Origin of the sequence: Leucobacter chromiiresistens, assembly GCF_900102345.1 — a bacterium.
GTDB lineage: Bacteria > Actinomycetota > Actinomycetes > Actinomycetales > Microbacteriaceae > Leucobacter > Leucobacter chromiiresistens.
The window spans coordinates 449,929-507,599 of the sequence record NZ_FNKB01000001.1 but is presented as its reverse complement, the minus strand read 5'-3'; the positions used below and the strand labels follow the sequence as shown (position 1 = coordinate 507,599).

The 57,671-nt window shown below is 69.4% G+C and carries 45 protein-coding genes and 1 pseudogene (2 of these 46 only partly in view); 29 read left to right on the top strand and 17 right to left on the bottom strand.

Features of this window, described 5'->3' with window-relative positions; translation table 11 throughout:
- On the top strand, positions 1-1,544 hold the 3' portion of the coding sequence (locus BLT44_RS02310; RefSeq protein ID WP_010155764.1) for an MMPL family transporter. Its footprint begins 985 nt before the window's first position; only the last 1,544 of its 2,529 coding nucleotides appear in the window; its start codon lies off the left edge, out of view; it ends in the stop codon at positions 1,542-1,544.
- A gap of 169 nt (positions 1,545-1,713) precedes the next feature.
- Here BLT44_RS02310 and BLT44_RS15100 read toward each other — a convergent pair whose 3' ends face one another.
- The 6 genes from BLT44_RS15100 to BLT44_RS02280 form a co-directional block, all read right to left on the bottom strand.
- Positions 1,714-2,649: an endonuclease domain-containing protein gene (locus BLT44_RS15100; protein WP_176783261.1), complete on the bottom strand. Its 936-nt coding sequence runs from the start codon at positions 2,647-2,649 to the stop codon at positions 1,714-1,716.
- A gap of 326 nt (positions 2,650-2,975) precedes the next feature.
- Positions 2,976-4,229 carry an alpha-hydroxy acid oxidase gene (locus BLT44_RS02300; protein ID WP_010155767.1) on the bottom strand — a complete coding sequence of 418 codons (1,254 nt, stop codon included), beginning with the start codon at positions 4,227-4,229 and terminating at the stop codon, positions 2,976-2,978.
- 127 nt (positions 4,230-4,356) lie between these two features.
- Complete coding sequence (locus tag BLT44_RS02295; protein WP_010155768.1) at positions 4,357-5,700, bottom strand: MFS transporter; 1,344 nt, start codon at positions 5,698-5,700, stop codon at positions 4,357-4,359.
- A gap of 128 nt (positions 5,701-5,828) precedes the next feature.
- The gene (locus BLT44_RS02290; RefSeq protein WP_010155769.1) at positions 5,829-6,509 is read right to left on the bottom strand and encodes a FadR/GntR family transcriptional regulator; all 681 of its coding nucleotides are present in this window, start codon (positions 6,507-6,509) and stop codon (positions 5,829-5,831) included.
- Positions 6,506-8,050, bottom strand: a complete 1,545-nt coding sequence (locus BLT44_RS02285; protein WP_010155770.1) for a rhamnulokinase — start codon at positions 8,048-8,050, stop codon at positions 6,506-6,508. The genes BLT44_RS02290 and BLT44_RS02285 overlap by 4 nt, the downstream gene beginning before the upstream one ends.
- Positions 8,047-10,089 carry a bifunctional rhamnulose-1-phosphate aldolase/short-chain dehydrogenase gene (locus BLT44_RS02280; RefSeq protein WP_010155771.1) on the bottom strand — a complete coding sequence of 681 codons (2,043 nt, stop codon included), beginning with the start codon at positions 10,087-10,089 and terminating at the stop codon, positions 8,047-8,049. The genes BLT44_RS02285 and BLT44_RS02280 overlap by 4 nt, the downstream gene beginning before the upstream one ends.
- Positions 10,090-10,228: 139 nt before the next feature.
- Between BLT44_RS02280 and BLT44_RS02275 the strand changes: the two genes are divergently transcribed.
- A complete protein-coding gene (locus BLT44_RS02275) occupies positions 10,229-11,023 on the top strand; it encodes a DeoR/GlpR family DNA-binding transcription regulator (RefSeq protein ID WP_010155772.1) in 795 nt (264 codons plus the stop codon).
- 211 nt (positions 11,024-11,234) lie between these two features.
- On the opposite strand, the gene rhaI is transcribed toward BLT44_RS02275, so the two are convergent.
- The 6 genes from rhaI to BLT44_RS02245 form a co-directional block, all read right to left on the bottom strand.
- On the bottom strand, positions 11,235-12,404 hold the full coding sequence (gene rhaI / locus BLT44_RS02270) for an L-rhamnose isomerase (RefSeq protein ID WP_010155773.1): 1,170 nt from the start codon (positions 12,402-12,404) through the stop codon (positions 11,235-11,237).
- Between the two features lie 30 nt (positions 12,405-12,434).
- Positions 12,435-12,788 (bottom strand): L-rhamnose mutarotase, encoded by a 354-nt coding sequence (locus BLT44_RS02265; RefSeq protein WP_010155775.1) that lies wholly within the window; start codon positions 12,786-12,788, stop codon positions 12,435-12,437.
- A gap of 126 nt (positions 12,789-12,914) precedes the next feature.
- Positions 12,915-13,955 carry a rhamnose ABC transporter substrate-binding protein gene (rhaS, locus tag BLT44_RS02260; protein WP_010155776.1) on the bottom strand — a complete coding sequence of 347 codons (1,041 nt, stop codon included), beginning with the start codon at positions 13,953-13,955 and terminating at the stop codon, positions 12,915-12,917.
- A 105-nt stretch (positions 13,956-14,060) separates the two neighbouring features.
- Positions 14,061-15,131, bottom strand: a complete 1,071-nt coding sequence (locus BLT44_RS02255; protein ID WP_010155777.1) for an ABC transporter permease — start codon at positions 15,129-15,131, stop codon at positions 14,061-14,063.
- Entirely contained in the window at positions 15,128-16,159 is a 1,032-nt protein-coding gene (locus BLT44_RS02250; RefSeq protein WP_010155778.1) for an ABC transporter permease, read from the bottom strand. The genes BLT44_RS02255 and BLT44_RS02250 overlap by 4 nt, the downstream gene beginning before the upstream one ends.
- Positions 16,156-17,685, bottom strand: a complete 1,530-nt coding sequence (locus BLT44_RS02245; protein WP_010155779.1) for a sugar ABC transporter ATP-binding protein — start codon at positions 17,683-17,685, stop codon at positions 16,156-16,158. The genes BLT44_RS02250 and BLT44_RS02245 overlap by 4 nt, the downstream gene beginning before the upstream one ends.
- Before the next feature lie 231 nt (positions 17,686-17,916).
- Here BLT44_RS02245 and BLT44_RS02240 point away from each other — a divergent pair, with 231 nt between their 5' ends.
- The gene (locus tag BLT44_RS02240) at positions 17,917-18,930 is read left to right on the top strand and encodes a LacI family DNA-binding transcriptional regulator (RefSeq protein WP_010155780.1); all 1,014 of its coding nucleotides are present in this window, start codon (positions 17,917-17,919) and stop codon (positions 18,928-18,930) included.
- A 312-nt stretch (positions 18,931-19,242) separates the two neighbouring features.
- On the opposite strand, the gene BLT44_RS02235 is transcribed toward BLT44_RS02240, so the two are convergent.
- The 3 genes from BLT44_RS02235 to BLT44_RS02225 all read right to left on the bottom strand — a co-directional run bounded on the left by BLT44_RS02235 (position 19,243) and on the right by BLT44_RS02225 (position 21,708).
- A complete protein-coding gene (locus BLT44_RS02235; protein ID WP_010155781.1) occupies positions 19,243-19,581 on the bottom strand; it encodes a DUF3817 domain-containing protein in 339 nt (112 codons plus the stop codon).
- A gap of 76 nt (positions 19,582-19,657) precedes the next feature.
- Positions 19,658-20,389, bottom strand: a complete 732-nt coding sequence (locus tag BLT44_RS02230) for a response regulator (RefSeq protein ID WP_010155782.1) — start codon at positions 20,387-20,389, stop codon at positions 19,658-19,660.
- Between the two features lie 26 nt (positions 20,390-20,415).
- Positions 20,416-21,708, bottom strand: a complete 1,293-nt coding sequence (locus BLT44_RS02225) for a sensor histidine kinase (RefSeq protein ID WP_010155783.1) — start codon at positions 21,706-21,708, stop codon at positions 20,416-20,418.
- Between the two features lie 149 nt (positions 21,709-21,857).
- Here BLT44_RS02225 and BLT44_RS02220 point away from each other — a divergent pair, with 149 nt between their 5' ends.
- The 26 genes from BLT44_RS02220 (at position 21,858) to BLT44_RS02095 (ending at position 56,176) form a co-directional block, all read left to right on the top strand.
- Positions 21,858-22,763 carry an ABC transporter ATP-binding protein gene (locus BLT44_RS02220; protein WP_010155785.1) on the top strand — a complete coding sequence of 302 codons (906 nt, stop codon included), beginning with the start codon at positions 21,858-21,860 and terminating at the stop codon, positions 22,761-22,763.
- A complete protein-coding gene (locus BLT44_RS02215; protein WP_010155786.1) occupies positions 22,760-23,899 on the top strand; it encodes an ABC transporter permease in 1,140 nt (379 codons plus the stop codon). The genes BLT44_RS02220 and BLT44_RS02215 overlap by 4 nt, the downstream gene beginning before the upstream one ends.
- Positions 23,900-24,002: 103 nt before the next feature.
- Complete coding sequence (locus BLT44_RS02210) at positions 24,003-24,419, top strand: cytidine deaminase (RefSeq protein ID WP_010155787.1); 417 nt, start codon at positions 24,003-24,005, stop codon at positions 24,417-24,419.
- Positions 24,420-24,450: 31 nt separating this feature from the next.
- On the top strand, positions 24,451-25,980 hold the full coding sequence (locus BLT44_RS02205; RefSeq protein ID WP_074689874.1) for a DHA2 family efflux MFS transporter permease subunit: 1,530 nt from the start codon (positions 24,451-24,453) through the stop codon (positions 25,978-25,980).
- Between the two features lie 45 nt (positions 25,981-26,025).
- Entirely contained in the window at positions 26,026-26,331 is a 306-nt protein-coding gene (locus tag BLT44_RS02200; protein WP_010155791.1) for an MTH1187 family thiamine-binding protein, read from the top strand.
- 198 nt (positions 26,332-26,529) lie between these two features.
- Positions 26,530-27,642 (top strand): acyl-CoA dehydrogenase family protein, encoded by a 1,113-nt coding sequence (locus BLT44_RS15525; protein ID WP_176783260.1) that lies wholly within the window; start codon positions 26,530-26,532, stop codon positions 27,640-27,642.
- The gene (locus tag BLT44_RS15520; RefSeq protein ID WP_010155794.1) at positions 27,636-28,946 is read left to right on the top strand and encodes a bifunctional PIG-L family deacetylase/class I SAM-dependent methyltransferase; all 1,311 of its coding nucleotides are present in this window, start codon (positions 27,636-27,638) and stop codon (positions 28,944-28,946) included. The genes BLT44_RS15525 and BLT44_RS15520 overlap by 7 nt, the downstream gene beginning before the upstream one ends.
- The gene (locus tag BLT44_RS02185) at positions 28,946-29,638 is read left to right on the top strand and encodes a glycosyltransferase family 2 protein (RefSeq protein WP_040504941.1); all 693 of its coding nucleotides are present in this window, start codon (positions 28,946-28,948) and stop codon (positions 29,636-29,638) included. Before BLT44_RS15520 ends, BLT44_RS02185 begins: the two co-directional genes overlap by 1 nt.
- Before the next feature lie 356 nt (positions 29,639-29,994).
- Positions 29,995-31,680, top strand: coding sequence for an AAA-type ATPase lid domain-containing protein (locus tag BLT44_RS02180; protein WP_231291518.1), 1,686 nt, complete (start codon positions 29,995-29,997; stop codon positions 31,678-31,680).
- Between the two features lie 222 nt (positions 31,681-31,902).
- Complete coding sequence (locus BLT44_RS02175; protein ID WP_010155797.1) at positions 31,903-32,850, top strand: C-terminal binding protein; 948 nt, start codon at positions 31,903-31,905, stop codon at positions 32,848-32,850.
- Positions 32,851-32,868: 18 nt separating this feature from the next.
- Positions 32,869-34,149, top strand: a complete 1,281-nt coding sequence (locus BLT44_RS02170; protein ID WP_010155798.1) for an aspartate aminotransferase family protein — start codon at positions 32,869-32,871, stop codon at positions 34,147-34,149.
- A 19-nt stretch (positions 34,150-34,168) separates the two neighbouring features.
- Positions 34,169-35,062 (top strand): fumarylacetoacetate hydrolase family protein, encoded by an 894-nt coding sequence (locus BLT44_RS02165; RefSeq protein WP_010155799.1) that lies wholly within the window; start codon positions 34,169-34,171, stop codon positions 35,060-35,062.
- Positions 35,063-35,114: 52 nt separating this feature from the next.
- Positions 35,115-37,196: a hydantoinase/oxoprolinase family protein gene (locus BLT44_RS02160; protein WP_010155800.1), complete on the top strand. Its 2,082-nt coding sequence runs from the start codon at positions 35,115-35,117 to the stop codon at positions 37,194-37,196.
- Between the two features lies 1 nt (position 37,197).
- Entirely contained in the window at positions 37,198-38,961 is a 1,764-nt protein-coding gene (locus BLT44_RS02155; RefSeq protein WP_010155801.1) for a hydantoinase B/oxoprolinase family protein, read from the top strand.
- 181 nt (positions 38,962-39,142) lie between these two features.
- On the top strand, positions 39,143-40,285 hold the full coding sequence (locus tag BLT44_RS02150; protein WP_010155802.1) for a Gfo/Idh/MocA family protein: 1,143 nt from the start codon (positions 39,143-39,145) through the stop codon (positions 40,283-40,285).
- Between the two features lie 65 nt (positions 40,286-40,350).
- On the top strand, positions 40,351-41,868 hold the full coding sequence (locus BLT44_RS02145; RefSeq protein WP_010155803.1) for a PucR family transcriptional regulator: 1,518 nt from the start codon (positions 40,351-40,353) through the stop codon (positions 41,866-41,868).
- A 111-nt stretch (positions 41,869-41,979) separates the two neighbouring features.
- Positions 41,980-43,926, top strand: coding sequence for a 3D-(3,5/4)-trihydroxycyclohexane-1,2-dione acylhydrolase (decyclizing) (gene iolD / locus BLT44_RS02140; protein WP_029608154.1), 1,947 nt, complete (start codon positions 41,980-41,982; stop codon positions 43,924-43,926).
- A gap of 112 nt (positions 43,927-44,038) precedes the next feature.
- Positions 44,039-45,406, top strand: a complete 1,368-nt coding sequence (locus tag BLT44_RS02135) for an aldehyde dehydrogenase family protein (protein WP_010155805.1) — start codon at positions 44,039-44,041, stop codon at positions 45,404-45,406.
- A 46-nt stretch (positions 45,407-45,452) separates the two neighbouring features.
- On the top strand, positions 45,453-46,466 hold the full coding sequence (gene iolG, locus BLT44_RS02130) for an inositol 2-dehydrogenase (protein ID WP_010155806.1): 1,014 nt from the start codon (positions 45,453-45,455) through the stop codon (positions 46,464-46,466).
- 152 nt (positions 46,467-46,618) lie between these two features.
- Positions 46,619-47,383 carry an SDR family NAD(P)-dependent oxidoreductase gene (locus tag BLT44_RS02125; protein WP_010155807.1) on the top strand — a complete coding sequence of 255 codons (765 nt, stop codon included), beginning with the start codon at positions 46,619-46,621 and terminating at the stop codon, positions 47,381-47,383.
- 51 nt (positions 47,384-47,434) lie between these two features.
- Positions 47,435-48,397: a D-2-hydroxyacid dehydrogenase gene (locus BLT44_RS02120; RefSeq protein ID WP_050803101.1), complete on the top strand. Its 963-nt coding sequence runs from the start codon at positions 47,435-47,437 to the stop codon at positions 48,395-48,397.
- 223 nt (positions 48,398-48,620) lie between these two features.
- Positions 48,621-50,012 (top strand): APC family permease, encoded by a 1,392-nt coding sequence (locus tag BLT44_RS02115; RefSeq protein ID WP_231291519.1) that lies wholly within the window; start codon positions 48,621-48,623, stop codon positions 50,010-50,012.
- A gap of 204 nt (positions 50,013-50,216) precedes the next feature.
- Positions 50,217-51,089 (top strand): ATP-binding cassette domain-containing protein, encoded by an 873-nt coding sequence (locus tag BLT44_RS02110; protein ID WP_010155810.1) that lies wholly within the window; start codon positions 50,217-50,219, stop codon positions 51,087-51,089.
- Entirely contained in the window at positions 51,086-52,078 is a 993-nt protein-coding gene (locus BLT44_RS02105; RefSeq protein WP_010155811.1) for an ABC transporter permease, read from the top strand. Before BLT44_RS02110 ends, BLT44_RS02105 begins: the two co-directional genes overlap by 4 nt.
- Before the next feature lie 44 nt (positions 52,079-52,122).
- Complete coding sequence (locus tag BLT44_RS02100; RefSeq protein ID WP_010155812.1) at positions 52,123-53,094, top strand: sugar ABC transporter substrate-binding protein; 972 nt, start codon at positions 52,123-52,125, stop codon at positions 53,092-53,094.
- Positions 53,095-53,215: 121 nt separating this feature from the next.
- Complete coding sequence (locus BLT44_RS02095; RefSeq protein ID WP_010155813.1) at positions 53,216-56,176, top strand: FAD-binding and (Fe-S)-binding domain-containing protein; 2,961 nt, start codon at positions 53,216-53,218, stop codon at positions 56,174-56,176.
- Between the two features lie 67 nt (positions 56,177-56,243).
- Here the strand turns inward: BLT44_RS02095 and BLT44_RS02090 are convergent.
- Both BLT44_RS02090 and BLT44_RS02085 read right to left on the bottom strand, forming a co-directional pair.
- A pseudogene (locus BLT44_RS02090) lies at positions 56,244-57,324 on the bottom strand (tryptophan synthase subunit beta).
- An 8-nt stretch (positions 57,325-57,332) separates the two neighbouring features.
- On the bottom strand, positions 57,333-57,671 hold the 3' end of the coding sequence (locus BLT44_RS02085; protein ID WP_010155816.1) for an APC family permease. The gene runs 1,119 nt beyond the window's last position; the window shows 339 of its 1,458 coding nt (coding positions 1,120-1,458); its start codon lies beyond the right edge, outside the window; it ends in the stop codon at positions 57,333-57,335.

Below are 57,671 nucleotides of genomic sequence, written 5' to 3'. Positions count from 1 at the left end.
GGGCCATGGCGACGCTCGCCTTCTCCGGTGTCACGCAGATGGCCTCCGTCACGCCCATCCTTGGCGTGATGCTCGGACTCGCAGTCGGCATCGACTACTCCCTCTTCATCCTGTACCGCCACCGCAAGCAGATGCTGCAGGGCGCCGGCGTCGTCGAATCGATCGGCCTCGCGAACGGCACCGCGGGCAACGCCGTCGTGTTCGCGGGCGCGACCGTGATCGTCGCCCTGCTCGCGCTGAACATCACCGGCATCCCGTTCCTCGGGCTCATGGGCACCGCCGGAGCCGTCAGCGTCGCCGTCGCCGTGCTCATCGCGATCTCGCTCACCCCCGCGCTGCTCGGGCTCGCCGGCACGCGGCTGCTCGGCAAGAAGGCGCGGGCGCGGGCAGCGCTCGCCGCCGACCGCGAGCCCGGTGCGGCGCCCGCCGAGGGCCGCAGCGTGAAGCCCATGACGAACCTGCGCGCCATCGTCACCGCGGTCGTCGCGACCGTCGTGCTGCTCGTCATCGCGATCCCGTCGATGTCGATGCGCCTCGGGCTGCCCGACGGCGGCTCCGAGGCGGAGGGGTCCACCGCGTACGAGGCGTATACCCTCACGAACGAGGCCTTCGGCGAGGGTGCGAACGGGCCGCTGCTCATCACCGCCGACCTGCCCGAGGGGCTCGACGACGACGGCGTGCTCGACGCGCAGCTCACCGTCGCGCGCGAGCTGGCGTCGATGGACGACATCACCGCGGCCGCCCCGGTCGCCGTCTCCGACGACCACCGCCTCACCGCCTTCCAGGTGGTTCCCGCCGAGGGCCCGAACAGCGTGTCGACGGAGAACCTCGTGCGCGATCTGCGCGAGCTGCCGCCCATCGACGGCGACATCGCGCTGGGCGTGGCGGGGCAGGCCGCCATCAACATCGACATCTCCGAGGGCCTGCAGGAGGTGCTCCCGCTGTACCTCGTCGTGGTTGTCGGGCTCTCCTTCCTCATCATGGTGATGGTCTTCCGCTCCCTGCTCGTGCCGCTCATCGCGACCGGAGGCTTCGTGCTGTCGCTCTTCGCGACCTACGGCGCCGTCACCGCGGTGTTCCAGTGGGGGTGGCTCGCCGACTGGCTCGGCGTGCACAACCCGGGGCCGATCCTGAGCTTCCTGCCGGTGATCCTCGTCGGCATCCTCTTCGGTCTCGCGATGGACTACCAGCTCTTCCTCGCGACCGGCATGCGCGAGGCGTACGCGCACGGTGCACCGGCGAAGCTCGCCGTGGCGCAGGGGTTCCGTGCCGGGCGCACCGTCGTGATCGCGGCGGCGATCATCATGGTCTCCGTCTTCGGCGGGTTCATCGCGTCCGATTCGGTGATGATCAAGTCGATGGGCTTCGGTCTCGCGCTCGGCGTGCTGCTCGACGCGATCGTCGTGCGCATGCTGCTCGTGCCCGCCGTGATGCACCTCGTCGGCCGCGGGGCGTGGTGGCTGCCGAAGTGGCTCGACCGCATCATCCCGAACGTCGACGTCGAGGGATCGGCGCTGGAGCGCCGCCACCCCGTCCACCACTAGGGCCCCCCGGAGCGGGGCGGGCGGGGCGGGGCTGCGGCTCCGCTCCGCCCGCCCCGCTCCGCTCTTTGCGCGGCGCCCTGCGAGCGGGGTCACTTTCGGAGTGTGTTCACCCTCACATCGGCGCAACACGCTCCCGAAGTGACCCCGCTGATGCGGAAAGAGGGCGAGCTCAGCGAAGTCGCGAACGCGCCGACTGAATCGCTCGAGCGAGCGTCGTGAAGAAGCTGCGGGGATCATCGACGTCGGAATCCAGCGCCTGCAGCACCGTCCAGCCCGCTTCGATCATGCTGCGGCGCCGCTGCACGTCGAAACGCGCTTGCTCGGCGCTCGTGAAGTGGTAGCGCCCCTCGTACTCGATCGCGATGCGCAGCTCGGGGTAGCCGAGATCGGCGTGGAAGATGCGGCGGGCGGTCGGGACCGGGCAGTTCACCGTCGGCTCGGCGAATCCTGCGTTGATCAGCGCCACCCGGAGGTGACTCTCCGGTGGAGAATCCACGGGAGCCCGTATGAGCGCCAGCGCTCGAGTCCTCAACGGTGCCCCAAGAGTCGTGCGGTGCCGATCATGAGCCCCGCGAAGGTCTTCGATGGTGCAGAGCGGGGTCGTGCGGGCGCCGCCGGATCCGGGAATGCGTTCGCCCGAGGTGAGGAAGTCGCCGGCTGCGACGAGTTCAGGAAGGGTGGTGATGGCACCCAGCTGGCACCAGACGTCGCCGGCCGATGGAATGGTGAGTCCGGCCCTCTCGGTCCACTGCAGTACCCCGCTTTTCACACGGTGGCCGGCGATACGGCGGTGTCGGGGAGCGCGTTGGGGTGAGAACGATGCGACGTCGACGAGCCCCTGCGGGTGCGGGGAGCACGGGATTCCGTGAAGAACCGCTGCAGACCGGCGGGAGAGGAAGAACTCCTGCTTCAGCGTCATCCCGATCGCGATGCAACGATCGCGGTAGCTGAAGTCGTCGAAGGCGAGATCGGGATGCAGCAGGAGGCCGCGTCCCACCCGTCGGATGTCCTTGGCCCCGAGCCGCTTCGGATGAACACCGGCCTGAATGAGCTCTGCGGTTCGGTACGCCTGTGGGGGTGCGTGAATCGTGCGCCGAATTGACATGCAGCGAGTATCGCGGGTGCGCCGACGCGACCGAGGGCGTTCGCGGAGAACCGTGGATGCATGGCCGACACTGCACTCGGAAGTGCTCTGTGGACGAAGATCCCAGCCCGATCCCTCCACCACACCACGCCCCCCCTGGCAGCGGGGTCGCTTCGGGAGGGTGTCGAAGCGATTCGTCTCCCCAACACACTCCGCAAGTGACCCCGCTCGCAGAAATCGGGGCGGAAGCGGGGCAGGCAGGAAGCGGGGCGGGGCGGAAGCGGGGCAGGGCGGGGCGGGGCGAGCGGGGCGGGGGCGGGGCACCCCGCCCCACCCCGCCCGCCGCCTTACCGGGTGCGGGCGGGGGCGTCGTGCGGGCGCGGCGCGAGGCGCTGCAGCTGCGTCACGTGGGCGGGCTCGAGCTCCGCGATCGAGGAGACGCCGAGCAGCTTCATCGTGCGCTCGATCTCGTCGCGCAGGATCGCGATGGCGCGATCCACGCCGGCCCGTCCGCCGGCCATGAGGCCGTAGAGGTAGGCGCGGCCGATGAGGGTGAACTTCGCGCCGAGCGCCATGGAGGCGACGATGTCGGCGCCGTTCATGATGCCGGTGTCGACCATCACGGTCGCGTCGCGGCCGACCTCGCGCACGACCTCGGGCAGCAGGTGGAACGGGATGGGGGCGCGGTCGAGCTGGCGTCCGCCGTGGTTCGAGAGGATGATGCCGTCGACGCCGAGGTCGGTGAGCTTCGCCGCATCCTCCACGGTCTGCACGCCCTTTACCACGAGCTTGCCGGGCCACATCTCGCGGATCACGGTGAGGTCGTCGTAGCTGATGGTGGGGTCCATGGCGGCGTCGAGCAGTTCGCCGACGGTGCCGCCCGTGGTGGAGAGGGAGGCGAATTCGAGCTTCGGCGTGGTCAGGAAGTCGATCCACCACCACGGGCGGGGGATCGCGTTGACGATGGTGCCGAGCGTGAGCTGCGGCGGGATCGAGAACCCGTTGCGCTTGTCGCGGAGGCGGGCGCCCGCGACGGGGGTGTCGACGGTGAACTGGAGGGTGTCGAAGCCGGCCTCGGCTGCGCGGCGCACGAGCCCGTAGGAGATCTCGCGATCCTTCATCACGTACAGCTGGAACCAGTTGCGGCCGTGCGGGTTCGCCGCTTTCACGTCTTCGATCGAGGTGGTGCCGAGGGTGGAGAGGGTGAAGGGGATGCCCGCGGCGCCGGCGGCGGATGCCCCTGCGCTCTCGCCCTCGGTCTGCATGAGGCGGGTGAAGCCGGTGGGGGCGATGCCGAACGGCAGCGCGGAGGATCCGCCGAGGATCTGCACGGAGGTGTCGACGTCGGCGGCGGGCTTCAGAATGCCGGGGTGGAACTCGACGTCTTCGAACGCCTGGCGCGCGCGCCCGAGCGAGAGCTCGCCCTCGGCGGCGCCGTCGGTGTAGTCGAAGGCCGCTTTGGGGGTGCGGCGCTTCGCGATGGTGCGCAGGTCGTTGATGGTGAGCGCGGCGTCGAGGCGGCGCTTCTTGCCGTCGAGCTGCGGCTTCTTGAACTGCATCAGGTCGAGGAGTTCGGAGGGGTTGGGGAGCTGGCGCTGCATCGTGGTGCCTCTCGTGCGTGGGGTGCGGGGGTTCGGGGCCGGCGGGTTCGGGGCCGGCGGGTTCGGGCCGGCGGATCGCGGCGGCGGGTCGCGGTCGCGGCTCGGGATCGGCGGATGGGTGGGAGCGCTACACGGTCTGGCCCGCGGTGCGGTCGACGACCGGCGGCGCCGACTCGGTTTCGACATGCGCGACGCGCGTGATGAAGAGCGAGGCGATGATCGAGATCGCGGCGCAGATCGCGACGTAGAGCGCGATGGGCCACCACTGGCCTCCGCTGATCTCGAGCAGCCAGGCGCCGATGAGCGGGGCGGTGCCTCCGAAGATCGCGGCGCCGAGCTGGTAGCCGAGGGAGGCGCCGGTGTAGCGCACCTCGGGTGCGAAGTTCTCGGCGATGAGGGTGCCGAGGATCGCGTTGACGCTGCCCCACAGGAAGCCGAATCCGAGGATGGTCGCGACGAACAGCGCCCAGGTCTCGCCGGTGTTGAGGATGAGGTAGTAGGGCACGACGAGCACGATCGTGGTGCAGGCCGACCAGCGGTAGAGCGTGGCGCGGGAGATGCGGTCGGAGAGGCTGCCGAAGATCGGCATCCAGATGGTGGCGACGAGTGCGGCGGCGGCGATGGCGAGCAGCACGACGTTGTCGCGCGCGCCGAGGATGTCGGTGGCGTAGGCGACGACGTAGGTGCCGAAGATGTAGAACGGGCCGGTCTCGGCGGCCTTGGCCCCGATGGAGACGAGCACGGCGCCCCAGTGCTTCGTGACGACCTCCTTGATCGGCAGCTTGAGTCGGGCCCCGGTCTCCTGCACGCGCTTGAACTCGGGGGTCTCGTCGAGGCCGTTGCGGATCCACAGCCCGATGAATACGAGCACGATGCTGGCGACGAACGGCACGCGCCATCCCCACGTCAGGAACTGGCCGTCGGGCAGCTGGGTGAGGAGGGCGACGACGCCGGCTGCGAGCAGCATGCCGAGGCTGATGCCCATCTGCGGCACTGCGCCGTAGAGGCCGCGGCGGTGCTTGGGCGCGTATTCGTAGGCGAGCAGCAGGGCGCCGCCCCATTCGCCGCCGATGCCGAGCCCCTGGAGGATGCGGAAGCAGATGAGCAGGATCGGCGCGGCGACTCCGATGGCGGCGTAGTCGGGCAGCAGGCCGATGGCGACCGTGCCGCCGCCCATGAGCGTCAGCGTGATGAAGAGCGTCTTCTTGCGGCCGATGCGGTCGCCGATGTGGGAGAAGAGGATGCCGCCGAGGGGGCGGAAGAAGAAGGTGAGCGAGAACGAGACGAATGCGAGCATGGTCGACACGAACTCGTTGTCGCTCGGGAAGTAGAGCTTGTTGAAGACGAGCGCGGCGACGGTGCCGTAGACGAGGAAGTCGAACCATTCGATCACGCTGCCGCTGAGGCTGCCGAGGAGGACGCGGTAGTTGATGCCCGACGATTCGTCGGGCCGTGCTGCGGGGGTCGTCATGTCATCTCTCCCTTGAGATCGTCGGTCGTGAAGCTGTCATCTCTGCGAAACCAATGTGGTCAGACCATGTGGTATGACCACAAGTAGTGTAGGTGCGGCGTTCGCGATCCGTCAATCCGGGCGGGGGATCAGCGGGCGGTCTCGAAGTAGTACCCGCGGATGTGCGCGCGGATCCGCTCGACGGCGGTATCGCGGTCGCCGTCTCGCAGGCTCTCGAGGATGCCGCGGTGCTCCGCGCGCAGGCGCTCGGCCGTGCGCGTCCAGTCAGGCAGCGCCTGCGCGCGCTGCAGCGTGTGGTCGGCGATCGACACGCGCAGGGCGTCCATGAGCGTGCTCGTCAGCGGATTGTTCGCCGCGCGCGAGAGCAGCACGTGGAACTCGGCGTCGAGGGGCAGGAACTTCTCGACCGGCAGATCGGGGTCGTCCATGCGGTCGAGCAGGAGGCCCGCCTGCTCCCAGTCGCCACGCGCCGGGTCGGAGTGCTCGGCGGCCCAGCTCTCGAGCAGCAGGCGCATCTCGTAGACGTGGTGGTGCTCCACCTGGCTCGTCGCGAGCTGCAGGTTCAGCGCGAGCGTGAGCGCCTGCTCGGGGGAGGCCGTGATGATGGTGCCGGATCGCGGGCCCGAGCCCGTCGCCGTGCGGATCGTGCCCAGGGCTTCGAGCACGCGCAGCGCCTCGCGCAGCGAGCTGCGGGAGACCTGCAGCGCCTCGGCGAGCGCGCGCTCCCCGGGCAGGTGGTCGCCGATGTGCAGCCGCCCGCTGCGCAGCTCCTCGGTCACCCACTCCATGACCGCCTCGTGAGCCTTCATCGCTCTCGATTATCGCAGTCGGCGCTCATCCCCGCCGCACCCGCGCCCGCACCCGCACCCGCACCCGCGTCCGGGAGGCCGCGCGTCCGCCGGCCCGTGGCGGGGGTGTAGCGGATCGGGGCGGTGGATCGCGCCACGACCGCGCGCAGCTCGGCGAGACCGGGGCCGATGAGGCCGAGCGTCTGTGCCTGGATGAGCAGGTTGCCCATCGCGGTCGCCTCGACGGGGCCGGCGAGCACGTCGAGCCCGGAGCGATCGGCGAGGCGCTGGCAGAGCAGCGTGTTCTGGGATCCGCCGCCGACGACGTGGATGGTCGACACGTCGCGATCCGCCAGCCGGCCCGCGGTCTCGACGGCGTCGGCGAACGCGACCGCGAGGCTCTCGGTGATGGAGCGCACGATCTCGACGCGGCCCTCGGGGGCGCGCTCGCCGCGCGCCTCGAACCAGCGCACGATGCGATCGGGCAGGTCTCCCGGGGGGAGGAACCCGGGGTCGTTCGCATCGAACACCGGCACGTCCCCGGTGAGCTTCGCCGCCTCGGCGAGCAGCTCGCCGAGCAGGCTCGACCGCTGCGCGTTCGTCGCACCGGGCTCCCAGTGGCGCAGCGACTCCGAGAACAGCCAGGTGCCCATCACGTTGTGCAGGAAGCGGGTGGTGCCCTCGATGCCGCCCTCGTTGGTGAAGTTCGCGCGGCGGGCGGCGTCGGTGAGCACCGGCGCGTCGAGCTCGAGGCCGACGAGACCCCAGGTGCCGCACGAGATGTACGCGAAGTCGGATCGCGTGGCCGGCACCGCTGCGACGGCCGAGGCCGTGTCGTGGGAGGCGACCGCGACGACGTCGATCGCCCGACCGATGACCGTCGCCGCGTCGCCGGCGACCCGGCCGAGGCGCGTGCCGGCGTCGATGAGGGGCGGCAGGATGCTCGCGGGGATGCCGACCGCGTCGGCGAGCTCGAGATCCCACTCCCGGGTGCGCGGGTCGAGGAGGCCGGTCGTCGACGCATTGCTCCGCTCCGCGGCCTCCACGCCCGTGAGCCAGTAGTTCAGCAGGTCGGGCACGAGCAGCGCGCGGTCGGCGACGTCGAGCAGGCCGTCCTCGGCGGCGAGTTGGAAGATCGTGTTGAACGTGAGATGCTGCAGCCCGTTGCGCGCGTACAGGCGGTCAGCGGGAATGCGCGCATGCACCGCCGCGACCCCGGCATCGCAGCGGGCGTCGCGGTAGTGGTACGGGATGCCGAGCAGGCGGCCGCGGCGCAGCAGGCCGTAGTCGACGGCCCACGAGTCGATGCCGATCGACGCGATCTCGCCCGGCGCGCCGCGCTCGGCGGCCGCGAGCCCCTGCAGCGCCTGGTGGTAGAGCTCGAGGAAGTTCCAGTGCAGGCCGTCGCTCGTGCGCACGGGATCGTTCGCGAAGCGGGCGACGTGCTGGGTGCGCAGCTGCGCGCCCTCCGCGCCCTGCTCGATGCGCCCGACGATCACGCGCCCGCTCGTCGCGCCGAGATCGACGGCGGCGACCGCCGATCCCCCCGCCCTGTCGGTCATCGCAGGAACGCGGCGGCGACGCCGGAGTCGACCGGGATGTGGAGGCCCGTGGTGCGGGTGAGCTCGGGGCCGGTGAGCACGTACACCGCGTCGGCGACGTTCTCGGGCACCACCTCGCGCTTCAGAATGGTGCGGTTCGCGTAGAACTGGCCGAGATCCTCCTCCTTGACGCCGTAGGTCGCGGCGCGGTTCGCGCCCCAGCCGGCGGCGAAGATGCCCGAGCCGCGCACCACGCCGTCGGGGTTGATGCCGTTGACGCGGATGCCGTGCTCGCCGAGCTCGACCGCGAGGAGGCGCACCTGGTGGGCCTGGTCGGCCTTCGTCGCCGAGTACGCGATGTTGTTGGGGCCGGCGAAGACGCTGTTCTTCGACGAGATGTAGATGATGTCGCCCCCGAGCCGCTGCGCGATCATGGCGCGGGCGGCGGCCTGCGCGACGAGGAAGGAGCCCTTCGCCATGACGTCGTGCTGCAAGTCCCAGTCGGCCTCCGTGGTGTCGAGCAGGGACTTCGACAGCGAGAGGCCGGCGTTGTTCACGACGAGGTCGATGCCGCCGAAGGCGAGCACCGCGGCGTCGATCGCGCGCTGCACCGCGCCGGCGTCGGCGACGTTCGCCGCCACGCCGATGGCGACGTCGGTGCTCCCCAGCTCGGCCGCGGCGGCCTGCGCCTTCTCGAGGTCGAGATCGGCGACCACCACGCATGCGCCCTCGGCGGCGAGGCGCGTGGCGACCGCCTTGCCGATGCCCGACGCGGCGCCCGTGACGAACGCGATGCGGCCCTGGTGCGACTTCGGCTTCGGCATGCGCTGCAGCTTCGCCTCCTCGAGCGCCCAGTACTCGATGCGGAACTTCTCGGCGTCGCTGATGGGGGCGTAGGAGGAGAGCGCCTCGGCGCCGCGCATCACGTTGATCGCGTTGACGTAGAACTCGCCCGCGACCCGCGCCGTCTGCTTGTTGGCGCCGTAGCTGAACATGCCGACGCCGGGGATCAGCACGATGAGCGGATCGGCGCCGCGCATCGCCGGGCTCGACTCGTCGGCGTGCGCCTCGTAGTAGGCGCGGTAGTCGTCGCGGTACGCCTCGTGCAGCTCGTGCAGCCGGGCGATCTGATCCTCGACCGATGCGGTCGCCGGCAGGTCGAGCACGAGCGGCTTCACCTTGGTGCGGAGGAAGTGATCCGGGCAGCTCGTGCCGAGCGCGGCGAGCGGTGCGAGCTTCTCGCGCGACAGGAAGTCGAGCACCGCGTCGGCGTCGGTGAAGTGGCCGACCATCGGCTTGTCGGTGCTCGCGATGCCGCGCACGACGGGGGCGAGCTGCGCGGCCCGTGCGAGGCGCTCCTCCTGCAGCAGCGGCTCGAACCCGGCGACGACGCCGCCGAAGGGCTCGGGCGCGCCGTGCTCGGCGATGTAGGCGGCGGCGGTGTCGATGATCCAGAGGGAGTGCTGCTCGCTCTGCTCGCTCGTGTCGCCCCACGCCGTGATGCCGTGGCCGCCGAGGATGCAGCCGATCGCCTCGGGGTGCTCGGCCTTGATCGCGGCGATGTCGAGGCCGAGCTGGAAGCCGGGGCGGCGCCACGGCACCCACACGACCCGGTCGCCGAAGATCTTCGCGGTGAGCGCCTCGCCGTCGGCGGCGGTGGCGATCGCGATGCCGGAGTCGGGGTGCAGGTGGTCGACGTGCGCGGCGTCGACGAGGCCGTGCATGGCGGTGTCGATGGAGGGGGCCGCCCCGCCCTTGCCGTGGAGGCAGTAGTCGAGCGCGGCGACCATCTCGTCCTCCCGCTCGAGCCCGGGGTAGACGTTCACGAGCGCGCGGAGGCGGTCGACCCGCAGCGTGGAGAGGCCGGCGGCGGTGAGCGTGCCGAGGTCGCCGCCCGATCCCTTCACCCACATGAGCTCGACGTCGTCGCCCGTGACGGGGTCTGTCGCGACGCCCTTCGCCGACGTGTTGCCGCCCGCGAAGTTGGTGTTCTTCTTATCGGCGCCGAGTCGGTTCGATCGGGCGATGAGTGCCTGGGCGGTGGGATCGGTGTGCGTCATTGGCGGCCTTTCGAGCTCAGGGAATGCGCCCAGCCTAAGCGCAGTCGGTTTCGAATGCAATAGCGCAAAGTTGCGATCGAAACCTTGTTGGCTTTCGAAGCTCGACTCCGCGACGGGGATCGCGGTAGAGTGACCCACTATGACGCCAACGGCAGCGCAGCGCGACGAGCGCATCCTCGGGCTCCTCGAGGGGCGCGAGCTCGTCTCCGTCGGCGAGCTCGCCGCGAGCGTCGGCGTATCGGCCGTGACGATGCGCAAAGACCTCGACCGCCTCTCCCGCAGCGCCGTCATCGAGCGCGTACGGGGCGGCGCCCGGCTGCGGACCGCCGAGGAGGGCCCGCTCGCCGAACGGCTGGGCCACCGCGTCGGGGCGAAGCGGGCCGTGGCGCGACGCGCAGCCGACCTCGTCGGCGCGGACGCCGTGATCGCGATCGACTCGTCGTCGACCGGGTACTACCTCGCCCTCGAACTGGCCGACCGCACCGACCTCACCATCGTGACGAACTCGCTGCGCGTCGCGTCGCAGTTGGCCGAGCGCTCGGGCCCCGCGATCGTGGTGCTCGGCGGCACCGTGCGGCGCACCTCGCACTCGACGGTCGGGTTCCCCGCCGAACTGCTGCGGGGCTACGGCACGATCGACCTCGCCTTTCTCGGAGTCTCCGCGCTGTCGCCCGAGCAGGGGCTGCTGGAGCGCTCCTTCTCCGAGGCGGAGACGAAGCGCGCCATGGCGTCGGCGGCCGAGCTCGTGGTCGGGCTCTTCGACTCGACCAAGGCCTCGGGGTTCGGGCAGCACAGCGTCGTACCGGCCACCGCCGTCGACCGCCTCATCACCGACGACGAGTTCGCCGAGGCCGACGCGGCGCCGTGGCGCGCGCTCGGCGTGACCGTCGACCGCGCGGCGCAGGCCGCCCCGCCGTCCGCCGCCGCCCGCTGAGCGGCTGCCGCCGTCGCCCACCGCACTCCACCCGCCCATCCACCCGCGCACACCCGCCCATCCACCCGCGCACACCCGCAGCGGGGTCGTTTTCGGAGGGTGTCGGGCATCGAGAGCGCCGCAACACGCTCCGAAAGCGACCCCGCTGCGGGTTTTGGTGAGGGAGGGCGGAATGGGCGGCGGGGCGGCGGTAAGGGCGGCCGTGGCGCCCCTACGCGCCCCAGCTCGCCTGTGCGCCGCCCACGCGGTCGGCGTTGATGCGCTGCTGGTAGCCCGAGGCGGCGTACGCGGCCATCGGATCCGCGGGCAGGCCCCGCGACTCGCGCCACTCGGCGAGGGCCGGGCGCACGTCGGTGTAGAAGGCGTCCATCATGATGGCGTTCGCGCCGAGCACGTCGCCCGCGCGCTGCGCACCCGCCAGGGCGTCGCGGTCGAGCAGCAGCGCGCGGGCCGTCATCTCCTGCACGTTGAGCACGGAGCGGATCTGGCCGGGGATCTTCTCCTCGACGTTGTGGCACTGGTCCAGCATGAACGCCACATCGGGGTTGTTCAGCCCGCCGCCGCGCACCACCTCGACGAGGATGCGGAAGAGCTGGAACGGGTCTGCGGCCCCCACGATCAGGTCGTCGTCGGCGTAGAAGCGGCTGTTGAAGTCGAACGAGCCGAGCCGGCCGAGGCGGAGCAGCTGCATCACGATGAACTCGATGTTCGTGCCGGGGGCGTGGTGGCCGGTGTCGAGGCAGACCATGGCGCGGTCGCCGAGCGACACGACCTGCGCGTACGAGGTGCCCCAGTCGGGAACGTCGGTGTGGTAGAACGCGGGCTCGAAGAACTTGTACTCGAGCACGAGGCGCTGGTCGGCGGAGAGCCGTGCGTAGATCTCCTGGAGCGATTCCTGCAGGCGATCCTGACGGCCCCGCATGTCGGCCTGGCCCGGGTAGTTCGACCCCTCGGCGAGCCAGATCTTCAGGTCGCGCGATCCGGTCTCGTCCATGACGTCGATGCACTGCAGGTGGTGGTCGATGGCCTTGCGGCGGATCGCGGCGTCCTCGTGGGTGAGCGCCCCGAACTTGTAGTCGTCGTCCTGGAAGGTGTTCGAGTTGATGGTGCCGAGCCGCACCCCGAGGTCTTCGGCGTGCGCGCGGAGCGCGGCGAAGTCGTCGACGAGATCCCAGGGGATGTGGAGTGCGACGGTGGGCGCGAGCCCGGTGACGCGGTGGACCTCCGCGGCGTCGGCGATCTTCTCGAACGGGTCGCGGGGGGTGCCGGGCGTGCCGAACACCTTGAACCGGGTGCCCGAGTTGCCGTAGGCCCATGACGGGACCTCGACGGCCTGCTGCTCGAGGGCGGCGAGGATTTCGGGAGTCAGCTGGGTGCTCATGGTGGTGTGCGCTTTCTGTCTGGTGCTGCGCTATGCGCGATTCGAGCCCGCGTGGTGGCGCGCGAGTTGGTCTTCGAGGTGGAACACCTCGGTGAGTCTGGGGGCATCCTGGTCGGGGCGGCCGGTCGAGGCGACGAAGTAGTCGGCCATCTGCGCCTCCCACGCGGCGGTGCGGGGGTCGGCTGCGAGCGCCCGTTGGGCGGCGTCGTCGTCGTCGGTCTCGTAGTAGCCGATGAGCAGCCCGTCGGGGCGGAGGAAGAGGGAGTAGTTGCGGCGCCCCGCGTCGGCGATCGCCTGCAGCATGTCGGGCCGGACTGCGGCGTGGTGCTCGGCGTACGCCTCGAGGCGGTCGGGCTTGACCTGCATCTGGAAGCAGACTCTCACGGGGTTCCTCCAGGGCGGTCGGAAGCGGGGCGGGGCGGGTGCGCGGGTCGGGGGTGCCGAGGATCGGCGGGGCGGGGCGGTGGGGGATCCTGATCCTGCCCGGTCAGCATCCCCCGCCGCGACGACTCAGAAGTCGAAGTCGTCGATGTTCTCCGCGTTGAAGCGGAACGGGTCGCCGAGCAGCACGACGCCGTCCTCGCCGACGGTGTACTCGCCGAGGTCGCCGGCCTCGAAGGTGTCGCCCTCGGCGCCCTCGATCTCGCCGGTGGCGAGCGCGTTGGCGGCGTAAGCGGTGAGGTAGCCGAGATCCTCGGGGTTCCAGAGCGCGAACTCGGTGACGGTGCCGTCCTCGACGTACTCGCGCATCTGGTTCGGCGTGCCGAGGCCGGTCAGTGCGACCTCGCCCTTGGCGTCGGAGGTCGACAGGTAGCGCGCGGCGGCCGCGATGCCGACGGTCGTCGGCGAGACGATGCCCTTGAGCTCCGGGTAGGTCTGCAGCAGCGCGGCGGTCTTGTCGAACGACGTCTGGTCGTCGTCGTCGCCGTAGACGACCTCGACGAGCTCGACGTCGGGGTGGTTGGCCTCGAGCTCCTCCTTCATGAGGTCGATCCAGGCGTTCTGGTTCGTGGCGTTGGCGGCGGCCGAGAGCACGGCGATCTGGCCCTCGTCGCCGATCTGCTCGGTGATCATGTCGACCTGCACCTGGGCGATGCCCGCGGCGTCGGCCTGGTTCACGAACAGGTCGCGGCAGTCGGCGCTGGTGTCGGAGTCGAATGTGACGACCTTCACGTCGTTGTCGCGGGCCTCGTTGACGGCGTCGCAGATCGCCTTCGGGTCGTTCGCCGAGATGGCGAGCGCGCCGACGCCCTGCTGGGTCGCCGTGTTGATGAAGCTGACCTGCGCGTCGGGCGTGGCCTCGGTGGGGCCGACCTCGCTGAAGGTGCCGCCGAACGCCTCGACCGCGGCCTTGCCGCCCTTGCTCGAGGTGTCGAAGTAGGGGTTGCCGAGGTTCTTCGGCAGGAACGTGATGCTCGCGCCGGATCCCTCGGAGCCGCCCTCCGAGCCGCCGCCGGCGTCGCCGCCTGAGCAGCTCGAGAGCAGCAGTGCCGCGGTGGCCGCCAGCGCGAGCACCGCGCCGGCCTTCTTCTTATTGTTCTGGAACCACATCGTTCGTCGTTTCCTTTCATCGCCCCGCGGTGCGGGGTTGGGTGTGGGTGGTCGTGGAGGTCTTCTGGGGAGTCGGGTCGCTGATCGGGGAGACGGACCGGCGCGTCAGGCCGTCGTCGCGGCCCGGGCGCCGGCGATCTGCAGCTTTCTCCCGGTTCTCCGCCGGTTCTTGACGGCGGCGATCACGCTCGTCGAGATGACGGCGGCGATCAGCAGCGCTCCGGTGATGATGTTGATCACGTCGGAGGTGACGTTCGCGAGGCGCAGGGCGCTGCCGAGCACGCCGATCAGCACGACGCCGGCGATCACCCCGTGCAGGGCGCCGCGGCCGCCGAAGATCGACACGCCGCCGAGCAGCACGGCCGCGATGACCTGCAGCTCCATGCCGGTCGCGTTGTCGCCGCGGGCGCTGCCGTAGCGCAGCGTGAAGTAGATGCCGGCGAGGGCCGACACCGCGCCGCTGAGCACGTAGAGCAGCATCTTGGTGCGGGCCACGTCGACGCCCGAGAAGCGGGCCGCCTCGGGGGAGAGGCCGATCGCGAAGACGCCGCGGCCGAATTTCGTGAAGTGCAGCAGAATGGCGAACGCGATCGCCAGCACGACGAAGAGGATCATCACGACCGGGATGCCGGTCGAGCCGATCTTCTCCTTCGCCAGGTCCGTCCAGAACTCGGGGAACTCGGTGACGGCGGTGGTGCCGAGCAGGCCGACGGCGATGCCACGGAAGAGCGCGAGTGTGCCGATCGTCACCGCGAGCGAGGGGAGGCCCACGGCGGTGATGAGGAACCCGTTGATGACGCCCGCGAGGAGGCCGGCGGCGAGGGCGAGCACGATGGTCAGCCCGAACGGCACGCCCGCCTGCGTGAGCACCCCGGTGAGCACGCTCGACAGGCCCACGATGCTCGCGACCGACAGGTCGATCTCGCCCGTCACGATGATCGCGGTCATCGGCAGCGCGATGATGAGGATCGGGAAGATGTCGAGCAGCAGGTACGTCATCGTGATCTTGCTGCCGAAGTTCGGCACCACGATGCTCGCGAAGACGACGACGATGACGACGAGGGCGATGATCGCGCTCTCCCGGGTGAGGAGGAGGCGCTGCCACAGCGGGCGGTCGTAGTCCGCGATGGGGCGCAGGCTCGTCGTGGAGGTGGTGACGGTGGTCTGAGCGGTCATCGCTGCGTCTCCCGTTCTTCGATGAGTTTGCGGTGCTGCCGGAGCGAGAGCACACGGTCGAGCACGATGGCGCCGATGATGAGCACGCCGACCACGGCGCGCTGCCAGAAGTCGGGCACGCCGAGCACGGGGAGCGCACGGTTGATGGTCATGAGCAGCGCCGCGCCGATCGCCGCGCCCCACACCGATCCGACGCCGCCGAAGATCGCGACGCCGCCGATCACGGCAGCGCCGATCGCGTCGAACTCCCAGCCGGCGCCCGCCTGCGAGTTGATGGTGCCGTAGCGCGCCGCGTACAGCACGCCGGCGAACCCGGAGAGCGCGCCCGAGAGCACGAACGCGGTGAGCACGCGGCGGGTGACGGGCAGGCCGTAGAGCTGGGCCGCGTCGGGATCCGATCCGATCGCGTAGCACTCGCGCCCGCCCCGCGTGTTCTTCATCCACCAGGCCACCGCGATCAGCACGACGACGGCGATGATGGTGAGCACCGGGATGGTGAGCACCTGGGCGGTGCCGAGCGCGAGGAAGCCGCGCGGCATGTCGGAGGCGTTGATGCGATCCGACCCCGTCCACAGCACGTTGATGCCGCGGAACGCGTACATCGTGCCGAGGGTGATCACGAGCGCCGGCACCTTCGCGAAGGCGACGAGCGCGCCGTTGATCAGCCCCAGCAGGCCGCCGAACACGATCGCGATCACGACGACGACGATGGCGGGCACCCCCGGCAGGTCGATGAAGAGGCGACCGGTGAGGTACGCGCTCAGGCCGAGGATCGAACCGACCGACAGGTCGACGTTGCGGGTGATCAGCACGACCGCCTGGCCGACGGCGACGAGGAGGAGCAGCGAGGGCGTCAGCCACAGGTCGCGGTAGCCGTCGGTGGAGAACAGGAAGTTGGGGTTCTTGATCGTGGCAGCGGCGACGACGAGCAGTACGGCGAGCAGGATGCTCGCCTCCCGCGCCCGGGTCAGTCGCCCGACGATCGCGCCGAATCCGACGCCGGGGGCATTCAGGGTGGTCGCGCTCATGCGGCGTGCTCCGATTCCGTGCTCGAGCTGTGGGTGGCCGCGCGCATGACGTTCTCCTGCGTCGCCGCCTCGCGATCGATGGCCGCGGTGATGCGCCCCTCGTGCATGACGAGCACGCGGTCGGCCATGCCGAGCACCTCGGGCAGCTCGCTCGAGATCATGAGCACGCCCATGCCCTGGCTGGCGAGCGTCGACAGCAGCCGGTGCACCTCGGACTTGGTGCCGACGTCGATGCCGCGCGTCGGCTCGTCGATGATGAGCACGCGCGGGTCGGTGGCGAGCCACTTGCCGAGCACGACCTTCTGCTGGTTGCCGCCCGACAGGGTGCCGGCGATCGTGGTCAGCGCGTTCGCCTTCACCTCGAGCTTCTCCGACCAGGGGCGCGCGGCGCGGTTCTCAGCCCCCGTGGTGACGAGGCCGAGCTTCGCGATCGAGTCGAGGATCACGGAGGTCGTGTTGCGCCCCACGCTCGAGTCGAGCACGAGGCCCTGCTTGCGGCGATCCTCGGGCACGAGCGCCAGCCCGGCGCGCATCGCCGCGGTCGGCTTGTTCCTGGGCACGCGGGTGCCGGCGACGGTGACGGTGCCGCTGCGGTACGGGTCGACGCCGAACACGGCGCGGGCGACCTCGCTGCGCCCCGCGCCCACGAGACCCGCGAGCCCGACGATCTCGCCGGCGCGCACGGTGAAGCTGATGTCGCTGAAGACGCCCGGGCTCGTGAGCCCCTCGACCACGAGCAGCGGCTCGCCGACCTCGGTCTCGAGCTTCGGGAAGAGGTCGGTGATCTCGCGCCCCACCATCTCGGCGACGACGCTGTCGGGGTCGGTCTCGGCGATGGCGCGCGTCGACACGTAGCTGCCGTCGCGCATCACCGTGATGGTGTCGCAGAGCGCGAACACCTCGTCGAAGCGGTGCGAGATGAAGACGAGCGCGCGCCCCTCGTCGCGGAGCGCCCGGGCCACCTGGAAGAGGCGGTCGACCTCGACGCCCGACAGCGCGGCAGTGGGCTCGTCCATGATGAGCACGCGCGCGTCGAGCGAGATGGCCTTGGCGATCTCGATCATCTGCTGGTCGGCGATGGAGAGGCCGTCGGCGGTGCGATCGGGGTCCATGGCGACGCCGAGGCGGGCGAACAGCGACTCGACCTCGGTTCGCATGGCGCCGCGGTCGATGCGCCCGAATCGGCCGCGCGGCTGGCGGCCCATGAAGATGTTCTCGGTGACCGACAGGTCGGGGAAGAGGGTGGGCTCCTGGTAGATGACCGCGATTCCGGCGGCCTTCGACTCGGCGGTCGTCGAGAAGTCGACGCTCTCGCCGTCGTACAGGAACTCTCCGCTGTCGCGGCGGTAGAGGCCGGCGATGATCTTCACCAGCGTAGACTTGCCCGCGCCGTTCTCGCCGACGAGCGCGTGGATCGACCCGGGGTGGAGCGCGAGCGTGCTGTCGCGCAGTGCGATCACCTGGCCGAAGGCCTTGGCGACGCCGCGCAGCTCGAGCAGCGGTGCGCCGGTGGGTGGTTTCTTCATTGAACTCACGGACTTCCTGCCATCGGAAGGGCATGTCGGGGGTGGTGCGCGATCCTCGCTGTGAATCGTTTCAATCGCGGTTGAGGCGAGTTTATGGCGCGGGTCGCGAATGAGTCAAGTCGATGTCGAGTCGGTTTCGCAGTCGTTATTGAAGCGTTTCAAAAGGGTGGTGCGATCGGTAGACTGCTCCGAAACGCAGTGCTGTACGAATCTTGAGTGAAGGGTCACGCCATGGCCGCGAGCATCCGCGACGTCGCCCGCGAGGCGGGGGTGTCGGTGGGCACGGTCTCGAACGTGCTCAATCGCCCCGAGATCGTCGCCCCCGCCACCGTCGCCCGCGTCACGCAGGCGATCGAGCAGCTCGGCTTCGTGCGCAACGACGCGGCGCGGCAACTGCGGGCCGGCCGCAGCAGCAGCTTCGGCCTCGTCGTGCTCGACACCCGCAACCCCTTCTTCATGGACCTGGCGCACGGGGCGCAGCGGCGCGCCATCGACGACGGGTACACGGTGCTCATGGGCGGCAGCGACGACTCGCCGCAGCGCGAGCACAGCATCCTCGAGATGTTCGAGGAGCACCGCGTCGCCGGCGTGCTCATCTCGCCCGTCGACACCGACCTCACCCAGCTCTGGCGGCTGCGCCAGGCCGGCATCCCCGTCGTGCTCGTCGACCGCGGATCGAGCGACCGATCCTTCTCCTCCGTGTCGGTGGACGACATCGAAGGCGGCCGCATCGCCGCCCGCCACCTGCTCGAGCAGGGGCGCCGCCGCATCGCGTTCGTCGGCGGCCCGCTCGGCATCAAGCAGGTCTCCGACCGCGTGAACGGGGCCCGCTCCGTGGTCGCCGAGGTCGCCGACGCCACGCTCGAAGTGCGCGAGACGCAGGCGCTGAGCGTGCTCGAGGGGCGCCGGATCGCCGAGGAGATCCTCGCGCTCCCCGCCGAGCGGCGGCCCGACGCCGTCTTCGCCGCCAACGACCTGCTCGCGATGGGCGTGCTGCAGGCGCTCGTCATGACCGGATCGCTGCGCGTGCCCGAGGACATCGCGCTCATCGGCTACGACGACATCGACTTCGCGAGCGCCGCCGTGGTGCCGATCACGTCGGTGCGGCAGCCGGCGGTGGAGATCGGCGCGACCGCGGTCGGGCTGCTGCTCTCGGAGGCGCGGGCCGGTGCCGACGCGGTGCGCGAGCAGATCGAGTTCACGCCCGAGCTCGTGGTGCGCGCCTCGACGGTGGGCGGCGCCTGAGGCGCCGTCGCGTCTGCATCGTCGGCGTCGCGCCGCGCCGCGCCTCTCCGCCGCGCCGTGCCGCCGCGCCGTGCCGCCGCGTCGCTCCTCTCCTCCTCTCCTCTCCTGCGAGCGGGGTCACTTCGGGAGCGTGTCGCGCCGTACGTCGTGCCCGACACGCTCCGAAACCGACCCCGCTGCGCTCTGCCCCCCGCCAACCGTGCGAGCGGGGTCATTTTTCGTGCGTGTCGGACGCGCGACACCCACGAAAAGTGACCCCGCTCCGGAGTGCGGGCGGGGCGGGGCCGGCCGGGCGGGGCGGGCGGCGTCGGATCAGGCGACGGCGGGCGCCGCCGCGGGCTCGGCCGCAGCCAGGCGGCCGGTGCGGCGCAACCAGATCTCCATCGGGATGGTGCAGAGCGGCGGGATGGACGCCGCGAGGGCGAGCAGTGCGACGAACCACGACCAGCGCATTCGGATCGCCGCCGCGATGGTGATCAGGCCGTAGGTGATGAAGGCGGCGCCGTGCAGCGATCCGAAGATGGTGACCACGATGGGCGTCGTCTCCGTGATGTACTTCAGGAACATGCCGACGAGCAGCCCCGCCCACGTGAACGCCTCCACGAAGGCGATCCAGGCGTAGGCGCGGCCGATTCCCGAGGCGTTCGTCATGAGCCGAATCCTATCGACGCGCCCTCCACGAACGCCGTGCGCCGCCGGCCCCCGCCCGCCCCCGGACACCCGCGCGCTACGAGCGGGTGTGCGCCCACACGACCGCCTGAATGCGGTCGCGCACGCCGAGCTTCTGCAGCAGGTTCGAGACGTGGGTCTTGATCGTCGCCTCGCCGAGGAACAGCGCCGCCGCGATCTCGGCGTTCGACTTCCCCTCCGCCACGAGGGCGAGCACCTCGCGCTCCCGTTCGGTGAGCCCGGCCGCAGCCATCGCGGCGTCGGCGGCGTCGGGCACCGTGATCGGCGCCGGATCGCCGGAGCCCTCCAACGCCGCATCGTGCAGAGGCGCGGCGCCGCTGCCCGGGGCGGCCGAGACCCGTTCGATGACGGCGCGGGTCACGTCGGGTCCGAGCAGCGCGTCGCCCGCGGCGAGCGAGCGCACGGCGTCGATGAGCTGCTCGGCGCGCGCGGTCTTCAGCAGGAACCCGCTCACACCGGCGGCGAGTGCGTCGAAGAGGTACTGCTCGTGCCCGAAGGTGGTGAGCACGAGGATCGCGGGCCTCGGCTCGCTCGCGGCTCCCGGCCCGCCGTCGGGCGAGAGGATGCGGCGCGATGCCTCGATGCCGGTGAGCACGGGCATCTCGACATCCATGCAGATGACGTCGGGGCGGAGTTCGGAGGCGAGCGCGACTGCGACCTGCCCGTTCTCGGCCTCGCCGACGACCTCGATGTCGGGCTCCGACTCGAGGATGATGCGGAAGCCCGAGCGCACCAGCGCTTGGTCGTCGACGAGGAGGACGCGGATCATGGGCACCTTTCGGAGTGGAAGCGGGATCAGCCGACCGGGGTGGCCGTGGGCGAAGCGGAGGTCGCAGGCGCGATCGGCACGGCGGCCCGCACGAGGAAGCCGCCCCGCTCGCGCCGCCCGGCGAACACGGTGCCGCCGACGGCCCCGACCCGTTCGCGCATGCCGCGGAGGCCGAGGCCCGAGCCCCGCGAGCGCTGGCTCAGCTCCTGCCGCACGCCGTCGTCGGATACCTCGACCTCGACCGACTCCTCGCCGAAGCGGAGCCGCACCTCGGCGGCGGCGCCGCGCCCGGCGTGCTTGCGGATGTTCGTCAGCGCCTCCTGCACGACGCGGTAGAGCGCGACGTCGACGAGCATGGGAATCGGTCTCGGCTCGCCGGCGACGATGAGCGTCGCGGGGGTGCCCGAGCTCTGCGCGTCGGCGACGAGCTCGGCGAGGTGGGCCACGCCGATCGTCGTGGGCGCCGACGCCTCTTTCGCGGGATCGCACAGCGTGAGCAGGAGGCGCCGCAGCTCGTCGACGGCGGTGCCCGCGCTCTCCTCGACGACGCCGAGCGCGGCCGCCGAGCGGGCGGGGTCGCGCTCCAGGGTGCGCCGCGCCGCCGCGGCCTGGATGCCCATCACGGAGACGTGGTGCGCGACCACGTCGTGCAGCTCGCGCGCGATCGACAGGCGGTCGAGCGCGACGGCCTGGGCGGCGCTCGTCTGCCGCTCGAGCTCGAGCTCGCGCCCGCGCGCCTCGAGCAGCGCCTGGTTGCGGGCGGCGTGCCACGAGCGCTCGCCGAAGAAGTAGGCGCCGCCGAAGTACAGCAGGTTCGTGATGATCTGGATCACGGCGTAGGTGGCGTACGCGGAGAAGATGCCGGAGCGCGAGATGCCCTCGAACGCCTCGGTGCTCGACGATGCGACGATCAGGCCGATGATGAGCCACACCATCATGGCCGTGCCGATCCCGACCCGCGCCCAGAGGGCCAGGGTGCGCCGTCGCTCCCATGCGCCCACGGTGTAGAGCGCGCAGAAGAGGCTGATGTTGATGATGAGCACCTCGGGCACGCCGAACTGGCCGCAGATGAAGAACCCGGCCGAGACGGCGAGCGCGACGGGCACCGGGTAGCGGCGCCGCAGTGCGAGCGGCAGCGTCGTGAGCCCGAGCCCGACCGCCCACACCCAAGGCTCAGCCGCGCCCGGGTACATGCCGGTGCGCGCATAGAGCAGCGCCGTGGTCACCGAGGCGACCGCGAGCACCAGTGCGAGCACGAGGTCGGCCCGCCGCCCGCTCCGGCCCGGGCTCGGCCGGCTCCACTCCGCGTGTTCGTGCATGGAACCAGCGTAGGGCGTACCGCCGACGCCGCGCCTCCGCCGCCGGGGGGAGGCGCCCTCCGCCGTGCGGAGCGCGAATCAGCCGTGCGGGGGAAGCGGCCCGACGCGCGCCGCGGCCATGCTGGAACCACACGACAGAAGGGATCGAGATGATCGACATCGCAGGCGTCTCCCGCAGCTTCGGCGAGCGGCGCGTGCTCGACGACGTGAGCTTCACCGTCGAGGGCGGTCGCATGACCGGCTTCGTCGGCGGCAACGGCGCGGGCAAGACCACGACCATGCGCATCATCCTCGGGGTGCTCTCCGCCGACGCGGGCACCGTCAGCCTCGACGGCACCGCCATCACCCCCGCCGATCGCGCACGCTTCGGCTACATGCCCGAGGAGCGCGGCCTCTACCCGAAGATGCAGGTGCTCGAGCAGCTCGTCTACCTCGGGCGGCTCCACGGCATGAGCGCGGCCGCCGCCAAGAAGTCTGCGGCCGATCTCATCGAGCGGCTCGGCCTGGGCGAGCGCGGCGGCGACACGCTCGAGAGCCTCTCGCTCGGCAATCAGCAGCGGGCGCAGATCGCGGCGGCGCTCGTGCACGAGCCGTCGGCGCTGGTGCTCGACGAGCCGTTCTCCGGGCTCGACCCCATGGCGGTCGAGGTCGTGCTCGCGGTGCTCCGCGACTACGCGGCCCAGGGGGCGCCGGTGCTCTTCTCCTCCCATCAGCTCGACATCGTCGAGCGGCTCTGCGACGACGTCGTGGTGATCGGCGGGGGCAGGATCCTCGCCTCGGGCTCGCGCGAGGGCCTGCGCGCCCAGCACGCGGGGAGCAGCTTCGAGCTCGAGCTGGAGGGGCCCGCGGCCGATGCGGGTTGGGTGCGCGACCAGCCCGGCGTCGAGGTCACCCACCTCGACGGCGGCTTCGCCCGCTTCGACGCCCCGGATGCGGCGGCCGCGCAGGCCGTGCTCGCCCGCGCTGTGCAGCAGGCGGCGCCCGGCGCCGCGGTGCGCCGCTTCGCCCCCATCACCCCCTCACTGGCCCAGATCTTCAAGGAGGTCGTGCGATGATCGCTCCACTCACTTCTCAGTCTCCGCGATCCGCGTCGCGCCCCATAACCGGGGTGCAGGGGGCGTGGCTCGTCGCGGAGCGCGAGATCACCACCCGGCTGCGCAGCAAGGCGTTCCTCATCTCGACCGGCATCCTGCTGCTCGTGGTGCTGGGCGGCGTGGTGATCAGCGGGCTCATCTCGCAGAGCGGCGGCCTCGGGAGCCCCACGCAGGTGGCCACCGTGGCCGGGGCGAGCAGCGCCCAGGGCGACGCCCTCGAATCGGCGGGCTTCGATGTGACCGAGGCCGGCGACCGCGCCGAGGCCGAGCAGCTCGTGCGCGACGGCGACGTCGAGGCGGCGGTCGTGCCGGGCGGGGATACGCCGCTCGATCTCACCGTGATCGCGCTCGACAGCGCCCCGAGCGACCTCGTGCAGGCGCTCTCGGCGGCGCCGTCGGTAGAGCTCCTCGAACCGCTGGGCGCGAACCCCCTGCTCGCGTACATCATCGCCTTCGCGTTCGGCATGATCTTCTACACGACCGCGCTCACCTTCGGCACGACCATCGCGCAGAGCGTGGTCGAGGAGAAGCAGACGCGCATCATCGAGATCCTGCTGGCCACCGTGTCGGCCCGCACGATGCTGGCCGGCAAGATCCTCGGCAACAGCGCCCTCGCCCTCGGCACGGTGGTGGCGATCCTCGCCCTCGCATCGGTCGGCATGCTCGCGACCGGGCAGGATCTGCTGCTCGGCGAACTCGGCACGTCGATCATCTGGTTCGGCATCCTGTTCGCGTTCGGGTTCGTGCTGCTCGCGGCGATGTACGCGGCGGCTGCGGCGCTGGTGTCGCGGCAGGAGGACATCGGATCGGTGACGAGCCCCGTGATGATGCTCGTGATGATCCCGTTCTTCGCCATCATCTTCTTCAACGACAACCCGCAGGCGCTCGCGATCATGAGCTACATCCCGTTCTCGGCGCCCAACGCGATGCCGATGCGCCTCTACCTCGGCATCGCCGAGTGGTGGGAGCCGATCCTGTCGCTGGGCATCCTGGTCGCCACGATCGCGGTGGTCGTCTGGATCGGGTCGCGCATCTACAGCAACTCGATTCTGCGCACGGGCGTGCGGGTGAAGCTGCGCGACGCGCTGAAGGACTAGCCTGCGCGGCGGTGCAGGATCGGAGAGCCCGGGGTGCGCGCCCCGGGCTCTCTCGCGTCTCGCGTCCGGCCGCGACCCTGCTGCCCCGGATTACGCTGGGGGCATGGCCGCCGACATCGACTGGACCGACATCGACTGGACCGCGCTCACCGACGCCGCGCTCGCCGCAGCCGAGCACGCGTACGCCCCCTACTCCGGCTTCGCGGTGGGGTGCGCCGCCCTCGTCGACGACGGTCGCGTGATCACGGGCTGCAATGTCGAGAACGCCAGCTACGGGGTCACCCTGTGCGCAGAGTGCGCGATGATCGGGCAGCTGCACCTCGGCGGGGGCGGGCGCCTGGTCGCGTTCGCCTGCGTGGGCGAGGGCCGGCCGATCACCCCGTGCGGGCGCTGCCGGCAGCTGCTCGCCGAAGCCGCCGCCCCGGGCATGCGGCTGCAGACGCCCGCCGGGATCCGCACGATCGACGAGCTGCTGCCCGAGCATTTCGGTCCCTCCGAGCTGCCCGCCGCCACCCCCTGACCGTGTCGGAGGCCAGGAGTAGTCTTCTCGGGTGACCTCCGATACCCCCTCCTCCTCGAAGCCCGAGATCCGCCCGTGGCCCGCCCTGTGGTCGCTGGTGCTCGGCTTCTTCATGATCCTCGTCGACACCACGATCGTGTCGGTCGCGAACCCCTCGATCATGGAGGGCCTCGGCACGACGATGGTGGCGACGCTCTGGGCCACGAGCGCGTACCTGCTCGCATACGCCGTGCCGCTGCTCATCACGGGGCGCCTCGGCGACCGCTTCGGCCCGCGCCGCATCTACCTCGTCGGCCTCACCGTGTTCACGCTGTCGTCGCTCGCGTGCGGCATGTCGGGCACCATCGAAGCGCTCATCGTGGCGCGCGTATTCCAAGGGCTGGGCGCCGCACTGATGACGCCGCAGACCATGGCCGTGATCACCCGCATCTTCTCGCCGCGCAACCGCGGCTCCGCGATGGCCGTGTGGGGCATCACGGCGGGCGTCGCGACGCTCGTCGGGCCGATTCTCGGCGGGGTGCTGCTCGACGGCTTCGGCTGGGAGTGGATCTTCTTCATCAACGTGCCCGTCGGCATCATCGGCTTCGTGCTCGCGATGCGGTTCGTGCCCCGTCTCGACACGCACGCGCACCACTTCGACTGGGTCGGCGTGCTGCTGAGCGCCGCGGGCATGTTCATGCTGGTCTTCGGCATCCAGGAGGGCGAGAGCTACGAGTGGGGCGTGATCTGGGGGCCGATCTCGGTGTGGAGCCTCATCATCGCCGGCGCGGTCGTGCTGGCGCTCTTCGTCGTCTGGCAGCGCGTGCAGCGCGGCGAGCCGCTGCTGCCGCTCGAGATCTTCCGGGATCGCAACTTCTCCGTCGGCACGGGCACGATCGTCACGGTGGGCCTCGCCGTCACCAGCATGGGCCTGCCCCTCATGTTCTACTACCAGCTCGTGCGCGGGCTCGCCCCGACCCAGTCGGCGCTCATGCTCGTGCCGATGGCGCTGCTCTCGGCGGGGCTCGCGCGCCCGGTCGGCCTGCTCATCGACCGCACCGATCCGCGTCGCATCGCGACGTTCGGGCTCACGCTCGTGGCCGTGGGCATGCTGCTCTACTTCTTCCTGCTGCGGCCCGAGACGCCGCTCTGGCTGCTGCTCGTGCCCAGTGCGGTGCTCGGCGTGGCGAACGCCTGCATGTGGGGGCCGCTCGCATCGATCACCACGTTCAGCCTGGCGCCGCAGCTCGCGGGCGCCGGATCGGGCGTGTACAACACCTCGCGCCAGGTGGGCGCCGTGCTCGGCTCCGCCGCGATCGCAGCCCTGATGCAGTCGCGCATCGCCGCCGAGCTGGGCGGAGCCGGCGGCGGTGCCGGAGCCGCGGGCGCCGCCGGCGGCGAGGCGGGCATGGGCGGAGGCCAGCTGCCGGAGGCGGCGCGCGAGGGGTTCGCCGCCGCGATGGCGCAGTCGATGCTGCTGCCGGTCGCGGCGATCCTGCTCGGCGCCATCGTGTCGCTCTGGTTCGCGCGCCGCCCGCAGAAGACCCCCACCACCCCCGTCGAGGTGCCGTCGGAGGTGTGATGCGCCGCCGGTGCCGACCCGCCGTTCAATGAAAGGAACTCCCGCATGATCCTCGCATTCTCCGTCGCACCGTCGGGCACGGGCGACGCCTCCGTGTCAGACGCCGTCGCCGAGGCGGTGAAGGTGGTGCGCGCCTCGGGGCTTCCGCACCGCACCTCGTCCATGTTCACCGAGATCGAGGGCGAGTGGGACGAGGTGTTCGACGTCGTCAAGCGCGCGACTGAAGCGGTGCTGCCGTTCGGCTCCCGTGTCTCGCTCGTGATGAAGGCCGACATCCGCCCCGGGTTCGCGGGCGAGCTCGACGGCAAGCTGGAGCGGCTCGAGGCGGCGATCGCGGAGTCCGGCGACTAGCTAACGCGGGGCCGGGGCCCTCCGGCCGGGCAGGCGCCGACCGTGCCGGGCGGTGCCCTGTCGGCGCCCGCCCGCACAATCCCCTTGCCCGGCCGCCGCGGCCCGGCCAATATCAGAGGTGCGGTCGGTGTTCCCGGCGCCGTCGACGTCGAGACTGCAGCTGCGGCGCAACGCGCGCGGCGCACGGAGAGGAACCACATGGAGCACCGGACGCGATCCGGCGAGTCGGCGCGCGTGCGCTTCGCGCCGCACGCCGAGCCGAGCGGCGACAGCCCCGACAGCGCGCACGCCTCGCCACCGCTCCCCGAGGGCCCGCCCGCAACGGTAGCCGATGCCCTCGCACACGCTCAGCGCATCGCCCCGGGCCTCCGCTCCCCGGGCCGCGGCCACACGCAGCGGCTTTGGGAGCACCTCGCCACGCTCGCCGCGCACGATCTCGGCATCGCCCGTGCCGTCGAACCGCACCTCGACGCGTGCGCGATCCTCGACCAGGCCGGCCTGCCCCTGCCCGACGGCGCATGGGGCGTGTTCGCCGCAGAGGGCGGGCCCGACCCCTTGCGCGCGACTCCCCACGAGACCCGGGCCGCAGCCGCACCCCCAACCGCGACGGCACCCCCGGCCGCAACCGCACCCGAGCCCGAGTGGTCGATCACGGGCGAGAAGCTCTGGTGCTCGCTCGCCGCGCAGCTCGACGGGGCGCTCGTCACCGCCGCGACCGACGACGGGCCGCGCCTGTTCGCCGTCGATCTGCGCGACCCGGGCGTGCGCGTGCGCCCCGACGCGTGGGCGGCGCGCGGGCTCGTCGAGATTCCGAGCGGCCCCGTCACCTTCGACCGCGTGCCCGCCGCGCCCGTCGGCGGCCCGCGCTGGTATCTCGAGCGCGACGGCTTCTGGTGGGGCGGCATCGGCGTGGCCGCCTGCTGGTTCGGCGGCGCCGTCGCGATGGCGCGCACCCTGCGAGACGCCGCAGCCGTGAAACCCGACCCGCACCGGGCCGCGCACCTCGGCGCCATCGACACGCTCCTGCACGCGAGCGGGCTGGCGCTCCGAGACGCGGCCGACGCGATCGACGCCGGTCGCGACGTCGACGGACCGCTGCTGGCCCTGCGCGTGCGCGGCATCGTCGCGCGCACCTGCGAGGAGGTCATCACCCGCGTCGGCCACGCCCTCGGCCCGGCGCCGCTCGCCCTGCACGCCGAGCACGCCAAGCGGGTGAGCGACCTGCAGCTGTACATCCGCCAGCACCATGCGGAGCGCGACGATGCCGCTCAGGGATCGCTGCTCGTCGCATCCGAGGCGCACCCGTGGTGACCTTCGACGCCGCGGCACCCGGCACGACGCGACGCACCTGGGAGCGCGACACGCGGCTCGCCGATGCCCCCGTGTTCGACCTCTCGGGCTTCTCCGCGGTCGTGGTGCTCGCCGCGCATCCCGACGACGAGACGCTCGGCGCGGGCGGGCTGATCGCCCGGAGCCGAGCGGCGGGCGTGCCGGTGCGGGTGATCTGCGTGACCGACGGCGCCGCCTCGCACGCGGAGCTGCCCGACCTCGCCGAGACGCGGCGCCGGGAGCTGCAGCAGGCGATTCACGTCCTCCACCCCGAAGCGGCGCTCGACTGGCTCGGATTCGCCGACGGCCGCACCGAGGAGCAGTACGCGGAGATCTCCGCGGCGATCCGGGCGGCACTCGACGCCGCCCCCGCAGACGCGCTCGTGGTCGCCCCGTGGCGCGGCGACGGGCACCCCGATCATCGGGTCGTCGGCGAGCTGGCGGTGCGGCACGCCGCGGACCGAGTCGTGCTCGAGTACCCGATCTGGATGTGGCACTGGGCGTCGCCCGACCACGCCGAGACCCCGTGGGATCGGCTCGTCGCCGTTCCGATCGACGCCGACGTGAAGCAGCGGGCCATCGCGAGCTTCGCCTCCCAGATCGAGGTGCCGGTGGAGGCCGCGGGAGCGCCCGTGCTGCGCGACGACTTCCTCGAGCACTTCCGACGACCCGTCGAGCACTTCGCGGCCGCCGCGGCGGAGTTCGGGCGCGAGTACTTCGACGCCCTGTACACGCGATCTGATGATCCGTGGAGCTTTCGCACGCGCTGGTACGAGTCGCGCAAGCGGGCGCTCACCGTCGCGTCGCTCACGCGCGAGCGCTTCCGCAGCGGTCTCGAGATCGGGTGCTCGGTCGGGCATCTCACCGAGCTCCTCGCCGAGCGCTGCGACGCGCTGCTCGCCGTCGACATCTCGGAGCGGGCGATCGCCGAGGCGCGGCGCACGTCGCGGCCGGGCGTCGAGTTCGCGGTCCGCGACGTGCGCGACGACCTGCCGGGCGAGCGCTTCGACCTCGTCGTGCTCTCGGAGGTGGCGTACTACTGGGACGAGGCCGAGCTGCGCGCGATCCGATCCCGCATCAGGAGCGCGCTGGCACCCGACGGCATCCTCGTCGCGTGCCACTGGCGGCACCCTGTCGCGGCGCACCGGCTCAGCGGCGACCGCGTGCACGAGATGCTGCAGGAGGAGGAGTGGGCGCGGGTGGTCGCGCACGTCGAGGAGGACTTCGTGCTCGAGGTGTACGCGCTCGACGGCGCGTCGGTCGCGCGCGCGGAGGGCTTGGCGTGATGCAGCACGTCGCCGTCGTCATCCCGGCGAAGAACGAGGAGCGGCGGATCGCGGCGTGCCTCTCCGCGGTGCTCGCCGCGAGCGCGCGCTGCCCCGTCGACGTGTCAGTGACGCTCGTCGCCGACGGCTGCACCGACCGCACCGTGCCCCTCGCGCGGAGCTTCGCGGGCGTGGAGGTCGTCGAGATCGCGGCCTCCAACGTGGGGGTCGGCCGCGCGCTCGGGGTGCGGCACGCGCTCCGGAGCCTCACCGTCCACCCAGCCGGGGTGTGGATCGCGAACACCGACGCCGACTCGATCGTGCCCTCCGACTGGATCGCGCAGCAGCTCCTCCGGGCGGAGGCCGGGGTCGACGCGGTGCTCGGATCGGTCGTACCCGATCCCGCCGAGTACCCGAGGGATCTGCAGCAGCGGTGGGCGCACGCGCACCCCGCCGGGCGGGCGACGCCCGAGATCTACGGGGCGAATCTCGGCGTCCGCGCCTCCGCGTACCTCCGGGCGGGCGGGTTCGCCGCGCTCGCCGAGCACGAGGACGTCGATCTCGTGCGCCGACTCCGGGCGCCGCGGGTGCGGTACTCCGACGCGAGCCCCGTGATCACGTCGGCGCGGCTCGACGGACGCACGCCGGGCGGGTTCGCCGGATACCTGCGCGCCGAACGCGAGGTCGAGGCCCCGATCGTCGAGTTGAGCTGAGCGGATCGCTCGCCCGGCGGGCGAGCCGCGGCTTCGTACAGGCGCAGCGGGTACCGCCTCGCCGGCAGCAGGCCGCTGGTGCGCGGGCGAACGGGAGCGCGTCCGAGGCAACCGCGTCGCTTCGGATGTCTGTCCAATCCGCGTGTCCCGTTCTCGACGTTTCCAGACGGCTCGCGCCGTTGATTCTGTGTTACTTTCTACGGACATTCCGACACTCAGTGTGGAGACCCAGGAGGTGCGCTATGACTGGCCAAGCGGTGGGTACAACTCGGCGCGTGCAGGAGTGGCGAGCTGCGGATCGAGCGAGAGACTCGATACTCGAATCGCTCAATGCCGAGATCCGCGGCGTGCGACCGATGATCGCCAGATCGTGGTACCGCAGCCGAGCCGCTGGCGTCGACGCCTCCGCCGACCGCGGCATGCTCGACGCCGGGCGGGTCGATGAGCATACGCTGAGCGCAGCCGAGCCGCATCTGCGGAAGCTCGACGAAGTGGCATCCGATCTCGGCGGCTACGTGAGTCTCACCGCCCCCAACGGAGCACTCATCCATCCGAGCTTCTTGCGTGCGGACGACAGCTTCCCCGAGGGCTACTCGCTGCTCGAGGAGAGCTGCGGGAGCAACGGCGAGGGCCTCGCTCTCGAAGAGGGACGCGGCGTGTGGCTCGCGCCCGAAGAGCACTTCCGCGAAGACATGCGCGGCAACTGGTGCTTCGGCTCGCTCGTGCGCGATCCGTTCCACAATCGCGTTCGCGCGGTCGTGGGCCTGACGTTCCCCGAAGCGCGCGTCTCCCACATCGATCCCGGCTCGACGCTGCTCATGCTCGAGGGCGTGTCGTCGCGCATCGAGCACGACATCGCCACCCGGACGTCGTCGAAGGAGCGCGCGCTGCTCGACGAGTACCTCACGGTGACCCGACGTCGCGGTGATACCCCGATCATCGCGATGGACGGCAAGAATTCGCTGATGAACTCGGCGGCGACGACGCGACTGCAGGAGAACGACTTGGCCATCGTGGAGGGTTATGCCAAGTCCGTGATGTCGACCGGTCGTTCGAGCACGGCGACCGTTTCGCTCAGCGGAATCGGCGCCGCAGAGCTGACGCTCACGGCGGTGCAGCTCTCCGGCGCGAGCGTCGGCGCGATCGTCACGGTGCGGCCGCGCCCCGAGCAGCGCGCTCTGCGCTCCGCGGCGAGCGGCATCATCGAGCTCGAGCCGGTGCCGCAGTCGTTCGCGCTCTCCCAGCTGCGGCAGCGGCTCGTGGGCGCGAGCAGCGAATTCGAGACCACGCTCGCCCTGGCCGCGCGCGCTGTCGAGCAGTCGCGGTCGGCCGTGATCATCGGCGAGGCGGGCACGGGGAAGCGGCGGATCGCTGGTGCCATCGCCGCACTTCGCGGGAGCAGCGTCTTCGTCGATGCGCGTCACCGCAACAATGCGCTGTCGCTCGCCGAGGAGGTGGCGCAGTCGCTCGGCGCCAACCCGGACACGATCGTCATCGGCCACGCGGATGAGCTCAGCCAGCTCGACGGCATCGACATCGTGCGGGCGATCGGAGCGCATCCGACAGCGAACGTGATCTTGACCGCGCAGCGGGCGACGCCCACGACGCTCCGCATCTCCGAGTTCTGCGGAGCGCTCGAACTCGAGGTGGCGCCGTTGCGCAACCGACGCGAAGACATTCCACTGCTGGCGCAGGCCATCGCTGCTGACCTCGGAGACAAGACGCTCTCGCGGAAGATGCTGTCGGCACTGATGAACTCTGATTGGGAGCGCAATATCGAGCAGCTGCGGTCGGTGGTGATCAACGCCGTCGAACGTGCGCGGGGCGGCGAAGCGACGATGGATGACCTGCCGATCTCCTTCCAGCGCGTGGCATCGACCGGGCGGCTGTCGCGTCTCGAAGAGGCCGAATACAGCGAGCTGCGCAGTGCGCTCCGCGAGGCGCAGGGCAACCGACGTCTCACGGCATCGATGCTGCAGATCGGCCGCTCGACGCTGTATCGGCGAATGGACTTCTTCCGGAGTCGGGGGCTCGACCTCTAACTCGTTGCGCACCAGCCGCTGACGCGGCGACACACACAGGCATACCGCTGAGACCGTGCATTCCACGGTCCCAGCGGTATGCCTGTTTTCGGCGACCCGGCGTGTACCGATCTGGGACGCTTCGAGTCGCGCGGCGGGCGATGGAATGGTCACACCCCGCGAACGGAACTCGAGTACGACTGCGGACGCCAACCGTCACAGACGAGAACAGGATTGCTGCACATGAATCGCGAAGGACAGGGGACCATCCTGGTCGCTCCCCACCACTTCCCCGACCTCGAGCGCGAGCACGCGCTCGCGAAGGAGCTCGGTTACGAGCTGGTCGCCGCAAGCGACGTCGACGAGTTCCGCGAGGGTCTCGCCGACGCCGAGATCGTGATGATCACGCCCTACGCCAAACTGACGGCGAACGACTTCCCCACCATGCAGCAGTGCAAAGCGGTGATCCGCTACGGGATCGGATACGACAACATCGACGTCGATGCGGCGTCGGCGGCGAACATTCCCGTGTCGATCGTTCCGGGTACCGCCTCGGAGGAAGTCGCCTCGCACGCCTTCTCGATGGGTCTCGCGCTCGCGCGCCGCCTCCCGGCCGGCGACGCCGCCATCCGAGATTTCGCTTGGGGCGGCATCATCGGCTACGACACTCCGGTGCTCTCGCAGCTCGAAGTCGGCGTCGTCGGGCTCGGCCGCATCGGCGCTCACGTTGCGCGCATGTACTCCGCAGTGGGCGCGCAGGTGCGCGCGTACGACCCGTTCGTCGTCGAGAGCGAGTTCGCCCTCGCCGAGCTCGACGACATTCTCGAGAACTCGGATGTCGTTTCGCTGCATCTTCCGCTGACCGACGACACCTGGAACCTCATCTCCGGTGACGTGCTCGGGCGCATGCGGCGCGGTGCCGTCATCGTCAACGTCTCCCGCGGAGGGCTCGTCGACGAAGCTGCGCTGGCCGAGGCGCTGACCCGCGGCCACATCGCCGGCGCGGGAATCGACACGTTCGCGCAGGAGCCGCTCGACCCCGAGCACCCGCTGCGCAAGGCGCCGAACACCATCCTGACGCCGCACATCGCCTGGCGTTCGAACCGCTCGACTGGAGCGCTGCAGGAGGGCGCGGTGGACCGCGTTCGCCGCGCGCTCACCGGTCAGCCGCTGATCGACCGCGTGGCCTGAGAACTGGGAGAGACTGACGTGAATACGAACACTGCCGCCGAGCGCGTCGCGCACGAGGTGCTCGCCGAAGACCCGCACCTGCGCCGAGGCCCTCGCGGCTTCCCGCTCCTGCCGGGCGGGTACGGGCGATCGACCTACTTCACCGGGGAGCCGAGTCCCTACGCGATTCGCGGTGTCGGGTTCCGCGTGTGGGACGACCGCGGGCGCGAACTCATCGACGCCAACAACAACTTCACTTCGCTGATCCACGGGAACGCACACCCGGAGATCACCGAAGCCGCCACGAAGGCGCTCTCGGCTGGAGCGAGCTGGGGGATCCCGAACCTCTGGGAGTGGGAGCTCGCCGAGTTGCTGCTGAAGCGCCTTCCGTCGCTCGACCAGGTGCGCTTCACTAACTCGGGCACCGAGGCCGTGATGTCGGCGCTGCGCATCGCACGCGCCTCGACGGGGCGCGACAAGGTCATCGTCACGAAGGGTGGATACCACGGGACATCTGACGTCGCGCTCGTTCCCGGAGGTCCGTCGTACACGAAGGGTGTGCCTCAGGGCGTCATCGATGATGTGACTGCGGTTCCCCTGAACGACATCGAGTTCCTGACGCGGGCCGTCGAGGCCGCGCCGGAGGCGTACGCGGCGATCATCCTCGACCTGCTGCCCAATCGAGCCGGCCTGATCAGCATCAGCGAAGAGTTCGTGCGAACTGCTCGAGACCTCGCGACGAAGTACGGAATCGTGCTCATCATCGACGAGACCATCAGCCTGCGTCTCGGCTACAGCGGCTTGAGCGGCGAGTACGGGGTGGAGCCCGATCTGCTCACGACCGGCAAGCTCATCGGCGGAGGGTTCCCCGTGGGCGCGGTCGCCGGGCGTGGCGAGCTCATGGCCGAGGTCGACCCGACCCGCAGCGGCAACCTGCCGCACGGCGGCACCTTCTCGGGCAACCCCGTGAGCATGGCCGCGGGGGCCGCTGCGGTGCGCCTCTACACCGAAGGCCAGGTGCGACGACTGAACCGGCTCGGGGATGCCGTGCGCACGGTGGTCAACGATCGCATCGCCGACGCGGGCTGGGAGGTGCGCGGCCGCGGATCCCTGCTCCGTGCGGTACCCGCCGGTGCGGAGAAGGTCGCGGACGACGTGCAGCACCGCCTGTGGTGGGCGACCTACGAGCGCGGTCTGCTCGGTTCCCCGGCGAACCTCCTCTCCCTGTCGACGGAGATGGACGAGAACGTCGGCGCGGACATCGCCGATCGGCTCGCCGACGCCGTCAATTCCGTAGCCGCCGGCACCGACCGCGCCTGATTCGAAAGCAGCGACCACTATGAAACTCGTCTCGTACAACCATCCCTACGGTGCGCGCGGCGGCGTGCTCATCGGCGACGCCGTCTACGATCTCGAGCGGATGCTCGCGGATACCGGCGTGGCCGACCGGGGCGCCCCGAGCTCGGTCAAGGAGTTCTTGTCCCTGTACGGAGATCGCCTGACCGAGCTCGGCGGAGTGTTCGACAGCGCCAGCGAGAACGCGATCGGCGCCCTGGTCGGTCCGATCGCCGAGGCCGGCCTCGTCGGGCCCGTACCGGATCCGGCGAAGGTGCTCTGCGTGGGCCTGAACTACAAGGACCACGTCGCCGAGACCGGGCGCGCGCTTCCCGAGTTCCCCGACGTGTTCACCAAGTTCGCGTCGACGCTCATCGGACCCTTCGCCGAGATCGGCGGTGCCGAGGTCAGCGAGAACCTCGATTTCGAGGGCGAGGTGGCCGTGGTCATCGGCCGACGTGCATCGAAGGTCAGCGCAGCCGAAGCGCTCGATCACGTCGCGGGCCTCGCGCCTCTGAACGACGTCACCGCGCGCGACCTGCAATACCGCGGTACGCAGTGGACCGCGGGTAAAGCGGTCGACGGTTCGACGCCGTGGGGCCCCGCGCTCGTCACGCTCGACGAGGTCGGCGACCCGCAGACCCTGGATCTCGTCACCCGAGTCAACGACGTGGAGATGCAGCGCTCGAACACGCGGCATCAGATCTTCCCGATCGCCGAGATCATCGCCTACCTCTCGAGCTTCCTGACCCTCGAGCCCGGCGACGTGATCGCCACCGGAACCCCGCAGGGAATCGGAGCCAAGCGCACTCCTCCCGTGTGGATCACTCCGGGCGACACCGTCGAGATCGAGATCGAGCGGGTGGGCACGCTGCGCAATCGCGTCGCCTCGGTCTGATTCGAATCTCGGTCAGTTCTTCACTCCGCACTACACACGAAAGACACACATCATGAGTCAAGTTCTCACAGGCGCCGATGAGGCGCGGTACCGCATCGCCGTCGACACGGGCGGCACGTTCACCGACGTCGTCGTCGGCTCCAGCACCGGCGGCATGGCCGTCGGCAAGGCCCTCACCACCTACGATCGCGTGTTCACCGGGTTCGAGGCGTCGGTGCGCCGCGCCGCGGAGTCCGTCGGCTGGGACGGCGACACGGTGCTGCGCAACGCGGACGTCATCGTCTACGGCACGACCCACGCCACCAACGCAGTGCTCACGGGCAAGGTCGCGAAGACCGCACTGCTGACGACGGCGGGGTTCGCCGACACCCTCCTGCTCCGCGAGGGCGGCCGTCGTGAAGCCTTCGATTCCAAAGCCGCGTACCCGCCGGCGTACATCCCGCGCAACCACACCTTCGAGATCACCGAGCGTCTCTCGGCCGAGGGGGAGGTGCTCGTCCCCCTCGACGAAGAGCGCACTCGCGACGTGCTGCGCGGGCTCGCCGCAGACGGCACCGAGGCGATCGCGGTCGGATTCCTCTGGTCGATCATCAACGACGCGCACGAGCGTCGCGTGGGCGAGCTCATCGAGGAGGAGCTGCCCGGTGTTCCCTACACGCTCTCGAACGAGGCGAATCCGACGATTCGCGAATACCGCCGCACCTCGGCGGCGGCGATCGATGCCTCGCTGAAGCCCTTGATGGCGGATCACCTCGGCAATCTGCGGGCAGACCTCGTCGAATACGGTTTCACCGGCGACCTGCTCGTCGTCACGTCGGAGGGTGCGGTGCTCGATGTCGCCGACGTGTTGAACCGACCGGTGCTGCTGCTCAACTCGGGCCCGTCGATGGCTCCGCTGGTCGGCGCCGCTGCGGCTCCCGACCGCGACACCGTCGTGGTGTGCGACATGGGGGGCACCACCTTCGACGTGTCGCTCGTCGAGAACGGCATCGTGCGGCACACCCGCGAAGCCTGGCTCGGAGAGCCGTTCGTCGGGCACCTCACCGGTCTCTCTTCAGTCGCTGTCACGAGCATCGGCGCCGGCGGCGGCAGCATCGCATGGATCGACGGCGGTGGCCTGCTGCGCGTGGGCCCGCAGAGTGCGCGCAGCACACCCGGCCCGGCCGCGTACGGCCGCGGCGGTGAGGAGCCGACGGTGACCGATGCGTGCGTCGCGCTCGGATACCTCGACGCTCAAGGCTTCGAGGGCGGGTTCACGCTCGACCGCGATGCCGCGACGCGTGCGATCGACAGTCGAATCTCGGGGCCGCTCGGCCGCGACACGCTGCAGTCGGCTCAGGCGATCCTCGACGTGTCGGCGAACCACATGGCGACGGCGATCCGCCAGTCCTCGCTCGAGCAGGGCGTCGACCCTCGCGGCGCCCTCATCGTCGCCGGAGGCGGCGCGGGCGCGATGGTCGCAGCTGCGATCGGTGCCCTGCTCGAAGCCGACACCGTACTGATTCCCGCGACTGCAGGCGTGCTCGCTGCATACGGCGCGCATCGCGCCCCGATCGCGACCGAGTTCCTCTCGCCGCTGCACAACGACACGCGTGCGTTCAACGTGGGGTCGGCCGCAACGGCGCTCCGCGACCTCGCGGGCAAAGCAGCGGTCTTCGCCGAACGTTTCAGCGGTACGGAAGCGGTCGTCTCCTACTTCGTCGACGCACGCTACCCCGGCCAGGCCTGGGACCTTCGCGTCATTCTCGACGAAGCACCCGCTCCGAGGGACGCGGCTGAGATCGTCGAGCAGGCCTTCCACGTCGAGCACGATCGCCGCAATGGCACCCACGATCCCGACAGCCGCGTCGAGATCATCACGTGGGGGGTGCGCGTCGAGATTCCGCGCCCCGAGCTCGTCGCTCTCGCCGGATCGAACGATTCGACGCCCGAGGTGCACCGCACCGACGACGTCGTGTTCAGCGGCAAGCCGTTCGCAACGCCGCGCTACCGCGGCGTCACGCTCAGCCCCGGCGATCGCATCGCCGGCCCCGCGGTCATCGACCAGCCGACGACCACCATCGTGGTGCCGCCGGAGTGGGACGCTCGACTCGACGACCGATCCAACATCTACCTCACTCGCAAGGAGGCGTGACATGACACGCGAATTCGACCCGGTGAAGCTCTCCGTTCTCGCCAACGCCTTCGACGGCATCGTCCGCGAAATGACGAGCGGACTGCTCCGCTCCGCACGCTCGTCGGTGATCAACACGGCGAGAGACTTCTCCTGCGCGGTGCTCACCGCCGACAACCAGCTGCTCGCAGCAGCGGAGGGCGTGCCGGTGCACGTGTTCGGAGCCGGCCCGCTCGGCGAGGACATGGTGGAGCTCCACGACGACATCCGCGAAGGCGACGCCTTTCTGCACAACGACCCCTACCGCGGCAACTCGCACGCAGCGGACCACTGCATCCTGGTTCCGATCTTCATCGAGGGCCGCCATCTCTTCACCGCGGTGACGAAGGCGCACCAGGCCGACTGCGGCGACTCGCTGCCGACGACCTTCTTCGCGACTGCACGCGACGTCTACGAAGAAGGCGCACTCATCTTCCCCTGCGTCCGGGTGCAGCGCGACTACACGGATATCGACGACATCGTGCGCATGTGCCGTGCCCGCATCCGCGTGCCCGATCAGTGGTACGGCGACTACCTCGCCTCGGTCGGCGCGTCTCGCATCGCGGAGCGCCGCATCCAGGAGCTCGCTGAGAAGTTCGGCGCTGATGACCTCGTCGACTTCGTCGACGCGTGGTTCAACTACTCGGAGCGACTCGCCCAGTCGACGATCGAGACGCTTCCCGCAGTGGAACTCCATGGGTCCACCGCGCACGATCCGTTCCCCGGAACCGGTCCCGATGGGGTGCCGCTGCAGGCGACCATCGCGGTGCGCCCGGAGGAGGGACGCATCTCGATCGATCTGCGCGACAACCCGGACAACCTGCCGAACGGCCTCAATCTGACCCGTGCGACGGCAACGGGCGCAGCACTCGCGGGCATCCTCTCGGGCCTGCCCGAGAACCTGCCGAGCAACGCCGGCACGTTCCGGCGCATCGAGGTGCAGTTGCGCGACGGCTGCGTCGTCGGCATCCCGAAGCACCCGTTCTCATGCTCCTCCGGCACGACGAACCTCGCCGACCGCGTGGTGAACCTCGTGCAGGCCGCCTTCGCGCAGATCGACGACGGCTACGGTGCGGCCGAGGGCGCTGCCGGGCAGGCTCCCGCGAAATCGGTCATCTCGGGAATCGATGAGCGCAACGGCAACGCCTACGTGAATCAGATCCTCGTCGGCGGCGTCGGCGGCCCGGCGACCCCGTTCGTCGACGGCTGGCCCACCTACCAGCGCCCGGTGTGCGGTGCGCTGCTGTACCACGACAGCGTCGAGGTCGACGAGCAGCGCTATCCGATCCTGGTGCACGAGCGCACGCTCGTAGCCGACACCGGTGGTGCAGGACGCCAGCGCGGCGGACTCGCAACGCGCGTCGTGATGGAGGCCCGAGACGAGGAGGTGACGCTCACCTACGGCATCGAGGGCAAGCTGAACCCGCCGCAGGGTGTGCGCGGCGGCCACGGCGGCTCCGAGCCTGAGGCGTGGGTCATCGATGCTGCTTCGGGAGAGCGCAAGGAGATCCCGGTCGTCGGTCGCTACGATCTGCGCCGCGGCGAGAAGGTCGTCTCGATCACTCCGGGCGGCGGCGGGTACGGCGATCCGCTGGAGCGCGAACCCGAGGCCGTGCTGGTCGACGTCGAGGATCAGCGGGTGACCGTCGAGACCGCGCGCGACATCTACGGTGTCGTCATCGCCGATGGCGCCATCGACACCGCCGCGACGACCGCTCAGCGACGCGACCTGTCGAACACCCGCTGATGGTGTGTCTCAGAATGGGACACGTTCTGCGCGTTCCCCTCTGAGAATGTAGAAGCACTGAACGGGCGAGCCGCTGCGGTTCGCCCGTTCGTTTCTCAGGGCGGCGATCAGTGCGCCGTCCGGTCCCCGGGCCGACGCGGATGCGCGGCTCACCGAGAAGAATGATTGACGGAGAGAGATCATGGAGCCCATTCGAGTCGGCATCATCGGCGTCGGAAATGTTCTGAACCAGTACCTCGACAAGATCGGCGTGCATCCCGACGTCGACATCGTGGCGCTGGCCGACGTGAACGAGGCAGCGGTCACCGCGCGCGCGGAGGAGTACGGCGTGCGCAAGGCGCTGAGCCCTGACGAGTTGCTCGCCGACCCCGAGATCGAGCTCGTGCTCAACCTCACCCCGCCGAAGCTGCACGCCCCGGTGAGTCTGCAGGCGATCGCCGCGGGCAAGCACGTGCTGTCGGAGAAGCCCTTCGCCACCTCGCTCGAAGAGGCGCAGCAGATCCTCGACGCCGCGAAAGCGGCCGGTGTCCATGCCGGGTCGGCCCCGACCACCTTCCTGGGCTCGGGAGCGCAGACCAGCCGTAAGTTGGTCGATGACGGTTGGGTCGGCGAGCCGGTCGCCGCCTTCGGCTCGTTCGTGAACCGCGGCTATGAGCACTGGCACCCCAACGTAGATCCCTTCTACAGCCCGGGCGCCGGCCCGATGCTCGATATCGGGCCCTACTTGATCACGAACCTCGTCAACATCTTCGGCCCGGTGCGCCGGGTGTCGGCATCCGCGGCGAAGTCTTCGGAGACCCGACCTCGTCCAGACGGATCCGGGGGGTACGACGGGGAGATCCCGATCCAGACCCCGACGCACATCTCGGGGTCCATCGACTTCGAGTCGGGGGCCGTGGCGACGGTCGTCGTGAGCTGGGATGTGTGGAACCACAACCTGCCGCACTTCGAGATCTACGGCACGGCGGGCTCGATCGCAGCCCCCAACCCGGATCACTTCGATGGGGCTCCCGTGCTGCGTCGGGGCGAGCCGCGCGATCTGTCGCTCGACATGACGCCCCCCGGTGGCGGCGATTGGCGCGAAACGGCGCTGACGCACCGCGACGATGCCTACCGCGGAATTGGGCTCGCGGAGTTCGGCCACGCGATTCGGGCCGGGGTGGAGCCGCGCACCGGTGGCGCGTTCGCCTACCACGTGCTCGAGGTACTGCTGGCCTTCGAGCAGTCGTCGAAGGAAGGGCGTCACATCGAGATCGCGAGCACCTGCGAGCGCCCGCGGCCGTTGCCGTCGGTCGGTCCGCATGAGCCCTATCGATTCGACTGATGCACGACCGCTGCGCCCCGGCTCCGCCCGGGGCGCAGCGGTATCTCGAGGATGAGAGTATTTCGATGCCGCAGCACATGAACTCGACCCGAAACGCTCGCGGGCAGCTGACGATCGCCGAACTGGTCTCCATGCCGCACCTCGGTCTCGAGCTCGCCGCGGGCGCGGCGGGGCTCGAACGGCGCGTGCAATGGACGCACACGTCTGAACTCGAGGACCCGGGTCCATGGCTCGAAGGCGGCGAACTGCTGATCGTCAACGGCTTCGGCATTCCCGAAGACGGGCCGGGGCAGACGCAGTATGTGCGTCGTCTCGCGCAGCATCGGCTCGCCGGTGTCGCCGTGAGTGTACGCGCTCCGGCGCTCACGCACGAAATGCTCGCCGTCGCCGACGAGCTGGGGTTCCCCGTCATGAGAATTCCGCGCCAAGTGCCGTTCATCGAACTCTCGTACCTCGTGGCCAATGCGAGCGAGCGCTCCGCTCGGGACCGCCTGTCCCGTCATCTCCGAATCTTCGAGACGCTCCGCCTGCGAAACACGAGCGACAGCGACGTCGCGGGCATCTACCGGCAGCTCGAGCAGATCGCCGGGTATCGACTGGCGCTCATCTCGCCGGCGGGGCAGGCGCTGCTCGCCGAGTGGCCGTGGGTGCCGGATGTCGACTGGGGAGACGCGCTGGAATCCGTCGACCTGCGAGTCGTGCCCGATGGGTACGTCGTGCCACTGTTCGTCGACGATCGAGTCACTGCGTATCTCGTCGGAATCGAACACGACGGGTCGTCCCCCGAGGGCCTCGCGGCGCTGCAGCACGTGAGCACGCTCGCGGCACTCGATGCGATCGAGGACCAGCGCCGGCGGGAGGCGGCGCATCGAACCGGAGCGTCGGCGTTCGCGAGGGCGTTGGAGGCGAGTGGGCCGGAGGGCGAAGCGGAGCAGTTGTTGCACGAGGCGGGCCTCGCGCGAGACACCCCGTTCCGTGTCGTGGCCTTCGGTCCGATCCCTCACGCACTTCCCGAGGCTCGGGCGCGCGACTGGCTCGCGGACCGCCAGATCCGCCACGCTCTGCTGCGACGGGATCAGCTCATCGGGGTGCTGCAGTGCAGTGACGAGCGGCTCGTCGAGCTCGGAGTCGCGCTCGACGTGCCGATCGGGGCGAGCCCGAGAAGCGCCGTGGTTTCGGAGATCCCGAGGCTGCTGCGGCAAGCGCGGTGGTCGTTGAGTCTCGCAGGGGAGAGCGCGACTGCAGAGGTCGTATTCACCGAGAAGCAGCTCGGGCTCGCTCGGTGGCTCAACCCCGATGCGCGCACCTTGGAGCGTCTTGCCGAAGACACGCTTCGCCCGGTACTGGAGCACGACGCGTCTCAGGGATCAGAACTCTTCCACTCGCTCGCCGTGTTCTTCCGTCACCACGGGCGGATGCGGGCGGCGGCGAGCGCCCTGTTCGTGCACGAGCACACGCTGAGATACCGCTTGAACCGGGTCGAGCAGCTCACCGGGAAGAACCTCAAGAACTATCGCGAGCTGTTCGAGCTCTGGCTCGCTGTCGAAGCTCACGCCCTGGTCGTGCGCGCCGACGAGGAGTAGTCGACGGGCGGTATCAAAGTGGGACACTTCCCGGTTCTGACCCGGTGGGAGCCTGAAACGGTACGCGACGGCCTCAGCCGTCGACCCAGCTTCGAAGTGTGAGGAGAACCCATGAGCAGCACGGCCGCTGCCGTTGCAGGTATTGGTGACCCGAAGGCGCCCGTGCGGCGTCGCACGGTCGCTCAGGCGATTGTCGAGTACCTCCAGGTCCAGTACAGCGAGTACGACGGAGAGCGCCGTCGCTTGATTCCCGGAATGTACGGCATCTTCGGGCACGGAAACTCTGTGGGGCTCGCACAGGGCATCGATGAATACGGTGTCGACTTCCCGCACTATCCGGGCAAGAACGAGCAGAACATGGTGCACGCCGCGATCGGCTTCGCCAAGGCGTCGAACCGCGCCGCGACGCTCGCATGCACCGCCTCCGCCGGCCCGGGCTCCACGAACATGGTCACCGGCGCGGCGACTGCGACGACGAACCGTCTGCCGGTGCTGCTGTTCCCCGCCGATATCATCAACAACCGCTTCGGAGACCCGGTACTCCAGCAGATCGAGCACCCGGTCGAGCGCGATGTCTCGGCGAACGACTGCTTCCGCCCGGTCAGTCGATACTTCGACCGGATCACGCACCCGGGTCAGCTGCTCTCCACGCTCCCCGAGGCGATGCGCGTGCTGACCGACCCGGTCGACACCGGCGCGGTCGTCGTCTGCCTGCCGCAGGACATCCAGGGCGCGGAATTCGACTTCCCCGAGGCGTTCTTCACCCCGCGCGTGTGGCACATCCGTCGCCGCTCCGCAGTCGAAGAGGAGCTCGCAGGGGCAGCCGAGATCATCGCCGCGTCGCAGCGACCCATCATCGTGGCCGGTGGCGGCGTGCGCTACTCGAACGCGCAGGAGGCGCTCGCCGAGTTCAGCGATCGCTTCGGCATCCCCGTCGTCGAGACCTATGCCGGGAAGGGGGCGGGCCCGGCCGGCGCACTCGGCCTCGGCGGCCTCGGCGTCACCGGAACGGTCGGCAGCAATCAGATCGCAGGCGAAGCCGATTGCGTCATCACCGTGGGCACCCGACTGCAGGACTTCATCACGGCATCGCACTCCGTCTTCCGCAATCCCGACGTGCAGATCGTCAACCTGAACGTCGGCGCGTTCGACGCGCACAAGATGGGATCCTTCCCGGTGATCGGCGACGCCAAGCGCTCGTTGCTCTCGCTGCACGAGCGCCTGGCGGAGGCGGGCTTCGCGCCGGTCGACACGTACGCCGATGAGATCGCTGCGGCGCAGGAGGAGACCCGGAAGGTGCGCGAGCACGACCTGCAGGACTTCGCCGACGAGAAGATGAGCCAGGCCCAGGTCATCGAAGTGCTCAACCAGCGCATTACGGCTCAGGACGCGCTCGTGCTCGGCTCGGGCGGCGTCGTCGAGGGCATCCACAAGGCGTGGGACACCTCGAACGGTGCCGAGATCCACTTCGAGTACGCGAACTCCTGCATGGGCCACGAGATCCCCGCCGGTCTCGGCTACCGTCTCGCAAAGCAGAACGCCGACGGGGAGGTGTACGTGCTGATCGGCGACGGCACCTACTTCATGCAGCCGACGGAGCTCGTCACGGCGGTGCAGGAGAACCAGAAGATCATCGTGATCGTCATCGACAACCGCGGGCACCAGTGCATCTGGCCGCTGCAGGCGGCGAAGGGCGGCGGGCAGGAGTTCGGCACGCAGCTGCGCGAGCGCAATCCCGTCTCGGGGCGTCTCGACGGCCCGATCGTCGACGTCGACATCGCGGCGAACGCGGCGAGCATGGGTGCCGCGGCGTGGTCGACCGACACGGTCGAGGAGTTCACGGCGGCGCTCGAAGAAGCGCAGTCGGTCTCGGGGCCTGCCGTCATCGTCGCGAATGTCGAGCAGTTCCGCTACCTGTCGGGCAACGGCGCGTTCTGGGACGTGGGGGTGCCCCTCACCTCGCAGCGGGAAGTCACCCGCGAGGGCGTGGCGAAGCACGTCGCCGGGCGCGAGCGGCAGCGCTTCTACAGCGCGACGGTTGCTCCGAGCGAGCGCTGAACCGGCGGCTGTCGCACACCAGACGGGCGGGATCTCCTCGGGATCCCGCCCGTCTCCTGCATCGGGCGCCGCCCGGCGCTCACCAGACATTCAACGACGAAAGAGAGACATCATGGGCGCATTCGCGGTCATCAATCCTGCAACCGGTGAGACGCTGGCGGAATACCCTGCGGCGAGCGACGCCGAGGTCGAGGCGGGGATCGCCGCCGCCGATCACACCTATCGTAGCTGGGCGCGCACCACCACACTCGAGGAGCGGACGGCCGCCGCAGCCCGGTTGGCCGAGCTCTTCGACGAGCGCGCTGAAGAGTTCGCAGAGATCATCAACCGCGAGATGGGCAAACCGTTCGCGCAGGGCGTCGGCGAGACCAGGTTCTCGGGTTCGATCACATCGGCATACGCGCGCAAGGCCGCGGACTGGCTCGCAGACGACGTGCTCGACGTCGACGACGGTCTGCGCACCTTCGTGCGCTACCAGGGTATCGGCGTGCTCCTCGGCGTCATGCCGTGGAACTTTCCGGTCTATCAGGTCGTGCGCTTCGCGGTGCCGAACCTCATTCTCGGCAACACCGTGCTGCTGCGCCACGCATCGCAGTGCCCCGAATCGGCGCTGGCGCTCGAGCGCATCTTCCGCGATGCGGGGTTCCCCGAGGGGGCCTACGTCAACCTCTTCGCGACGCACGACCAGATCGCCGACATCATCGCAGACGATCGGGTGCAGGGCGTCTCACTCACCGGTTCCGAGCGTGCCGGCGCGGCCGTCGCGGCGCAGGCCGGCAAGCATCTCAAGAAGTGCGTGCTCGAACTCGGCGGTGCCGACGTGTTCCTCGTGCTCGATACCGACGATCTCGATCATGCCGTGGAGCACGCTGTGCGCGGGCGCATGGACAACAGCGGGCAGAGCTGCACCGGATCCAAGCGCATCGTGGTGCTCGAGAAGTACTTCGACGAGTTCTCCGAGAAGTTCGCGCGCGCGCTGAGTGCGCAGACGTATGCCGCCGGCGACTTCGGACCGCTCTCGTCGAGCGCGGCCACTCGCGAACTCGCCGAACTCGTCACTGGCGCGGTCGACCAGGGCGCCGAGATTCTCGTCGGCGACGGCGACCCCGAGGGCAACGTCTTCACACCGACCATCCTCACAGGCATCACCCCCGCGATGGACGTCTACAGTCAGGAGCTCTTCGGTCCCGTCGCGCAGCTCTACCGCGTGAGCAGCGATGCCGAAGCCGTCGAGCTCGCGAACTCGTCGCCCTTCGGCCTCGGATCGGTGATCATCTGCGACGACCTGGAGCGCGCCGAGCGGGTCGGTTCGCAGCTCGACGTCGGCATGGTCTTCATCGGTGCGGCGGGACTCAGCGGAGCCGACGTGCCCTTCGGCGGCGTGAAGAAGTCGGGTTACGGTCGCGAGATGGGGCAGGCCGGCCTCCTGGAGTTCGCCAACAAGAAGCTGTTCCGTTTCGCAGGGGCGGCCGGTCGATGAGGGTCCGTCGCGGCGCGGGGCCGCGGCAACGGGGGAGCGGCGCGCGATGACCGCCGAACGGCTTCGGTTCGCGCTCATCGGTACGGGACGCATCGGTCGCGTTCACGCAGCCAACATCGCGGCGAACGCACGCACCGAGCTCGCCATCGTCGCTGATCCGGCACTCGGGAGTGCAGACGAGGTCGCTGCGCGTTTCGGGGGAAAGCCCGCACGTGACCCGCTCTCGGCGATCGCTCCCGAAAGTGTCGATGCCGTTGTGATCGCGTCGCCGACGCCGACGCACATCGAGCTCATCACGGCCTGCATCGACCAGGGCGTTCCCGTGCTCTCCGAGAAGCCGATCGATCTCGATATGAGCCGCATCGATGCACTTCGCCCCCGAGTGCGCAGGGCATCCAGCCCGGTGGCAATCGGCTTCAACCAGCGATTCGACCCCGCCATCGCCGAGGTGCAGCGCCGGGTCACAGCGGGTGAGGTCGGCGCACTCGAGCAGCTCTCCATCACGAGCCGGGATCCGAGCCCTCCACCCGCGAGCTATATCGGGGTATCGGGCGGCATCTTCCGTGACATGACAATCCATGACTTCGATCTCGCACGCTTCTTCGCGGGCGAGATCGAAGAGGTCACCGCAGTCGGATCGACGCTCTTTGATGCCGGCGCGCGCGAACACGATGACTTCGACTCCGTGGTGGTGACGCTCAAGGCGCGTTCGGGTTCCATCGTGACCATCACGAATTCTCGGCACAGCGCCTACGGCTACGATCAGCGCATCGAGGCTTTCGGAGCAGGCGGCCTGTTGAACGTCGAGAACGCTCCCGCAAGCCACGTCACCTCGTCGAATGCGACCTGCGCAGCCGCGAAAGCGCCGTACGTCGGGCAGTTTCTCGATCGGTACGCGGACGCCTATGCGAATGAGCTCGACGCCTTCGTGGAGTGGGTGCACCACGGTGCGTCGTCGAGCCCGACCTTCGAGGACGGGCGCGCCGCTCAGGTTCTCGCCGAGGCCGCGCACCTGTCCTCGCGTGCGGGCCGAACGGTGCGGATCGACGAGATCGACTGAGAGGATTCGAGTCGGCCGATGCGGGGAGAGCGCCACGCGGCCCTCCCCGTACCGACTCGTCGCCCTGTATCAAACTGGAACAGCCGATCCGATGGAGCTCTTGCTCTACTGGTCCGTGAGTCAAAGGCTGACAACGAGGGAGCGACCAGAAGATGCACCGACGATCGACCAAGATCCGGATCGAGGGGGCAAGAGTGCTCATCACAGGGGCCTCCTCCGGCGTCGGGGAAGCGACGGCCAGCCTCTTCAGCTCGCGCGGAGCGAGTGTTGCGCTGCTCGGTCGACGCACGTCGGAGCTGGAGCGGGTGCGTTCGCTGCTGGACGGCACTTCGATCGTCATGCCCGTGGACGTCGCGGACGAGGAGAGCGTGATCGATGCCGTGCATGGCGCGGCCAGGCAACTGGGCGGCATCGACATCGTGATCAACGCCGCAGGAGTCGCAGCCTCCGTGGAGGCGGAGCACATCACCGGTGACGTCTGGCGGATGATGATCGACACGAACCTCTCGGGAACCTTCTACGTGTCCCGCGAGTCGATTCCGTACTTGCGCGAAACGGGAGGATGCATCGTCAATGTGGCCTCCGATCTCGCGGGAATGGGAGCTCCAGGTCTCGTGCACTACTCCGCATCGAAGGCAGGCGTCGTCGGGCTGACTCGCGGGCTCGCGGTCGAGCTTGCCCCGCGCATCCGTGTCAATGCCGTATGCCCGGGGCCGATCGACACACCCATGATGCAGCAGGGTCTGAGGGCAACTGACGACCCCGGACGTGCGCGGCGGGTGAAGGAACTCAGCGTGCCCCTCGGGCGGCTCGCCACGCCGGAGGAAGTCGCGAAGTCGATCTACTTCCTCGCGGTCGAGGGCACCTTCGCCACCGGTGCCGCGCTGCAGATGGACGGCGGCACCACGGCCGCATAGACCGACTCGCCCCCGATCGACCGAGTATCACCCACACACAGGAGGAGCACCATGTCCCAACCACGCGCGATCCTGATCGTGCCCGAAGGCCGTCTGGTGCCACCGCTGGATTCGTTTGCAAGTGAGGCCGAGGTCACCGTCGTGAGGACGGCAGAGGAGTTCCGGGCGGCGTTGCCCGGCGCGGAGATCCTCTTCTTGAACGACTTCCGCACCCGCTTGCTCCGTGAAGTCGGGCCGGGCGACCTCAAGTGGATTCACACGTCGAGTATCGGTGTGGATGTGCTGCTCACCCACGAGATCGTCGACAGCGACATCGTGGTGAGCAACTCGCGCGGGGTGTGCGAGCGCCCGATCGCCGAGTGGATTCTCGGGGTCATCGTCATGTTCGCGAAGGATCTGCGTCGCACCGTGGAACTGCAGCTCGAGCGCAGGTGGCTCCACCGTGAGACGGAACCCATCCTCGGCCGCAAGGTGCTGGTGGTCGGGCCCGGACCCGTGGGGCAGGAGACCGTGCTGCTGCTTCGCGGTGCCGGAATGGACGTGACCGTGGTCGGGCGCACCGCCCGGATCGACGATCGACTCGGCGAGATCCACGCTTTCTCCGAGCTCGACGCGCTGCTCGACGACGTCGACGACGTCGTTCTGACGCTGCCGTTGACGGAGGAGACCCGGGGGCTGTTCAATCGCGAGCGGTTCGCGCGAATGCGCAAGGGGGCGCGTCTCGTGAACGTGGGCCGAGGCGCCGTCATCGCGGAGGACGATCTGCTCGACGCCATCGATTCCGGGCACCTCGCGGGCGCGGCGCTCGATGTCTTCGAGCAAGAGCCGCTGCCGGTCGAGCACCCGTTCTGGTCGCGGCCCACCATCCTCGTGTCTCCGCACGCGTCCGGCGACCTCGTCGGTTGGCGCGGACGGGTCGCAGAGTGCTTCGCCGCGAACCTGCGCAAGTGGAAGGCGGGCGAACCGCTGAACGATGTCGTCGATCTGACGCGTATGGGAGTCACTGCGGGGTGATGCGCCGTTCCGCGTGGCGTGGGCTGGGGGAGGGGTACCCGGCCCACGCGTGTTCCAGCCTGGGACACTCCGGCGCGAGTGGCCGAATCTAGGGTTTACCCTGCAAGCACGATCGTTCAATGACGAGGATTACATGACAAGCGCAACACACGATGTCTCAACGGATGAGACGGGTGCAGGAACGTCCGCTCCAGTCACGAGCAAAACCACGCTCAAGGGAAACATGGGGATAGGCGAGCTCGTGATGAGCGTGCTCGCCTTCTCCTCGCCGCTGACCACGGTCGCAGGGACCCTGCCGGTTCTGCTCATCTTCAGCGGGCAGACCGCTCCGGCGATCTACCTGCTGCTCACGCTGATGCTCGTGGTGTTCTCCGTGGGGTTCGTGCGGATGAGCCGAAGCGTGAGCAATCCGGGGGGCTTCTACGCGTTCGTGACCGCGGGGCTCGGAAAGCCGGCGGGTCTCGGTGGCGCCTTACTCGCGCTCGTCGGCTACGTATTCATCGGCTTCTTCGCGCCGTCGCTGTTCGCCATCACCCTGCAAGGGTGGGTGGTCGATGCGCTGAACGGGCCCGACATCGCGTGGTATTGGTATGCCCTCGCCATCATCGCCGTGACCACCTTCCTGGCGTACAACCGGATCGATCTCTCGGCGAAGGTGCTGACGACGGTGATGATCCTCGAAGTCGTCGTGGTCGTCGTGTTCGACGTCTTCGCGTTCGCGCATTCCGGGGGCGCGGCAACCGGAGGCCTGGGGCTCGCGCTGCCGAGCCTGACCGATGCGAGCATCGGGCTCGCACTGCTGTTCGCAGTGGGAAACTTCTTCGGGTTCGAAGCAACGGTGATCTACCGGGAAGAGGTGAAGAACCCCGAGCGCACCATTCCTCGGGCGACGTACCTCGCGGTCGTGGGAATCGGTGTGTTCTACGCGGCAGCGGCCGTCGCCTACATCGCCTTTCTGGGAGGCGCGAACGTGCAAGCCGCCGCCGAGGCCAACACCGTGAGCCTGTTCGACGATGCACTGCGGGAGTTCGCGGGGAGCTTGTTCGCCGACATCGCAGTCGTGCTGCTGATGACGTCGATCCTCGCCTCCATGCTCTCCATCCAGAACATCGCGGCACGGTACAGCTTCTCCTTGGCCGTCGATCGAGTTCTACCGCGGCGCCTCGCTCGGGTGCACCCGAAGCATCGATCACCGCACCTCTCCGCCCTCGCCGTCGGTCTGCTCTGGGCAGTGGCAACGATCGTCTTCTCCATCATCGGAGTGCCGCCCGAGAACATCTATCCCGTCGCGAGCGGAAGCGGTACCTTCTCCGTGCTGCTCCTGCTGTTCATCACGAGCATCGCCATCTTCGTATTCTTCCTGCGACGCGGATCGCAGAGCGGATCCCCGGTGTGGAGGACGGTTCTCGCCCCGGCGATCAGCGCGATCTTCTTCGGAGGCGTGACGCTCCTGGCGATCGTGAACTTCTCGGCGTTGATCGAGGGGTCGGTCCTGCTGACCGTGATCTTCATGTCGTTCACCTTCGCGCTCTTCCTCGGCGGCATCGCGTACGCGGTATATCTGCGCAGGCGGAAGCCGGAGGTGTACGCGCGTCTGGGGCGCCAGAGCGTGTAACCGCGGCAGCAGCGCAAGAGCGCCCCCGGGAGGACGATCAGGTCCTGCCGGGGGCGCTCTTGCGCGCCGGCAGCACTACGCGAGGTGTCTCAAAGCGGTACAAAGTCGCACGATCCGGGCGGCCGATAGTTGAGTAACCGCAGAGGCCGGGCGCACATCGCACAGTCTCAGCGGGGCCAGAGATCCATCAACGACGAGGATGACATGACCGACGCACCCTCAGCGACCACTCCATTGGTCGCCCTCAACAACATTCAGAAGACATTCGGTGCGGTAACCGCACTGCGTGGCGTCAGCATCGACGTGCTGCCGGGGGAGACCTTCGCCCTGCTCGGCGACAACGCCGCCGGAAAGTCGACGCTCATGAAAGTGCTCACGGGCGTGTACCAGCCCGATCGCGGCACGATTCGCATGGACGGGCAGGCCGTCTCCTTTCCGAGCCCCTCGGTGTCGCGATCTGCCGGCATCGAGATGGTCTATCAGGATTTCGCGCTGGCCGACAACCTCGATGTGCGCACCAACATCTTCCTGGGGCGCGAGCCGCAGAAGAACATCCTCGGTCCCCTGGTCCGGGTGATCGACAAGAAGAAGATGGAGCGCGAGACGAACCGCGTGCTCGAGCGCCTCGACATCCCGATCAATCCAAGGCTCAAGGTGAAGCGGCTCTCGGGTGGCCAACGGCAGGCGGTGGCGATCGGCCGAGCGCTCGCCTTCGACGCGAAGCTCATCATCATGGATGAGCCCACGGCGAACCTCTCCGTCGCCAAGGTCGACAAGCTCATCGAGGTGACGCAGAAGCTCAAAGATCTCGGGATCGCCGTCATCATCATCACCCACCGCCTCGACGAGGCCTTCGCCGTCGCCGACCGCTGCGCCGTCATGCGACAGGGAGAAGTCGTGGGCCGATTCCGCATGGATGAGGTGAGCGAGTCCGAGGTCGCGCACCTCATCTCCCAGGGCACGCTCGACGGCTACGAAGCCGACCCGACGGGTGTACCCGACGAGCGCCGTCGCATCGGCAGCACCTCGACCCCCTCCACCCCTGAGCAGGTTCCGACGATCGGGAGCGACGCATGAACACCAACACGGTCGCAGTGATGCTGCGCAAGACGAATCAAGATGGCCCGTCGGCTGCGACGCGCGTCAAGCACTTCGTCGGCGACTACGGCATCCTCATCATCTTCGCGGCAGTACTCATCTTCCTCTCGATCGCAGCACCGAACTTCCTGACCCTGGAGAACCTGGTCAATGTCGTGCGGCAGTCATCGATCATCGGCATCATCGCTCTCGGTATGACGTTCATCATGATCACCGCAGGCATCGACCTCTCGGTCGGCTCGGTGGTCGGCCTTGCCGGGATGGTGTTCGCGCTCCTCGCCCCGTCCAGCGGCAATGCGCTCTGGATTCCGCTGGTCGCCGGTCTCGGCGTCGGTCTTCTAGTCGGCTTTCTGAGCGCCGCGCTCGTGGTCTGGGGGAAGATCCTCCCGTTCCTCGCAACGCTCGCGACGATGGCGATCGCTCGGACGGCGGCGCTCGTCGTCACCGATGGGCAGGTGGTCTCGGGCCTCAGCGGTCCGGCGGAGTGGCTCGGCTCGGGGTTCATCGGCCCGATTCCCGTACCGGTCATCATCTTCATCGTTGCGGCGCTGCTCTGCGACTTCGTACTCAGTCGTACGAAGTTCGGATCCCATGTGTACGCGATCGGCGGCAATGAGGAGTCCTCGAAGAAGGTGGGCATCTCCGTCAACCGCGTACTCTTCACCGTCTACCTCATCGGCGGTGCGCTCGCCGCCATGGGCGGCCTCGTACTGACGGCTCGCCTCGACGGTGCCGCGCCGACCGCCGGCTTGACCTATGAGCTCCAGGTGATCGCCGCAGTCGTCATCGGCGGCACCAGCCTCTTCGGCGGTGTCGGTACGATCCGCGGCACTGTGATCGGTGTGCTCCTGCTCGGCGTGGTGATGAACGGGATGAATCTGCTGGGGGTCTCGAGCTACTACCAGCAGGGAGTCCAGGGCCTCATTCTCGCGCTGGCGGTGCTGTTGAACCGATGGAAGTCTGACTGACCCCTCTCCTCAACCCGCAGTAATCATTCTCGAAAGGAATACCCATGAATATGCGACGACGCATTTCCGCGGTAGCCACCCTCTTCGCCACTTCGGCACTCGTGCTCACGGGCTGCTCGAATGGAGGCACGGATCCCGGCTCGGGAGACGGTGGCGACGAACAGTACGACGTTGGTGTCGTCGTGCTCGATCTGCAGGATCCCGATCTGGCTCACATGGTCGAGGCCATGGAAGGGACGGCAGAGGAGGAAGGGGTGACCCTTCAGGTCACCGACTCCAAGAAGGACGTGGCGAGCGAACTCAATCAGGTCGAGGATCTGCTCACGCGACAGGTGGACGCCGTGATCCTCCAGCCACTCGACGGCGAAGCTAGCCAGAACGCGGCGAACCGCGTCATCGAGGCCGGAATCCCGCTCTTCATCCTCTCGACGGAGTTCGCGGAGGGTTCCGACGTGGAGTACGAGAGCTACATCGGAGTCGACGATACGCTCGCCGGTCAGATGCAGGCCGAGTATCTCAACGAGTTGATGCCGGATGGCGGCAATGTGGTCTTCGCCGCAGGAATCTACGGCGCATCGTGGACCGATCGGCGGAAGTCGGGCTTCGACGAGACGATCAACGACAACTTCGAGATCGTGGCGGAGTTCCAGGCGAAAGGCAGCCGCGACGAGGGGAAGCGCAACATGGAGGACACGCTCCAGCGTTTCGGGGCCGGTGAGATCGACGCCGTCGTCGCGAACAACGACGAGATGGCGATCGGTGCGGCGTCTGCGATCAAGGATGCCGGGCGTACGGGTGATATCGCTGCGGTCGTCGGCGTCGACGGCACGCCTCCGGCCGTATCTGCGATCGAAGCCGGTGACATGACGGCGACGGTGCGGCAGGACTCCGCGGGTCAGGGCGAGGAGGCCGTGCGCGTCGTGCACGCCTTCCTCAAGGGCGACGACATCGAGGATCGCTACACCCTCCCGTTCACCCTCATCACCGAGGAGAACGTCGCGGAGTTCGCGCAGTAAGTCGTCGACCTGCGCAACGGGGCGCCCTGCGTGAGCAGCGGCGCCCCGTCCTGTTCTGGCACATTCTGAGCGGCTGTGCGCCTGCGTACACTGCGGGGATGAACAGTGGTAGGGGGAACGCATGTCGGATCTGACACTTGCGGCGACAGATACGACGCAGCTCGTGGTCGACCTGCGGGAGCGCGGCATCGAAGTCGACGATGCGCCCCGCCGACGGTCGGAGTACTCGTTCGACGCGTCGAACTACCGCATCCGGCCGCAGGCCGTCGTCTTCCCGCGCACTGTGCACGAGATCAGGACCGTACTGCGGGCGGCGCAGGCGGCCGGTGTGCCGGTGACCACGCGCGGTGGAGGCACCTCGATGGCGGGCAACGCCGTGGGCCACGGGCTGATCATCGACCTTTCGCGGCGCTTCGTCGATGTCGACGAGATCGACGTCGACGAGCGCTCGGTATGGGTGGACGGCGGGGTGGTGCTCGGCGAATTGCGCACGCTCGTCGAGCACGCGACTGCCGGCGCCCTCACGTTCGCACCGGATCCCTCGTCGTTGTGTCGTGCGACGGTCGGCGGCTCGATCGGCAACGACGCGTGCGGCAATCACTCGGTCGCGTACGGCCGGATGCCGCAGCATGTGCGCGAGATCGAGGTCGTCACGCTCGACGGAGCGCATCTGCGACTCGGGCGCGGGAGCATCGTCGCAGTCGACCCGCAGGATGCGCAGTCGACCGCTCGCGCGGAGCAGCTCACCGCAGCACTCCGCGACCTGGCGCAGGCGCATCTCGCGGCACTGCGCGTCGAGCTGCAGTCCATTCCCCGGCAGGTTTCGGGCTATCATCTCGCTCATCTGCTCCCCGAGGAGGGGTTCGACGTCGCAGCGGCCTTGGCCGGAAGCGAGGGAACGGTCGCCGTCATCACCCGTGCGCGCGTCGGGTTGGTGCCGCGCCCGGCCACCACCGCACTCCTGTGCCTCGGGTACGCCGACACCGTCGACTCGGCGCGCGATGTGATGACGATTCTGGCGAGCAAGCCCACCGCGATCGAGGGGCTCGACCGCTCGATCGTCGAGATCATGCGGCATCGCCGCGGCCGGGAGAGCGTCGACGGTCTGCCGAGCGGAGAAGCCTTTCTCATGGTGGAGTTCTCCGCCGATGACGTCGAGGAGGCCCGCGAGCACTGCGAGGAGCTTCTCGTCGCTCTGAGCGCGGCCGGGCGCGTCACCGACTCCGCTGTCGTGACCGACCCCGTGGCTCGCGCAAAGCTCTGGCGCGTGCGGGAGGACGGGGCAGGGCTCTCATCGCGTCGGGTCGACGGCAAGCAGACGTGGCCGGGCTGGGAGGACTCGGCGGTGGCACCCGATCGCCTCGCCGACTATCTGTCCGAGTTGCTGCCGCTCGTCGAGAAGTACCGGTACTCCGCATTCATGTACGGGCACTTCGGCGCGGGGTGCGTGCACATGCGCCTCGACTACGATCTGCGCAGCGAACACGGCAGGCGCGACTTCGAAGCGTTCACTCGGGAGGCCGCGGCGCTCGTCGTCGCGCACGGCGGCTCGCTCTCGGGCGAGCACGGAGACGGTCGCGCGCGCAGCGAGCTGCTCAACGTCATGTACTCGCCCGAGATGCTCGAACTGTTCGCAGCGTTCAAGCGCACATGGGACCCCGAGAACCTGTTGAACCCCGGCATCATCGTCGGCCCCGACGCGTTCACCGCATCGCTCGCTCTGGCGGACACGCCAGCGCCCGGACCGACGGCCGGAGAGCCGTCGGTGATCACGGAGACGGTGACGATGGGCCTCTCCATCCAGTCCCGCACCCGGCTGCCGCTCGCGAGCCCGTATGTCGGCAATGCGCACGCCTGCATCGGAGTGGGGCGCTGCCGTGCGACGAGCGGCGGGTTCATGTGCCCGAGCTACCGCGCCACCAAGGACGAGAAAGACAGCACCCGCGGTCGCGCGCGCGTGCTCCAGGAGCTCACGCGCGCGAACACGAACAGCCTCGATGGATGGTCTTCACCCGAGGTGCGCGAGGCGCTCGACCTCTGCCTGTCCTGCAAGGCCTGCTCGAGCGACTGCCCGACCGGCGTCGATATCGCGGAGGCCAAATCCGAGCTCATCGACGAGCACTATCGCGGTCGGCTTCGACCGTTCACGCACTACTCCATCGGCTGGCTGCCGCGTTGGCTGCCGCTGATCGGACGAGTCGCCGGGATCGCCAATACGGGGGCACGGATCGGGCTGCTCCGTCGCATCGCCGACTGGCTCGGCGTCAGTGCGAAGCGACGACTTCCGGCCTTCCGGTCGCGCGGCGAGATCCGCAGACGGATCGCGGAAGCGACCTTCGACCCGGCCGGCGACATCCTCATCTTCGCCGACAGCTTCACCAAGGCGTTCCGACCGGAAGCGATTCCCGCCGCGGCGCGCGTGCTGGGCGATACCGGACGCACGGTCGGCTGCACCGCTGACGCGTGCTGCGGTCTCACCTGGATCTCGACCGGCCAGCGCGATGGCGCGCGGCGTCGCTTGGCGCGGCTGATCCGGCACCTCGACGACGGCACGGAGCGCGACATCGTCGTACTCGAGCCGAGCTGCGCGGCGGCGATCCGCGACGAGGGTCCGAAGATGGTGGGCGGAGACGCCGCAGACCGGGTGGCCGCCCGCGTGCGCTCGTTCTCGGTGGCGGTCGATGAGGCCGTGCAGCGCGGATGGGCGCCGACCGCACCCGCGCCCGACGCTGCCGTGCTGCAGACGCACTGCCACGAGCACGCGGTGTTCGGCTCCGGCGCTCAGAAGCGGGTGCTGGGAGCGTGGGGGGTATCTCGGATCGTGGAATCGTCATCGTGCTGCGGGGTCGCCGGAAACTTCGGGTTCGAGTCGGAGCACTTCGACATGTCGATGCAGGTCGCCGAGCACTCGATTGCGCCGGCCCTGCGCCAGGCGCCGGAGGGGGCACTGGTGCTCACCGATGGTTTCAGCTGCACCATGCAGGTGTCTCAGATCGACCCTGACCTCTCGGGTCAGCATCTGGCGCTCGCACTCGACCCCGCCCGAGCACCGAGAGCGGCGGAACAGGAGGCTCGCGAGTGAGTGGGAACGCCGTCTCCCGAGGCGTGCCGTCGCGGCCGCGGGTACTCGGCGACGTGCAGATCTCGGCTCAGGCGAGGGCGAACCAGTCGGACACGGTCTGCATGTCCTTGTCACCGCGGCCGGACAGGCACACGACGAGATCGCGACCCGGCCCGAGCTCGCGAGCCAGTGCCATCGCGCCGGCGATGGCGTGCGCCGATTCGATCGCGGGAATGATGCCCTCGAGGCGGCTGAGCAGCCGCAGGGCCTCCATCGCCTCCGCATCGGTGACCGGACGGTAGGTCACGCGACCGCTGTCGTGCAGCCACGCGTGCGCGGGGCCGACACCGGGGTAGTCGAGACCGGCCGAGATCGAGTGCGAAGCGAGCGTCTGACCGTCCTCGTCCTGCAGCAGATACGAATGTGCGCCGTGGAGTATGCCGGGGCGGCCGCGCGTGAGCGTCGCCGCCGACGCAGGCGACGACGGCGTCGGGGAGTCTGCCTCTCTTCGCGAGCACCTGGGCCCGCGTTTCATCGCCGATGACGCGTTGGAAATCGCGGACCATCGTGGGGAAGGGGTGCGGTCCGGCCGCTGTACCGAACACATAGTTCGTTCCGACCGCCGTGGCCACCCAGTCGCGATAGGCCTCGTTGATGGCATCGCGCAGCGTGGCGGTGCCGGTGCGCACCGGCACGACTGTTGCTCCGAGCAGACGCATACGGGAGACGTTCAGCGCCTGCCGTTCGACGTCGACCGCCCCCATGTACACGACGCACTCGACGCCGAGCAGTGCAGCGGCGGTCGCCGTTGCGACCCCGTGCTGCCCGGCCCGGGTCTCAGCGATCACCCGGTTCGTGCCCTGCCGCTGGGCGAGCAGCACTTGACCGAGTGCATTATTGATCTTGTGGCTGCCGGTGTGGTTGAGGTCTTCGCGCTTGAGCAGCACTGCGGCGCCTCAGAGGTGCTCGGAGAAGCGCCCGGCCTCGGTGAGCGGTGTCGGCCGCCCCGAGTAGTCGTGGAGCAGGTCCGCGAGGCGCTGCTGAAACACGACGTCCGATCGAGCGGATTCGTACTCCTCGGCAAGCGAACCGATCGCCGTCGCCAGCGCCTCGGCGACATAGCGCCCGCCGTACGTGCCGAATCGCGGACCCACGGTCCCCTGCAACATGCAGTCTCCTAGTACTTCTGCCGACCGAGTCGCGCATAGACATCGGGCCTGCGTGAACGCAGTACGCGTGCGTAGACGAAGCCGCCCACGAACAGCGCGAACGTGAGGCCCATGAAGACGACGGTGATCGCGCCCGAACCGCCGACGAGCTCGGGGAAGTTCGCGATCGCGATGACCGTGACCGCCCCCAGGAACAGCGCGCTGATGAGGGGCGCGACGAGCGACTTCCAGACCGATTCCGGTGCGTCGCGACGCTTGCGCACGAAGTAGACGAACACCGCCGCGCTCGCGATGAACATCAGCAGCAGCACCGAGAACGTACCGCTGCCACTCGCCACGACGTAGAG

Excerpts from the sequence above, each read along its gene's own strand:
- BLT44_RS15100 (WP_176783261.1), bottom strand. The coding sequence starts at position 2,649 with ATGTCAATTCGGCGCACGATTCACGCACCCCCACAGGCGTACCGAACC.
- BLT44_RS02300 (WP_010155767.1), bottom strand. The coding sequence starts at position 4,229 with ATGCAGCGCCAGCTCCCCAACCCCTCCGAACTCCTCGACCTGATGCAG.
- BLT44_RS02295 (WP_010155768.1), bottom strand. The coding sequence starts at position 5,700 with ATGACGACCCCCGCAGCACGGCCCGACGAATCGTCGGGCATCAACTAC.
- BLT44_RS02290 (WP_010155769.1), bottom strand. The coding sequence starts at position 6,509 with ATGAAGGCTCACGAGGCGGTCATGGAGTGGGTGACCGAGGAGCTGCGC.
- BLT44_RS02285 (WP_010155770.1), bottom strand. The coding sequence starts at position 8,050 with ATGACCGACAGGGCGGGGGGATCGGCGGTCGCCGCCGTCGATCTCGGC.
- BLT44_RS02280 (WP_010155771.1), bottom strand. The coding sequence starts at position 10,089 with ATGACGCACACCGATCCCACCGCCCAGGCACTCATCGCCCGATCGAAC.
- BLT44_RS02275 (WP_010155772.1), top strand. The coding sequence starts at position 10,229 with ATGACGCCAACGGCAGCGCAGCGCGACGAGCGCATCCTCGGGCTCCTC.
- rhaI (WP_010155773.1), bottom strand. The coding sequence starts at position 12,404 with ATGAGCACCCAGCTGACTCCCGAAATCCTCGCCGCCCTCGAGCAGCAG.
- rhaS (WP_010155776.1), bottom strand. The coding sequence starts at position 13,955 with ATGTGGTTCCAGAACAATAAGAAGAAGGCCGGCGCGGTGCTCGCGCTG.
- BLT44_RS02255 (WP_010155777.1), bottom strand. The coding sequence starts at position 15,131 with ATGACCGCTCAGACCACCGTCACCACCTCCACGACGAGCCTGCGCCCC.
- BLT44_RS02250 (WP_010155778.1), bottom strand. The coding sequence starts at position 16,159 with ATGAGCGCGACCACCCTGAATGCCCCCGGCGTCGGATTCGGCGCGATC.
- BLT44_RS02245 (WP_010155779.1), bottom strand. The coding sequence starts at position 17,685 with ATGAAGAAACCACCCACCGGCGCACCGCTGCTCGAGCTGCGCGGCGTC.
- BLT44_RS02240 (WP_010155780.1), top strand. The coding sequence starts at position 17,917 with ATGGCCGCGAGCATCCGCGACGTCGCCCGCGAGGCGGGGGTGTCGGTG.
- BLT44_RS02235 (WP_010155781.1), bottom strand. The coding sequence starts at position 19,581 with ATGACGAACGCCTCGGGAATCGGCCGCGCCTACGCCTGGATCGCCTTC.
- BLT44_RS02230 (WP_010155782.1), bottom strand. The coding sequence starts at position 20,389 with ATGATCCGCGTCCTCCTCGTCGACGACCAAGCGCTGGTGCGCTCGGGC.
- BLT44_RS02225 (WP_010155783.1), bottom strand. The coding sequence starts at position 21,708 with ATGCACGAACACGCGGAGTGGAGCCGGCCGAGCCCGGGCCGGAGCGGG.
- BLT44_RS02220 (WP_010155785.1), top strand. The coding sequence starts at position 21,858 with ATGATCGACATCGCAGGCGTCTCCCGCAGCTTCGGCGAGCGGCGCGTG.
- BLT44_RS02215 (WP_010155786.1), top strand. The coding sequence starts at position 22,760 with ATGATCGCTCCACTCACTTCTCAGTCTCCGCGATCCGCGTCGCGCCCC.
- BLT44_RS02210 (WP_010155787.1), top strand. The coding sequence starts at position 24,003 with ATGGCCGCCGACATCGACTGGACCGACATCGACTGGACCGCGCTCACC.
- BLT44_RS02200 (WP_010155791.1), top strand. The coding sequence starts at position 26,026 with ATGATCCTCGCATTCTCCGTCGCACCGTCGGGCACGGGCGACGCCTCC.
- BLT44_RS15525 (WP_176783260.1), top strand. The coding sequence starts at position 26,530 with ATGGAGCACCGGACGCGATCCGGCGAGTCGGCGCGCGTGCGCTTCGCG.
- BLT44_RS02185 (WP_040504941.1), top strand. The coding sequence starts at position 28,946 with ATGCAGCACGTCGCCGTCGTCATCCCGGCGAAGAACGAGGAGCGGCGG.
- BLT44_RS02180 (WP_231291518.1), top strand. The coding sequence starts at position 29,995 with ATGATCGCCAGATCGTGGTACCGCAGCCGAGCCGCTGGCGTCGACGCC.
- BLT44_RS02175 (WP_010155797.1), top strand. The coding sequence starts at position 31,903 with ATGAATCGCGAAGGACAGGGGACCATCCTGGTCGCTCCCCACCACTTC.
- BLT44_RS02165 (WP_010155799.1), top strand. The coding sequence starts at position 34,169 with ATGAAACTCGTCTCGTACAACCATCCCTACGGTGCGCGCGGCGGCGTG.
- BLT44_RS02160 (WP_010155800.1), top strand. The coding sequence starts at position 35,115 with ATGAGTCAAGTTCTCACAGGCGCCGATGAGGCGCGGTACCGCATCGCC.
- BLT44_RS02155 (WP_010155801.1), top strand. The coding sequence starts at position 37,198 with ATGACACGCGAATTCGACCCGGTGAAGCTCTCCGTTCTCGCCAACGCC.
- BLT44_RS02150 (WP_010155802.1), top strand. The coding sequence starts at position 39,143 with ATGGAGCCCATTCGAGTCGGCATCATCGGCGTCGGAAATGTTCTGAAC.
- BLT44_RS02145 (WP_010155803.1), top strand. The coding sequence starts at position 40,351 with ATGCCGCAGCACATGAACTCGACCCGAAACGCTCGCGGGCAGCTGACG.
- iolD (WP_029608154.1), top strand. The coding sequence starts at position 41,980 with ATGAGCAGCACGGCCGCTGCCGTTGCAGGTATTGGTGACCCGAAGGCG.
- BLT44_RS02135 (WP_010155805.1), top strand. The coding sequence starts at position 44,039 with ATGGGCGCATTCGCGGTCATCAATCCTGCAACCGGTGAGACGCTGGCG.
- iolG (WP_010155806.1), top strand. The coding sequence starts at position 45,453 with ATGACCGCCGAACGGCTTCGGTTCGCGCTCATCGGTACGGGACGCATC.
- BLT44_RS02125 (WP_010155807.1), top strand. The coding sequence starts at position 46,619 with ATGCACCGACGATCGACCAAGATCCGGATCGAGGGGGCAAGAGTGCTC.
- BLT44_RS02120 (WP_050803101.1), top strand. The coding sequence starts at position 47,435 with ATGTCCCAACCACGCGCGATCCTGATCGTGCCCGAAGGCCGTCTGGTG.
- BLT44_RS02115 (WP_231291519.1), top strand. The coding sequence starts at position 48,621 with ATGGGGATAGGCGAGCTCGTGATGAGCGTGCTCGCCTTCTCCTCGCCG.
- BLT44_RS02110 (WP_010155810.1), top strand. The coding sequence starts at position 50,217 with ATGACCGACGCACCCTCAGCGACCACTCCATTGGTCGCCCTCAACAAC.
- BLT44_RS02105 (WP_010155811.1), top strand. The coding sequence starts at position 51,086 with ATGAACACCAACACGGTCGCAGTGATGCTGCGCAAGACGAATCAAGAT.
- BLT44_RS02100 (WP_010155812.1), top strand. The coding sequence starts at position 52,123 with ATGAATATGCGACGACGCATTTCCGCGGTAGCCACCCTCTTCGCCACT.
- BLT44_RS02095 (WP_010155813.1), top strand. The coding sequence starts at position 53,216 with ATGTCGGATCTGACACTTGCGGCGACAGATACGACGCAGCTCGTGGTC.